At 76.2% G+C, this 57,100-nt stretch carries 54 protein-coding genes (2 of these 54 only partly in view); 19 read left to right on the top strand and 35 right to left on the bottom strand.

Annotation, left to right across the window (positions count from 1 at the left end; genetic code table 11):
• The 4 genes in view from PHY01_RS00785 to PHY01_RS00770 are tightly spaced (at most 48 nt apart) and all read right to left on the bottom strand, a layout consistent with a single transcriptional unit that may run on beyond the window.
• Positions 1-1,378, bottom strand: the 5' portion of a protein-coding gene (locus PHY01_RS00785; RefSeq protein ID WP_141276214.1) for an RsmB/NOP family class I SAM-dependent RNA methyltransferase. The gene continues 62 nt to the left of window position 1, outside the view; 1,378 of the gene's 1,440 nt are visible here — the first part of the coding sequence; its start codon is at positions 1,376-1,378; its stop codon lies beyond the left edge, outside the window.
• Positions 1,375-2,301: a methionyl-tRNA formyltransferase gene (fmt, locus tag PHY01_RS00780; RefSeq protein ID WP_141276213.1), complete on the bottom strand. Its 927-nt coding sequence runs from the start codon at positions 2,299-2,301 to the stop codon at positions 1,375-1,377. The genes PHY01_RS00785 and fmt overlap by 4 nt, the downstream gene beginning before the upstream one ends.
• Before the next feature lie 28 nt (positions 2,302-2,329).
• The gene (gene def, locus PHY01_RS00775) at positions 2,330-2,878 is read right to left on the bottom strand and encodes a peptide deformylase (protein WP_141276212.1); all 549 of its coding nucleotides are present in this window, start codon (positions 2,876-2,878) and stop codon (positions 2,330-2,332) included.
• A 48-nt stretch (positions 2,879-2,926) separates the two neighbouring features.
• Positions 2,927-4,945, bottom strand: coding sequence for a primosomal protein N' (locus PHY01_RS00770; RefSeq protein ID WP_141276211.1), 2,019 nt, complete (start codon positions 4,943-4,945; stop codon positions 2,927-2,929).
• 178 nt (positions 4,946-5,123) lie between these two features.
• Between PHY01_RS00770 and PHY01_RS28050 the strand changes: the two genes are divergently transcribed.
• Genes PHY01_RS28050 through eutC form a run of 4 tightly spaced genes read left to right on the top strand, consistent with a single transcriptional unit; the run spans position 5,124 to position 8,624 of the window.
• Positions 5,124-5,312 (top strand): hypothetical protein, encoded by a 189-nt coding sequence (locus PHY01_RS28050; protein ID WP_307723930.1) that lies wholly within the window; start codon positions 5,124-5,126, stop codon positions 5,310-5,312.
• Positions 5,270-6,547 (top strand): ethanolamine permease, encoded by a 1,278-nt coding sequence (eat, locus tag PHY01_RS00765; RefSeq protein WP_307723929.1) that lies wholly within the window; start codon positions 5,270-5,272, stop codon positions 6,545-6,547. The genes PHY01_RS28050 and eat overlap by 43 nt, the downstream gene beginning before the upstream one ends.
• Positions 6,544-7,920, top strand: coding sequence for an ethanolamine ammonia-lyase subunit EutB (locus PHY01_RS00760; RefSeq protein WP_141276210.1), 1,377 nt, complete (start codon positions 6,544-6,546; stop codon positions 7,918-7,920). Before eat ends, PHY01_RS00760 begins: the two co-directional genes overlap by 4 nt.
• Entirely contained in the window at positions 7,917-8,624 is a 708-nt protein-coding gene (eutC, locus tag PHY01_RS00755; protein ID WP_141276209.1) for an ethanolamine ammonia-lyase subunit EutC, read from the top strand. The genes PHY01_RS00760 and eutC overlap by 4 nt, the downstream gene beginning before the upstream one ends.
• 63 nt (positions 8,625-8,687) lie before the next feature.
• Here the strand turns inward: eutC and metK are convergent, their stop codons facing one another.
• On the bottom strand, positions 8,688-9,887 hold the full coding sequence (gene metK, locus PHY01_RS00750; protein ID WP_141276301.1) for a methionine adenosyltransferase: 1,200 nt from the start codon (positions 9,885-9,887) through the stop codon (positions 8,688-8,690).
• 221 nt (positions 9,888-10,108) lie between these two features.
• On the opposite strand from metK, the gene PHY01_RS00745 reads away from it, so the two are divergent.
• Positions 10,109-10,765 carry an SH3 domain-containing protein gene (locus PHY01_RS00745; RefSeq protein ID WP_141276208.1) on the top strand — a complete coding sequence of 219 codons (657 nt, stop codon included), beginning with the start codon at positions 10,109-10,111 and terminating at the stop codon, positions 10,763-10,765.
• A 119-nt stretch (positions 10,766-10,884) separates the two neighbouring features.
• Here PHY01_RS00745 and coaBC read toward each other — a convergent pair whose 3' ends face one another.
• The 6 genes from coaBC to PHY01_RS00715 all read right to left on the bottom strand — a co-directional run bounded on the left by coaBC (position 10,885) and on the right by PHY01_RS00715 (position 15,357).
• The gene (gene coaBC / locus PHY01_RS00740) at positions 10,885-12,105 is read right to left on the bottom strand and encodes a bifunctional phosphopantothenoylcysteine decarboxylase/phosphopantothenate--cysteine ligase CoaBC (RefSeq protein WP_141276207.1); all 1,221 of its coding nucleotides are present in this window, start codon (positions 12,103-12,105) and stop codon (positions 10,885-10,887) included.
• Positions 12,106-12,136: 31 nt separating this feature from the next.
• A complete protein-coding gene (gene rpoZ, locus PHY01_RS00735; RefSeq protein ID WP_141276300.1) occupies positions 12,137-12,412 on the bottom strand; it encodes a DNA-directed RNA polymerase subunit omega in 276 nt (91 codons plus the stop codon).
• A 2-nt stretch (positions 12,413-12,414) separates the two neighbouring features.
• Positions 12,415-13,011, bottom strand: coding sequence for a guanylate kinase (gene gmk / locus PHY01_RS00730; protein WP_246085589.1), 597 nt, complete (start codon positions 13,009-13,011; stop codon positions 12,415-12,417).
• 2 nt (positions 13,012-13,013) lie between these two features.
• Positions 13,014-13,325, bottom strand: a complete 312-nt coding sequence (gene mihF / locus PHY01_RS00725; protein ID WP_141276206.1) for an integration host factor, actinobacterial type — start codon at positions 13,323-13,325, stop codon at positions 13,014-13,016.
• Positions 13,326-13,522: 197 nt separating this feature from the next.
• A complete protein-coding gene (locus PHY01_RS00720; protein ID WP_141276205.1) occupies positions 13,523-14,344 on the bottom strand; it encodes an MBL fold metallo-hydrolase in 822 nt (273 codons plus the stop codon).
• Complete coding sequence (locus PHY01_RS00715) at positions 14,341-15,357, bottom strand: cyclic nucleotide-binding domain-containing protein (protein WP_141276204.1); 1,017 nt, start codon at positions 15,355-15,357, stop codon at positions 14,341-14,343. The genes PHY01_RS00720 and PHY01_RS00715 overlap by 4 nt, the downstream gene beginning before the upstream one ends.
• A gap of 151 nt (positions 15,358-15,508) precedes the next feature.
• On the opposite strand from PHY01_RS00715, the gene PHY01_RS00710 reads away from it, so the two are divergent.
• Genes PHY01_RS00710 through PHY01_RS00680 form a run of 7 tightly spaced genes read left to right on the top strand, consistent with a single transcriptional unit; the run spans position 15,509 to position 28,200 of the window.
• Positions 15,509-16,825 (top strand): response regulator, encoded by a 1,317-nt coding sequence (locus PHY01_RS00710; RefSeq protein ID WP_141276203.1) that lies wholly within the window; start codon positions 15,509-15,511, stop codon positions 16,823-16,825.
• The gene (locus tag PHY01_RS00705) at positions 16,822-17,535 is read left to right on the top strand and encodes an ABC transporter ATP-binding protein (protein WP_246085588.1); all 714 of its coding nucleotides are present in this window, start codon (positions 16,822-16,824) and stop codon (positions 17,533-17,535) included. The genes PHY01_RS00710 and PHY01_RS00705 overlap by 4 nt, the downstream gene beginning before the upstream one ends.
• 6 nt (positions 17,536-17,541) lie before the next feature.
• Positions 17,542-19,962 (top strand): FtsX-like permease family protein, encoded by a 2,421-nt coding sequence (locus PHY01_RS00700; protein ID WP_141276201.1) that lies wholly within the window; start codon positions 17,542-17,544, stop codon positions 19,960-19,962.
• Positions 19,962-22,355 (top strand): ABC transporter permease, encoded by a 2,394-nt coding sequence (locus tag PHY01_RS00695; protein WP_141276200.1) that lies wholly within the window; start codon positions 19,962-19,964, stop codon positions 22,353-22,355. Before PHY01_RS00700 ends, PHY01_RS00695 begins: the two co-directional genes overlap by 1 nt.
• A gap of 3 nt (positions 22,356-22,358) precedes the next feature.
• Positions 22,359-24,731, top strand: a complete 2,373-nt coding sequence (locus PHY01_RS00690; protein WP_141276199.1) for an ABC transporter permease — start codon at positions 22,359-22,361, stop codon at positions 24,729-24,731.
• Positions 24,728-26,755, top strand: a complete 2,028-nt coding sequence (locus tag PHY01_RS00685; RefSeq protein ID WP_141276198.1) for a sensor histidine kinase — start codon at positions 24,728-24,730, stop codon at positions 26,753-26,755. Before PHY01_RS00690 ends, PHY01_RS00685 begins: the two co-directional genes overlap by 4 nt.
• Positions 26,752-28,200, top strand: coding sequence for a phytoene desaturase family protein (locus PHY01_RS00680; RefSeq protein WP_141276197.1), 1,449 nt, complete (start codon positions 26,752-26,754; stop codon positions 28,198-28,200). The genes PHY01_RS00685 and PHY01_RS00680 overlap by 4 nt, the downstream gene beginning before the upstream one ends.
• On the opposite strand, the gene PHY01_RS00675 is transcribed toward PHY01_RS00680, so the two are convergent.
• From PHY01_RS00675 to pyrR, 8 genes are all read right to left on the bottom strand, one after another.
• Positions 28,163-28,537, bottom strand: coding sequence for a response regulator transcription factor (locus tag PHY01_RS00675; protein ID WP_170183588.1), 375 nt, complete (start codon positions 28,535-28,537; stop codon positions 28,163-28,165). The two genes, PHY01_RS00680 and PHY01_RS00675, sit on opposite strands and share 38 nt — an antisense overlap.
• Positions 28,538-28,589: 52 nt before the next feature.
• Entirely contained in the window at positions 28,590-29,258 is a 669-nt protein-coding gene (locus PHY01_RS00670; RefSeq protein ID WP_218029956.1) for a response regulator transcription factor, read from the bottom strand.
• Between the two features lie 156 nt (positions 29,259-29,414).
• Entirely contained in the window at positions 29,415-30,230 is an 816-nt protein-coding gene (gene pyrF / locus PHY01_RS00665; RefSeq protein ID WP_141276195.1) for an orotidine-5'-phosphate decarboxylase, read from the bottom strand.
• Entirely contained in the window at positions 30,227-33,529 is a 3,303-nt protein-coding gene (carB, locus tag PHY01_RS00660; RefSeq protein WP_141276194.1) for a carbamoyl-phosphate synthase large subunit, read from the bottom strand. Before carB ends, pyrF begins: the two co-directional genes overlap by 4 nt.
• Positions 33,529-34,674 (bottom strand): glutamine-hydrolyzing carbamoyl-phosphate synthase small subunit, encoded by a 1,146-nt coding sequence (carA, locus tag PHY01_RS00655; protein ID WP_141276193.1) that lies wholly within the window; start codon positions 34,672-34,674, stop codon positions 33,529-33,531. Before carA ends, carB begins: the two co-directional genes overlap by 1 nt.
• On the bottom strand, positions 34,671-35,978 hold the full coding sequence (locus PHY01_RS00650) for a dihydroorotase (RefSeq protein WP_141276192.1): 1,308 nt from the start codon (positions 35,976-35,978) through the stop codon (positions 34,671-34,673). Before PHY01_RS00650 ends, carA begins: the two co-directional genes overlap by 4 nt.
• Entirely contained in the window at positions 35,975-36,919 is a 945-nt protein-coding gene (locus PHY01_RS00645; protein ID WP_141276191.1) for an aspartate carbamoyltransferase catalytic subunit, read from the bottom strand. The genes PHY01_RS00650 and PHY01_RS00645 overlap by 4 nt, the downstream gene beginning before the upstream one ends.
• The gene (gene pyrR, locus PHY01_RS00640) at positions 36,916-37,521 is read right to left on the bottom strand and encodes a bifunctional pyr operon transcriptional regulator/uracil phosphoribosyltransferase PyrR (RefSeq protein WP_141276190.1); all 606 of its coding nucleotides are present in this window, start codon (positions 37,519-37,521) and stop codon (positions 36,916-36,918) included. Before pyrR ends, PHY01_RS00645 begins: the two co-directional genes overlap by 4 nt.
• Before the next feature lie 473 nt (positions 37,522-37,994).
• Here pyrR and bldD point away from each other — a divergent pair, with 473 nt between their 5' ends.
• Entirely contained in the window at positions 37,995-38,477 is a 483-nt protein-coding gene (gene bldD / locus PHY01_RS00635) for a transcriptional regulator BldD (RefSeq protein ID WP_141276189.1), read from the top strand.
• Between the two features lie 156 nt (positions 38,478-38,633).
• Here bldD and nusB read toward each other — a convergent pair whose 3' ends face one another.
• The 3 genes from nusB to PHY01_RS00620 all read right to left on the bottom strand — a co-directional run bounded on the left by nusB (position 38,634) and on the right by PHY01_RS00620 (position 40,874).
• The gene (gene nusB, locus PHY01_RS00630) at positions 38,634-39,053 is read right to left on the bottom strand and encodes a transcription antitermination factor NusB (RefSeq protein ID WP_141276297.1); all 420 of its coding nucleotides are present in this window, start codon (positions 39,051-39,053) and stop codon (positions 38,634-38,636) included.
• Positions 39,054-39,055: 2 nt separating this feature from the next.
• Positions 39,056-39,619, bottom strand: a complete 564-nt coding sequence (gene efp / locus PHY01_RS00625; RefSeq protein WP_141276188.1) for an elongation factor P — start codon at positions 39,617-39,619, stop codon at positions 39,056-39,058.
• A 121-nt stretch (positions 39,620-39,740) separates the two neighbouring features.
• Entirely contained in the window at positions 39,741-40,874 is a 1,134-nt protein-coding gene (locus PHY01_RS00620; RefSeq protein WP_141276296.1) for a M24 family metallopeptidase, read from the bottom strand.
• Here PHY01_RS00620 and PHY01_RS00615 point away from each other — a divergent pair.
• On the top strand, positions 40,873-41,094 hold the full coding sequence (locus tag PHY01_RS00615) for a DUF6458 family protein (protein ID WP_141276187.1): 222 nt from the start codon (positions 40,873-40,875) through the stop codon (positions 41,092-41,094). The two genes, PHY01_RS00620 and PHY01_RS00615, sit on opposite strands and share 2 nt — an antisense overlap.
• Here the strand turns inward: PHY01_RS00615 and aroQ are convergent.
• Genes aroQ through PHY01_RS00600 form a run of 3 tightly spaced genes read right to left on the bottom strand, consistent with a single transcriptional unit; the run spans position 41,088 to position 43,254 of the window.
• A complete protein-coding gene (gene aroQ, locus PHY01_RS00610) occupies positions 41,088-41,531 on the bottom strand; it encodes a type II 3-dehydroquinate dehydratase (RefSeq protein ID WP_141276186.1) in 444 nt (147 codons plus the stop codon). The genes PHY01_RS00615 and aroQ overlap by 7 nt on opposite strands.
• Complete coding sequence (aroB, locus tag PHY01_RS00605) at positions 41,528-42,601, bottom strand: 3-dehydroquinate synthase (protein WP_141276185.1); 1,074 nt, start codon at positions 42,599-42,601, stop codon at positions 41,528-41,530. The genes aroQ and aroB overlap by 4 nt, the downstream gene beginning before the upstream one ends.
• Before the next feature lie 26 nt (positions 42,602-42,627).
• Positions 42,628-43,254, bottom strand: a complete 627-nt coding sequence (locus tag PHY01_RS00600; RefSeq protein ID WP_141276184.1) for a shikimate kinase — start codon at positions 43,252-43,254, stop codon at positions 42,628-42,630.
• Between the two features lie 182 nt (positions 43,255-43,436).
• On the opposite strand from PHY01_RS00600, the gene PHY01_RS27870 reads away from it, so the two are divergent.
• The gene (locus PHY01_RS27870) at positions 43,437-43,736 is read left to right on the top strand and encodes a hypothetical protein (protein ID WP_141276183.1); all 300 of its coding nucleotides are present in this window, start codon (positions 43,437-43,439) and stop codon (positions 43,734-43,736) included.
• A 36-nt stretch (positions 43,737-43,772) separates the two neighbouring features.
• On the opposite strand, the gene aroC is transcribed toward PHY01_RS27870, so the two are convergent.
• The gene (aroC, locus tag PHY01_RS00590; protein ID WP_141276182.1) at positions 43,773-44,945 is read right to left on the bottom strand and encodes a chorismate synthase; all 1,173 of its coding nucleotides are present in this window, start codon (positions 44,943-44,945) and stop codon (positions 43,773-43,775) included.
• A 12-nt stretch (positions 44,946-44,957) separates the two neighbouring features.
• Entirely contained in the window at positions 44,958-45,596 is a 639-nt protein-coding gene (locus PHY01_RS00585; RefSeq protein ID WP_246085587.1) for a prepilin peptidase, read from the bottom strand.
• Positions 45,597-45,761: 165 nt separating this feature from the next.
• On the opposite strand from PHY01_RS00585, the gene PHY01_RS00580 reads away from it, so the two are divergent.
• Together PHY01_RS00580 and PHY01_RS00575 are read left to right on the top strand one after the other, a co-directional pair.
• Positions 45,762-46,190, top strand: a complete 429-nt coding sequence (locus PHY01_RS00580; protein ID WP_141276181.1) for a TIGR03618 family F420-dependent PPOX class oxidoreductase — start codon at positions 45,762-45,764, stop codon at positions 46,188-46,190.
• Between the two features lie 18 nt (positions 46,191-46,208).
• On the top strand, positions 46,209-47,051 hold the full coding sequence (locus PHY01_RS00575; protein WP_246085586.1) for a spermidine synthase: 843 nt from the start codon (positions 46,209-46,211) through the stop codon (positions 47,049-47,051).
• Between the two features lie 36 nt (positions 47,052-47,087).
• Here the strand turns inward: PHY01_RS00575 and PHY01_RS00570 are convergent, their stop codons facing one another.
• From PHY01_RS00570 to shbA, 6 genes are all read right to left on the bottom strand, one after another.
• On the bottom strand, positions 47,088-48,365 hold the full coding sequence (locus PHY01_RS00570) for an endolytic transglycosylase MltG (RefSeq protein WP_170183586.1): 1,278 nt from the start codon (positions 48,363-48,365) through the stop codon (positions 47,088-47,090).
• Positions 48,366-48,459: 94 nt separating this feature from the next.
• On the bottom strand, positions 48,460-48,882 hold the full coding sequence (gene ruvX / locus PHY01_RS00565) for a Holliday junction resolvase RuvX (protein WP_141276179.1): 423 nt from the start codon (positions 48,880-48,882) through the stop codon (positions 48,460-48,462).
• Positions 48,872-51,529 carry an alanine--tRNA ligase gene (alaS, locus tag PHY01_RS00560; RefSeq protein WP_141276178.1) on the bottom strand — a complete coding sequence of 886 codons (2,658 nt, stop codon included), beginning with the start codon at positions 51,527-51,529 and terminating at the stop codon, positions 48,872-48,874. The genes ruvX and alaS overlap by 11 nt, the downstream gene beginning before the upstream one ends.
• Positions 51,530-51,578: 49 nt before the next feature.
• Complete coding sequence (locus PHY01_RS00555; RefSeq protein ID WP_141276177.1) at positions 51,579-51,875, bottom strand: hypothetical protein; 297 nt, start codon at positions 51,873-51,875, stop codon at positions 51,579-51,581.
• Complete coding sequence (locus PHY01_RS00550) at positions 51,872-52,291, bottom strand: DUF948 domain-containing protein (protein WP_141276176.1); 420 nt, start codon at positions 52,289-52,291, stop codon at positions 51,872-51,874. The genes PHY01_RS00555 and PHY01_RS00550 overlap by 4 nt, the downstream gene beginning before the upstream one ends.
• 133 nt (positions 52,292-52,424) lie before the next feature.
• Entirely contained in the window at positions 52,425-53,099 is a 675-nt protein-coding gene (gene shbA, locus PHY01_RS00545; protein ID WP_281283576.1) for an RNA polymerase sigma factor ShbA, read from the bottom strand.
• A 315-nt stretch (positions 53,100-53,414) separates the two neighbouring features.
• Here shbA and PHY01_RS00540 point away from each other — a divergent pair, with 315 nt between their 5' ends.
• A complete protein-coding gene (locus tag PHY01_RS00540) occupies positions 53,415-54,107 on the top strand; it encodes a TetR/AcrR family transcriptional regulator (RefSeq protein ID WP_141276175.1) in 693 nt (230 codons plus the stop codon).
• Between the two features lie 133 nt (positions 54,108-54,240).
• Entirely contained in the window at positions 54,241-55,380 is a 1,140-nt protein-coding gene (locus tag PHY01_RS00535) for a DNRLRE domain-containing protein (protein ID WP_141276174.1), read from the top strand.
• Here PHY01_RS00535 and rocD read toward each other — a convergent pair.
• Both rocD and PHY01_RS00525 read right to left on the bottom strand, forming a co-directional pair.
• Positions 55,367-56,551, bottom strand: coding sequence for an ornithine--oxo-acid transaminase (gene rocD / locus PHY01_RS00530; protein ID WP_141276292.1), 1,185 nt, complete (start codon positions 56,549-56,551; stop codon positions 55,367-55,369). The two genes, PHY01_RS00535 and rocD, sit on opposite strands and share 14 nt — an antisense overlap.
• A gap of 215 nt (positions 56,552-56,766) precedes the next feature.
• Positions 56,767-57,100: the 3' portion of an Lrp/AsnC family transcriptional regulator gene (locus PHY01_RS00525; protein WP_246085585.1), read on the bottom strand. It continues 146 nt past the right edge of the window; the window shows 334 of its 480 coding nt (coding positions 147-480); its start codon lies beyond the right edge, outside the window — the gene reads right to left on this strand; it ends in the stop codon at positions 56,767-56,769.

Below are 57,100 nucleotides of genomic sequence, written 5' to 3'. Positions count from 1 at the left end.
GCACGGTGGGTCCCTCGCCCAGGTCGTCGACGCCCGGCAGCAGCGCGCGGGCGTCGAGCAGCTCCGCCTTCGCCCGCCGGGCCACCCCGGTGACGACGCCGACGGTCTCCGACAGGTGCGGCGAGCAGGTGACGTAGGCGACCACTCCCCCGGGCCGGACGTGGCGCAGCGCGGCGGTGAGCAGCTCGCGCTGCAGCTTCGCCAGGCCCGGGACGTCCTCGGGGGTGCGCCGCCAGCGCGCCTCGGGGCGCCGGCGCAGTGCGCCCAGGCCGGTGCACGGGGCGTCGACGAGCACGCGGTCGTAGCCCGCGTCGGGCAGCGGGGCCGCCCGGCCGTCGGCGTGGTGGACGGTCACCGGCAGCCCGTCGACGGCCCGGCGCACCAGCTCGGCGCGGTGCTCGCCGGACTCGACGGCGTCGACGGCGACGCCGTCCATCTGTGCGATCCCGCCGAGCAGCACCGCCTTGCCGCCGGGGCCCGCGCACAGGTCGAGCCAGCGGCCGGTGTCGTCGCCCGTGGTGGCGGCGCGGGTCAGCGCGAGGGCCACGAGCTGGCTGCCCTCGTCCTGCACGACGGCCAGGCCCTCGGCGACCGCGTCGAGGTCGCCGATCGCGCCGGAGCCGGCGTCGAGGTGCACCGCGTAGGGCGAGTAGGGGCCCTCGGTGCCCCCAGTGGCCAGCGCCAGCTCCTCGGCGGTGATCTCCCCGGGCCGCGCGAGCAGGTGCACCACGGGCCGGGCGTCGTCGGCGGCGAGTGCGGCGTCGAGCTCGTCGAGGTCACCCAGCGCGTCGGCGAAGGCCTGGGCGATCCACCGCGGGTGGGCGTGGGCGAACGCGGCGTGCCCGAGCGGGTCCTCCCCGGCGTCGGGTGCGAGCCGGGCCACCCAGGCGGCCTCGTCGTACTCGCCGACGCGGCGCAGCACCGCGTTGACGAACCCGGCCGGGCGCGAGCCGGAGTCGGCGCGCACCAGCTCGACGGTGGCGTGCACGGCGGCGTGGGCCGGGACCCGCATGCGCAGAAGCTGGTAGGCCCCCAGCCGCAGGGCGTCGAGCAGCGGGGCCTCCACCTTCGCCAGCGGGCGGTCGGTGCAGTGCGCGATCACGGCGTCGAGCAGGCCCTGGGCGCGCAGCGTGCCGTAACCCAGCTCGGTGGCCAGCGCGGCGTCGCGCTCGTGCAGCCGGTGGCGGCGCAGGATCGCGGGCAGCGCGAGGTTGGCGTAGGAGTCGCGCACGCGCACCGCGGTGAGCAGCTCCAGCGCGGCCCGGCGCGGAAGGTCGGGCTCGGGCGGGCGCGCGGGGCCCTGGCGCCCGCGCGGCGGCCCGGACCCGCGACGGACCCCCGGCCTGCGGTCGCCGGTCGATCGGTTCCGGGCGGTCATGTCAGCAGCTCCCCCGCCTCGATGCGGACCCCGCGCGCCCAGTCGGCCGCGGGCATCGCGCGCTTGCCCACCGGGCGCACCTCGCCCAGCTCCAGCACCCCGCCCGCGGTGCCGACGAGCACCCGGCGCTTCTCCGGCGCCAGCTCCCCCGGCTTCAGCGGCCCGCCGTCGACGGGCCGGGCCGGGCCGAGGCCGAGCCGCTCGCCGCGGAAGGTGGTCCACGCGCCCGGGTCGGGGGTGACCGAGCGGATCGTGCGGTCGACGACGTCGGCGGTGTGCGTCCAGTCGACGCGCGCGTCGTCGGTGCGCACCTTCGGCGCGTGCGTGACGCCGTCGGCCGGCTGGGCGCGCGGCACCAGTGAGCCGTCGGCGATGCCGTCCATGGTGGCCAGCAGGAGGTCGGCACCCGACCCGGCCAGGCGCCCCAGCAGGTCACCCGCGGTGTCGGTCGGCCGGACCACCTCGGTGACGACGCCGAACACCGGCCCGGTGTCCAGGCCCTCCTCGATCAGGAACGTGCTGGCGCCGGTGATGTCGTCGCCGTGCCGGATCGCGGCCTGCACCGGCGCGGCGCCCCGCCACGAGGGCAGCAGCGAGAAGTGCAGGTTGACCCAGCCGTGCCGGGGGATCTCCAGCGCCGCCCGCGGCACCAGCGCGCCGTAGGCGACGACCGGGCAGCAGTCCGGCTCCAGGGCGGCCAGGGCGTCGAGGAAGTCCGGCTCCGACGGGCGCGCGGGCGTCAGCACGGGGACGCCGGCCTCGTCGGCGACGGCGCCCACGGCCGAGCGGGCGAGCCGGCGGCCCCGGCCGGCGGGCGCGTCGGGGCGGGTGACGACGGCGAGCACCTCGTGCCGCGGCGAGGCCAGCAGCGCGCGCAGGGCGGGCACCGCGGGCTCGGGGGTGCCCGCGAAGACGAGCCTCACGGGCCGCCCACCGGCCGCACCGGCGGCGTCACCGGACCTTCCCGAACAGCGGGTGCGGGCTCTCCCGGATCACCGGCGCGGGCTCGCCGAACCACTCCGCCGCCCGGATCTCGGCCATCGCGATCTTGCGGGTCGCCGGGTCGAGCCGGTCGACGAACAGCACGCCGTCGAGATGGTCGGTCTCGTGCTGGATGCAGCGGGCCAGCAGCTCGCTGCCCTCCACCACCACCGGCTCGCCGTGCTGGTCGAACCCGCGGGCGACGACGTGCAGGTGGCGGCGGCACTCCCAGGCCAGGCCGGGGATCGACAGGCAGCCCTCGGGGCCGACCTGCTCCTCGTCGCCGACGACCTCGAACGTCGGGTTCACCAGGTGCCCGGAGAAGGTGTCGCAGTCGTAGGTGAACACGCGCAGGCCCACCCCGAGCTGCGGCGCGGCCAGCCCGGCTCCGCCCTCGTCGTGCATGGTGTCGGTGAGGTCGGCGACCAGCTTGCGCAGCTCCGCGTCGAACGTGGTGACGGGCTCGGCGGGCGTGCGCAGCACGGGGTCACCGAAGAGGCGGACGGGCTGGACGGGCACGGATCTCCTACGACGGCGGTTCGGGGGGCGGACACCGATTCTGCCACCTCACTCGACGGCGACCGGATCCAGCCGCACCCGCACCGGATCGGGCGCCTTGCGGGCGGTGCGCGCGGCCTGGGCGGCGTGCAGGGCCGCGGCCAGCTCCCGCCCGCGGGCCCGCGGCACCCGCAGCAGGGCCCGCTCGCGCTCGACGCCGTCGGCCGCCACCGGCTCGATCTCCACCGGCCCCAGGACCTCCGCCTCGACGGCCGCGCACACCTGGTCGACCACCTCGGCGACGGCCGCGGGCACGCCCTCCACCGCCGCCATCCGCACCGCGGGCGGGAACCCCACCTCGGCGCGGGCGGCGAGCTCGGCGGCGGCGTGGTGCGCCGGGTCCCAGCGGACCAGGGCCTGCACCACCGGCAGGGCGGCCTCGGCGGTGCTGACGGCGCGGCCGCCCGCGGTGTGCGGGACGACCAGCGCGGCGGCGGCCAGCCAGCGGCGCAGTGTCTCCTCGGCCACCCGCAGGTCGGGCCGGGCCAGCATCGCCCAGCCGTCGAGCAGCAGGGCGGCGCCGTAGCCGCCGTCGGCGGGCGGCTCGGCGCCGGGAGTGGCGACGACCAGCGACGGCCCGGCGGGCACCGCGGCGAGCACGGGGGCCCCGCCGCCGGAGGCGCGCACCGCGACGCCGGGGAACGCCCTCCCCAGCTCCTCGGCGGTGCGACCGGCACCGACGACGCCGGCGCGCAGCCGCCGCGAGCCGCACGCCGGGCAGCGGAACGCCGGGTCCGGGCGGCCGCACCAGCGGCAGTGCGGCAGCGCGGGCGAGCCCGGGTCGGCGCCGGGCCGCAGCCCGAGGGGACCGGCGCAGTGCCGGCACCGGGCGGTCTCGCGGCACTGCCCGCACGACAGCCACGGCACGTAGCCCGAGCGCGGCACCTGCACCAGCACCGGCCGCCCGGCGGCCAGCGCGGCGCGGGCGGCCTCGAACGCGACGTGCGGCAGGCGCGCGGCGCGGGCGTCGGGGTCGCGGGCGAGCAGCGTGCCGTCGCCCTCGCCGAGCGCCTCGATCCGCGGCATGGCCGCGCGCACCTCCGCGCGGTCGGCCACCACCTCCCGGGCCCAGCCCGACTCCACGAGCAGCTGCGCCTCGGCCGTGCGCGCGAACCCGCCGACCAGCAGCGCCGCGCCCGCCGCGTGCGCGCGGCCCACCAGGACGTCGCGGACGTGCGGGTAGGGCGCGCGGGGCTCGGCGTGCAGGTCGTCGCCGTCGTCCCAGACGGCCAGCAGGCCCGGCCGGACGATCGGTGCGAACGCCGCCGCCCGGGTGCCGACGACCACCCGCACCTGCCCGCGGCGCACGGCGAGCCAGCGGCGGTAGCGCTCGGCCGGGCCGGCCTCGGCGGTGAGCGCGACGACCGCCCCCGCCCCGACCCGCTGCTCCAGCGCGGCGGCCACCGCGTCGACGTCGCGCTGGTCGGGCACCACGATCAGCGCCCCGCGCCCGGCCGCCGCGGTGGCCACCGCCGCCTCGGCCAGCCGCGCCGGCCACGCCTCCCCCGGCAGCGCCTGCCACACCGCGTGCGCCGCCCGCCCGCCGGCCAGCGCGGCGAGCAGGGCGGCGCCGTGCCGGTAGCGCGACCACCCGGACGGGTCCGGCTCCGGGGCGAGCGGCGCCGGTGCGGGGTCGCGCACCTCCTTCTCCACGCGCGCGTGGCGCGGCGGCACGGCGAGCCGCACGACGTCGGCGAACACCCCGGCGCACCGGTCGGCGACGGCCCGGCACAGCTGCGCCACCTCGTCGCTGAGCGCCGGCTCGGGCGAGACCACCTTCTCCACCCAGGCCAGCCGGTGCTCCGAGCCGTCGACGCGCTCGAGCAGGTAGCCGTCGACCAACCGCCCGGCGAAGCGCACCCGCAGCCGCACCCCGGGCCGCGCGTCGGCGTCGAGGTGGGCGGGCACGCGGTAGTCGAACGTGCGGTCCAGGTGCGCCAGCGCCACGTCGACGGCCACCCGCGCGACGGGCCGCTGCGCCGCGGCGACCCACTCCCCCCGCTGCGGGGTGCTCCGGGCCGTGGTCACCCCGGCATCGTGCAGGACGCCCCCGACGGCGCCGGGCCGGGCCCGCCCGCCCCCACTGGTCCGGATGGCCGCGCGCCGACCGGGTGGATCCGGGACCGGGAAACGCGGACGTGAGACGCGGGCAACATCACCGCCCTACCGTGCCCCTACCACCCGCCCCACCGGTACCGGAGGCACCGTGAGCACCTCACCGACCACCCCCTCCACCAGTTCCGGCGCCGCCGAGGACTACCTCGCGAGGCGCCAGCTGCAGAAGGGCGCCGCCGGGTGGGTCCTGCTCGCCGGGCTGGGGGTGAGCTACGTCATCTCCGGGGACTACTCGGGGTGGAACTTCGGCCTCGGGCAGGGCGGTTCGGCGGCCTGCTGATCGCCGGGATCGTGATCGCCGCGATGTACACCGCGATGGTGCTGGGCATGGCGGAGCTGTCCTCGGCCCTGCCGACGGCGGGCGGCGGCTACACCTTCGCCCGGCGAGCGCTCGGGCCGTGGGGCGGGTTCGCCACCGGCACCGCCATCCTCATCGAGTACGCCATCGCCCCCGCCGCGATCGCCACGTTCATCGGCGCCTACGTCGAGTCGCTGGGCCTGTTCGGGATCACCGACGGCTGGTGGGTCTACCTGGCCGCCTACGTGATCTTCGTCGGGGTGCACCTGATGGGCGTCGGCGAGGCGCTCAAGGTGATGTTCGTGATCACCGCGGTCGCCCTGGTCGGCCTGGTCGTCTTCGCGGTGGCCGCGGTCCCGCTGTTCGACGCGGCCAACCTCACCGACATCCCGCCGACCGACGCCGCGGGCGCCTCGCCGTTCCTGCCCTACGGCTACCTCGGGATCTGGGCCGCGGTGCCGTTCGCGATCTGGTTCTTCCTGGCGATCGAGGGCGTGCCGCTGGGCGCGGAGGAGGCGCGCGACCCGGCCAAGGACGTGCCGCGCGGGATCATCGCCGCGATGGTCGTGCTGCTCGTCACCGGCGCGCTGGTGCTCGTGCTCGCCACCGGGGCGATCGGCGCCTCGGCGCTGTCGGAGTCGGGCAACCCGCTGGTCGAGGCGCTGGGCACCGGCACGATGGCGACCGTCGTCAACTACATCGGGCTGGCCGGGCTGATCGCGAGCTTCTTCTCGATCATCTACGCCTACTCGCGGCAGACCTTCGCGCTCTCGCGCGCCGGATACCTGCCGCGCGTCCTGTCGCTGACCAACGGCCGCAAGGCCCCCGCGCTCGCGCTGATCGTGCCCGGCGTCATCGGCTTCCTGCTCTCGCTCACCGGGCAGGGCGCGGTGCTGCTGAACACGGCGGTGTTCGGCGCGGCGCTGAGCTACGTGCTGATGATGGTCAGCCACATCGTGCTGCGCCGCCGCGAGCCGGACATGCCGCGGCCCTACCGCACGCCCGGCGGCGTCGCGACCACCGGCTTCGCCCTCGTCGTCGCGGTGATCTCGGTGATCGCGACGTTCCTGGTCGACAGCGTCGCGGCGCTGTGCGCGCTCGGGGCGTTCGCGCTGTTCATGGCCTACTTCGCCCTCTACAGCCGCCACCACCTCGTCGCGGCCGCACCCGACGAGGAGTTCGCGGCCCTGGCCGCGGCGGAGGACGAGCTGCGGTGACCGTCCGGCAGATCACCCTCGGCGGGCACAACCACCGCTTCGCCGACCTGGCGAGCCTGCTCGCGGCGGCCACGCCCGAACGCTCCGGTGACGTGCTCGCGGGGGTCGCGGCCCGCTCGGAGCAGGAGCGGGTCGCCGCCCAGGCACTGCTCGCCGACCTGCCGCTCACGACCTTCCTCGACGAGGTCGTCGTCCCCTACGAGGACGACGAGGTGACCCGGCTGATCGTCGACTCCCACGACGCGGCGGCGTTCGCACCGGTCGCGTCGATGACGGTCGGGGAGTTCCGGGACCACCTGCTCGCCCCGTCCACCGACACCACCGCGCTCGCCCGCGGGCTCACCCCGGAGATGGTGGCGGCGGTGTCCAAGCTCATGCGGGTGCAGGACCTGATCTCGGTGGCGCGGCGCACACCGGTCGTCACCGCGTTCCGGACGACGCTGGGCCTGCCCGGCACGATGGCCACCCGCCTGCAGCCCAACCACCCCACCGACGACCCGGTGGGGATCACCGCGACGATCGTCGACGGCCTGCTGCTGGGCAGCGGCGACGCCGTGATCGGCATCAACCCGGCCACCGACAGCCCGCAGCGCACGATCGACCTGCTGCGCCTGGTCGACGACGTGCGGCTGCGCTACGACATCCCGACGCAGAGCTGCGTGCTGGCCCACGTCACGACCTCGCTCGAGATCATGGAACGCGGCGCGCCGGTCGACCTGGTGTTCCAGTCGATCGCCGGCACGCAGGCGGCCAACTCCGGGTTCGGGGTGACGCTGGACCTGCTCCGCGAGGCCCACCAGGCGGCGCTCGGGCTGGGCCGCGGCACCGTCGGCACGCACTGCATGTACTTCGAGACCGGGCAGGGCAGCGCGCTGTCCGCCGACGCGCACCACGGCGTGGACCAGCAGACGCTGGAGGCCCGGGCCTACGCGGTGGCGCGGGAGTTCGACCCGCTGCTCGTCAACACCGTCGTCGGGTTCATCGGGCCGGAGTACCTCTACGACGGCAAGCAGATCACCCGGGCCGGGCTGGAGGACCACTTCTGCGGCAAGCTGCTCGGCGTCCCGATGGGCGTCGACGTCTGCTACACCAACCACGCCGAGGCCGACGCCGACGACACCGACGCCCTGCTCACGCTGCTCGGCGTGGCCGGCTGCTCCTTCGTCATCTGCGTCCCCGGCGGCGACGACGTGATGCTGCACTACCAGTCGCTGTCGTTCCACGACGCGCTCTACGCCCGCCAGGTGCTCGGGCTGGCGCCCGCCCCGGAGTTCGCGGCGTGGCTGGAACGCATGGAGCTGCTCGACGGCGCGGGCCGCATCCGGGAGATCGGCTCCCCGGCCGTCCGCGCGCTGACGGCGGGCCTGGCATGAGCGACCCCCTGGACCCCCTGCGCGCCGCCACCCGCGCCCGGGTCGCCCTGGGCCGGGCCGGTGACGCCCTGCCGACCGCCCGGCTGCTGGAGCTGCGGGCCGCCCACGCCGCCGCCCGCGACGCCGTGCACTCCCCCCTCGACGTCGACGCCCTCGCCGTGGAGCTGGGCGGCGCGCCGCTGCGCGTCACCAGCGCGGCGTCCGGCCGGGCCGAGTACCTGCAACGGCCCGACCTGGGCCGGCGCCTCGCCGAGGGCACCGAGCTGGACCGCGGTGAGCACGACGTCGTGGTCGTGCTGGCCGACGGGCTCTCGCCGCAGGCGGTGCACGCCCACGGCGTGCCGATGCTGCGCGCGCTCACCACCCGTCTCGACGGCTGGCGGATCGCCCCGGTGGTGATCGCCACCCAGGCGCGGGTGGCCCTGGGCGACGAGATCGCCGCCGGGCTCGGCGCGCGCAGCGTGGTGGTGCTGGTGGGCGAGCGGCCGGGCATGAGCTCGACCGACAGCCTGGGGATCTACTTCACCTTCGACGCCCGCCGCGGCCGTCGCGACTCCGAGCGCAACTGCCTGTCCAACATCCGCCCCCCGCACGGGACGGGCTACGAGGCGGCGGCGACCACCTGCGCGATGCTGATGGCCGAGGCGAGACGCCTTGGCCTGTCCGGGGTGGCGCTCAAGGCCGACCCGGCCCTGACCTCCTGAGACGCGCGAACGGCCCGGTCACCCGAGCAGGTCGGGTGACCGGGCCGTTCGGCGGGTGGCGGGTCAGGCCCCGGCGGCGGACCTCAGCGCGTCGGCGCGGTCGGTGCGCTCCCAGGGCAGGTCGACGTCACGGCGGCCGAAGTGGCCGTACGCGGCGGTCTGGGCGTAGATCGGGCGCAGCAGGTCGAGGTCGCGGATGATCGCGGCGGGGCGCAGGTCGAAGACCTCCTCGATGGCCGCGGTGATCTTCGCCGGGTCGACGTGCTCGGTGCCGAAGGTCTCGACGAACAGCCCGACCGGGGCCGCCTTGCCGATCGCGTAGGCGACCTGCACCTCGAGGCGCTCGGCCAGGCCCGCCGCGACGGCGTTCTTCGCCACCCAGCGCATGGCGTAGGCCGCGGAGCGGTCGACCTTCGACGGGTCCTTGCCGGAGAACGCGCCGCCGCCGTGGCGGGCGAAGCCGCCGTAGGTGTCGACGATGATCTTGCGGCCGGTCAGGCCCGCGTCGCCCATCGGGCCGCCGACGACGAACCGGCCGGTCGGGTTGACCAGCAGGCGCACGTCGGAGACGTCGAGGCCGAGGTCGACGAGCTCGGGGCCCACCACGTGCTCGCGGATGTCGGGGGCGAGCATGCCGTCGAGGTCGATGTCGGCGGCGTGCTGGCTGGACAGGACGACGGTGTCGACCCGCACGGCCTTGTCGCCGTCGTACTCGATGGTGACCTGGGTCTTGCCGTCCGGGCGCAGGTAGGGCAGCACGCCGGTCTTGCGGACCTCGGTGAGCCGCCGCGACAGCCGGTGCGCGAGCGCGATCGGCAGCGGCATCAGCTCGTCGGTGTCGGTGTTGGCGTAGCCGAACATCAGGCCCTGGTCGCCCGCGCCCTGCTTCGCGATCTCGTCCTCGGAGAGCTCGACCCGGCTCTCGTAGGCGGTGTCGACGCCCTGCGCGATGTCGGCGCTCTGCGCACCGATCGCCACGTTGACCCCGCAGGACGCCCCGTCGAAGCCCTTGGACGACGAGTCGTAGCCGATCTCCAGGATCTTCTCCCGCACCAGGGTGGGGATGTCGGCGTAGGTGTTGGTCGTGACCTCGCCGGCCACGTGCACCTGCCCCGTGGTCACCATCGTCTCCACCGCGACCCGGCTGCGCGGGTCGTCGGCCAGCAGCGCGTCGAGGATGGTGTCGCTGATGGCGTCGCACATCTTGTCCGGGTGCCCCTCGGTCACCGACTCGCTCGTGAACAACCGTCGACCCACTGCCACCACGCCCTGCTCCGTCCGTTGATCCTGATCCGGGACTTGCCGCTCCGGGGGCCGAGAGTAGTCCAGCCCCGGTCCGTGCCGATGTGACGCCCGACGTCACGGACGGTCATGTCACGTGCGACACGGTCACCACATCCGGTGGTGTCACGCTTGGTAGCGAATCGGTAACGAGGACGCTCGTTGGAGAGGGAGAAGGCACCCGAGCGAGAAGAGGATCCACGATGATGGCACGACCGGGCCGTACGGCCGCTGTGGTCGGCGCGGTGGTCGCGGTCAGCGCGACGACCCTCATGGGAGTCCTGGCCGGCACCGCGTCGGCCGTGGCCCCCGGCCGCTGCACCGAGAACGTCAACGTCCGGGCGGAGCCGAGCACCGCCTCGCGCATCGTCGCGCTCTGTGAGGCGGGCACCGCGGTCGAGACCGGCACCACCCGCAACGGGTTCGTGCAGATCACCGATCTGGGCGGCTGGGCGGCGCAGGAGTACATCTCGGTCGACGGCGCGTCCCCCGCGGCCGGTTCGCCGCGGTCGGGCGCCTCGCCGAGCAGCTCGGCGGACGACTCGTCGCGGGCCACCACCCCCGCGCCCTCGCGCGCGCCGGAGGCCCGCACGCCCGAGTCGCGCTCCGCGCAGCCGCGGTCGACCGGCTCGGCCGAGCCGTCGGCGTCGTCCCGGCCGTCCGCGTCGTCCCGGCCGTCGGCGTCCTCGCAGCCCTCCGCGTCGCAGCCCTCCGCGTCGTCGCAGCCGCGGCCGTCGGACTCCGGGCGCAGCATCGACGACGACGACGCCGCCGACACCTCCGACACCGGCTCGTCGGACGCGGGCCAGGCCGACGACACCGCCGGGGGCGGCTCGCCCGTGGGCGGCCTGCTCGGCTGAACGGCCCCCGCGGCGGCGCGCCGCTCCGGACGGCCCCGATCGTCCGTCGACGCGCGCGCCCCGCGGGTGCGCACGGTGCACCGCGCCTGCCCCACACACCCCGTCGCTCCCCCCGGGTGTCAGGGCAGGCGCGGTGCGACCGCATCCCAGACCCGCGACGCGAGCAGCGCCTTGGACCCGGTCGGCAGCTCGGTCTCGGAACCGTCGGCCCCGAGCAGCCAGCCCGCGTTGTCGGGCGTGCCGAAGGCCCTGCCGTCGCCCACCGCGTTGACGACGAGCAGGTCGCACCCCTTGCGGGCGAGCTTGGCGCGCCCGTGGTGCAGGACGTCGCCGGAGGCGTCACCGGTCTCGGCGGCGAATCCCACGACCACCTGGCCCGGCTCGCGGTGGCGCACCAGCCCGGCGAGGATGTCGGGGTTGGTCGTGAGGTGCACCGGGTCCGGGTCGGCGGACCCCTTCTTGATCTTGTGTTCGGCCAGGGCCACGGGGCGGAAGTCCGCGACGGCCGCGGCCATGACGACGGCGTCGGCGCCCGCCACGGCGGCGAGCACCGCCTCCTGGAGCTCGCGCGCCGAGCCCGCCCGCACGACGTCGACGGCGGCAGGATCGGGCAGGTCCGCGGTGTGCGCGGCCACCAGCGTGACGCGCGCCCCGCGCTGGGCCGCGACCCGCGCCAGCGCGTAGCCCTGCCGCCCCGAGGACCGGTTGCCCAGGTACCGCACCGGGTCGAGCGCCTCGCGGGTGCCGCCGGCGCTGACGACGACGCGCCGCCCCTCCAGGTCGCGCGGCAGGGCGTCGGGCCGTTCCAGCAGCAGCCGGGCCAGCTCGGCGATCTCGGCGGGGTCGGGCAGCCGACCGGGGCCGGTGTCGGCGCCGGTGAGCCGGCCGGACGCCGGCTCCAGCACGACGACGCCGCGGGAGCGCAGCAGCGCGACGTTGGCGCGCGTGGCGGGGTGCTCCCACATCTCGGTGTGCATCGCCGGGGCGAACAGCACCGGGCAGCGGGCGGTGAGCAGGGACGCGGTGAGCAGGTCGTCGGCCCGGCCGTGGGCGGCCCGGGCCATCAGGTCGGCGGTGGCCGGGGCGACGACGACGAGGTCGGCCCGCTGGCCCAGCTTCACGTGCGGCACCGACGGCACGTCGGTGAAGACCCCGGTCGCCACCGGTTGCCCGGACAGCGCCTCGAAGGTGGCGGCGCCGACGAACTCCAGTGCCGACGCGGTGGGGAGCACGCGCACGGCGTGACCGGTCTCAGTGAGCCGGCGCAACAGCTCGGCGCTCTTGTAGGCGGCGATGCCGCCCGCCACCCCCAGGAGCACCGAGGGTGGCGCTGCGTTCACGGACGGCCTCGCAAGCTCGGACCGTGGCCTACTACTGCTCGCCCTCGGTGTGCTCGAGCATGTGGGCCTGGATCTCGCGCATCGCGATCGACAGCGGCTTCTCGCGCGGGCCCGGCTCGACGAGCGGGCCGACGTACTCGAGAAGGCCCTCGCCCAGCTGGGAGTAGTAGTCGTTGATCTGGCGGGCGCGCTTGGCCGCGTAGATCACCAGGGCGTACTTGGAGCTCACCTGGCCCAGCAGGTCGTCGATCGGCGGGTTGGTGATGCCCTCGGGGAGGGCCCCGGCGACGGGGGCGGTCAACGGCATGCTCACGAAGTGGACTCCTGCGTGCGTAGTGGGGTGGCGACCAGCAACTCTACCAACCGGGCCGCGACGGCCCGCGGCTCGTCGCTGACGACGGTGACGTCGAACTCGTCGCGGGCGGCCATCTCCTCGCGGGCGGTCTCCAGCCGGCGGGCGAACGCGGCCTCGGTCTCGCTGCCGCGCCCGAGCAGCCGGCGCTCCAGCTCCTGCATCGACGGTGGCGCGAGGAAGACGCTGACGCCCTCGGGCATCGCCGCCTTCATGGCGCGGGCCCCGGCCAGGTCGACCTCGACCAGCACCGGCCGACCCGCCGCCAGCGCCTGCTCGACGGGCGCCCGCGGGGTGCCCGAGCGCTGCAGGCCGCCGTGGATCTCGGCCCACTCCAGCAGCTCGTCGCGGGCGATCATCCCGTCGAACCCGGCCGGGCCGACGAACAGGTAGTCGACGCCGTGGGCCTCGCCCTCCCGCGGGTCGCGGGTGGTGGCCGAGACCGAGAAGAACAGCTCGGGCAGCAGGGTCCGCAGCTCGCGGACCACGCTGCTCTTGCCCACGCCGGAGGGGCCGGCCAGTACGACCAGCCGGCCCCTCCCGTGCGCGGTCACCGTCAGGCGAATTCGCTGAGCAGCGCCTTGCGCTGGCGGTCGCCGAGGCCGCGCAGGCGGCGGCTCGGGGCGATCTCCAGGCGCTCCATGATCTGGCCGGCGCGCACCTTGCCGACGCCGGGGAGGGCCTCGAGCAGGGCGGACACCTTCATCTTGCCGAGCACCTCGTCGGTATCGGCCTCCTTGAGCACCTCGTCGAGGGTCGTCCCGCCGCGCTTGAGACGCTCCTTCCACTCGGCCCGGGCCCGGCGGGCCGCGGCCGCCTTCTGCAACGCGGCCGCGCGCTGTTCCTCGGTGAGTTGGGGAAGGGCCACGGTCTCCTCCGCCTTTCTTTCCTGTGTGACAGGTGTCGGATCACCACCCCGCGGGGCTGCCCCCGGGGTCTGATCCGAACGTACTCACGACCCGTCCGGGAAGGGAAACGGGGGGTGCCACCTGTGGGTTCTCTCTCCCGACACCCGTACGGGTGATAGCACGCCGGACGGTCCCCGCGGCACCTCGACGCGCCCGTTCACCGCACGTCGAGGACCGTCCCCTGGATCGCCACCGTGACACGCGGTGCCCGGCCTGCGACACACCGTGCCAGGGCGTCCAGCTCGTCGTCGGTCCGCGACGGCGCGTGATGGGTCAGGACGAGCGCGCGGGCCCCGCACTGCTCCGAGAAGGCGACGGCGTCGTCGACGGTGGCGTGCCCGTAGGCGTCGGCGGTGGCCCGCTCGGCCGCGGTGAACTGCGCGTCGTGCAGCAGGACGTCGACGCCCGCGGCGAGGCGGCGCGCGGCTGCGGCGAGCGGCGGGGACGCGGTGGCCGGGCTGTGGTCGGGCAGGTAGGCGACCGCGCGCCCGCCCGACTCCACCCGCACGCCGTGCGTGCGGCCACGGTGCGCGATCCGGGCGACGGTGACGGTCAGGCCCGCGTGGTCGAAACCGTCCGGGGTGGCGGCGAAGGACCACCGCCCGCGCAGCCCGTCGGGCCCGATCGGGAAGTGCGGCGGCGACATCCCGCGGGCCAGCAGCGCGGCCGCGTCGGCGCCCTGCGGTGCGGGCAGGTGCACCGCGACGCGGGCGCCGGGGTGGTCCAGCGGGGGGCAGAACGGCAGGCCCTGGACGTGGTCCCAGTGCAGGTGGGTGAGCACCAGCGCGCCGTCGAACGGGCACCCGCCGGGCAGCAGCGTGCCGAGGTCGCGCAGCCCGGTGCCGGCGTCGAGCAGCAGCGCGGGCGGGCCGGGACCGTCGGGCAGCACGGCGACGCAGCTGGTGTGGCCGCCGTAGCGGACGAACGCGGCACCGGGGGCCGGGGTCGAGCCCCGGACCCCGAGCAGGGCCAGCCTCACGAAGGCTGCTCCTCGCGCCGGTGCCCCGTGGCCAGCGCCGCCAGCGCCTCCCGGTCCAGGACGTCGCTCGCGGCCTGCGCGACGCGGACCGGCGTCACGGCGGTGAGCGTCGCCGTGCGCCGCCCGCCCTCCAGCACCGCCCGCTCCCCCAGCACGGCGCCCGGTCCGAGCTCGGCGAGCGGCACGCCGTCGTGCTCCACCGCCAGCACGCCGTCGAGCAGCAGGAACAGGACGTCGCCCGGATCACCCTGGCGGGCCAGCACCGCACCGGCGGGCAGGGTGCGCACCTCCGGTCGCCGCCCGCCGCGCATGATCAGCGTCGACAGCTCGCGCTCCAGCGCCGTCTCCGCCGCGGTGACGACGACGGGCGAGTCCTCGTCGCCCCACGGCGTGGCGCCCGGGGAGACCTGGCCGGTCCAGCCCGCCCAGTCGGTGCGGCCCGCCTTGAGGCACAGCGTGCCCGCGGCGTCGTAGACCCAGTGCCGCGGGAAGCCGCTGGCCCCGGTCAACCGGTGCGCGGTGCTGCCGTCGGCGCGCAGCTCCAGCTCCAGCGTCGTCCACACCAGCGGGGCCGTCAGGCGCACCCACGGCGCCCGCGGGATGCGGCGCGGCAGCGGGGCGGCGGTGCGCCCGCCGCAGGTCTGGCGGAACACCACGCGGCCCGCGGCGGGCTCGGTGGCGCGCAGGACCGGCATCGCCACCGCCGCGAAGCTGCCCGCGACCGGGCCCAGCCGCGCGGTCGTCCGGCCCATCACGACCCCGCCGTCGACCCCGTGCGCGGCGACCGAGCCGTCGGGGGCGAACTCGGCCCACGCGCGCAGCCGGTTGGCGAAGCGCACGGCGTAGGCGTCCGCCCGGACCGCGTCGTCGTCGACGACGTCGGGCGGCGGGTCGTCGTAGGCGCTGACCTGCAGGGTGAACGGCAGCTTCAGCAGCCCGGTGACCGCCTCGGACGGGATCCAGGACAGGGACGTGACGGCGGACTCGACATGCCTGGGGGACTCGACGCGCACGGCGACCTCCTCGGGTTCTCGCCGTCGACGCTAGGAACCGCGCCCGGCCCGGGGGAGGACACGGACCGACCGGACCGGGGGTGCCAGCACCCCCCGGCCGGCGGGGCTGCACCCTCACCGGCCCCGGCCGGCGACGGCAGGCTCTGCGGGCATGGAGCGCATCACCGTGCTGCTCGCCGACGACAACCTGATCGTCCGCGAGGGGGTCCGCGCGCTGCTCGCCTACGACCCGGCCGTCGAGGTGGTCGGCGTGGCGGGCGACCGCGACGAGCTCGTCGCCGAGGCCGAGCGGCTCCAGCCACGTGTGGTCGTCACCGACATCCGGATGCCCCCGACGTTCCAGGACGAGGGCATCGAGGCCGCGCGCGAGGTGCGGCGGCGGCACCCGGGCACCGGCGTGGTGGTGCTGAGCCAGTTCGACAGCGCGGAGTACGCCGTGGCGCTGCTCGCCGACGGCGCCGCGGGCTACGCCTACCTGCTCAAGAACCACATCGACGACCCCGGCCGGCTCGGCTCGGCGATCCGCGCGGTCGCCGCGGGCGGCTCGGTGATCGACCCGGACATCGTCCGCGCGCTGGTCGACCCCGCCCGCGACGAGAGCCGGCTCGACGCCGACGACGAGCAGCTACTCCAGTGGGTGGCCCAGGGCCGTCCGGTCAAGGCGATCGCGGTGTCGCGCGGCGACACCCCGGAGGCCGTCGGCGCGGCCATCGAGCGGCTGTTCCTCGCACTGGCCAAGGGGGCGGGGGCCGGCCGGGCCGACGCGCTGCGCAGGCTGCGGATGCTGCACACGGCGATCCTGGCCCGCGAGGAGCAGGGCGAGACGCTCTCGCGGCTGCTGCCCGGCGGCATCGCGGAGAAGCTGCGCACCGACGCGGGCGCGGTGGACCGCACCGAACGCCTGGTCGTCACCGTCCTCATGTCCGACGTGCGGGGCTACTCCCGCATCGCCGAGGGCACCGACCCGGCCGCGCTGGCCGGGCAGCTCGGGGCGCACCGGCAGGCCATGAACGGGGCGATCCTCGGCGCGGGGGGCACCGTCATGCAGTACGTCGGCGACGCCGTGATGGCGGTGTTCGGCGCGCCCGACCCGCAGCCCGACCACGCCGAGCGCGCGGTCGGGGCGGCCTGCGAGATGCACGCCCGCCAGCGCGTCCTGGACGCCGAGTGGGCCGCGCGCGGCCTGGACCCGTTCGGGCTGGGCATCGGGCTCTCGACCGGCGAGGTCGCGGCCGCCATGCTGGGCAGCGCCGAGCGCGTCGAGTACACGCTGGTCGGCGACGTCGTCAACCTCGCCCAGCGGCTCCAGGACCTGGCCCGGCCCGCCGGGACCACCGTGGCGAGCGAGCCGACCGTCCGCGGCGCACCGGCCCGGCCGTGGGAGCCGCTCGGTAACCGTTGCGTCAAGGGCCGCGAATCCACCGTCGTGGCCTACCGGCTGCGATCCGGCGACCAGGAGGACGCGTGAGTGCAGCACCCGAGACCACCGACGTGACCCTCGGCGCGGGCGGGGCCGTGCGCGTCCGCGGGGCCCGCCGGACCTTCACCGCCGACCTCGCCCCGGTGCGCGCGCTGCGCGGGGTCGACCTCGACGTCGCCCCCGGCGAGTTCGTCGCGCTGATGGGGCCCTCGGGCTGCGGGAAGTCGACGCTGCTCAACGTCGTCGCCGGGCTCGACGCCGTCGACGACGGCACCGTCGAGGTGGCCGGGCAGCGCATCGACGGCCGCGACGAGGACTGGCTCGCCCGCTTCCGCCGCACGCACGTGGGCATCGTGTTCCAGTTCTTCAACCTGCTCGACGGCGTGTCCGCGCTGGACAACATCGTGCTGCCCGCGATGCTGCACGGGCTGCGCCGCCGCGCCGCGGAGTCCCGCGCCCGCGACCTGCTCGACCTGCTCGGGCTCGGCGACCGCACCGAGCAGGTGCCCGCCGTCCTCTCCGGCGGCCAGCGCCAGCGCCTCGCGATCGCCCGCGCGCTGGCCAACGAGCCCTCGCTGCTGCTGGCCGACGAGCCGACCGGCGCCCTGGACAGCGAGGGTGGCCTGGAGGTGCTGGAGCTGTTCCGGCGGCTGCACGCCGACGGGCAGACGATCGTGATGGTCACCCACTCCCCCGACGTCGCCGCGGGCGCGTCGCGCGTCGTCCGGATGCGCGACGGCCGCATCGAGCAGGACTGACCCCCGATGCCGCCGATCCTGCGCTGGACGCGGCTGGAGCTGCGTCGGCGCCGGCGCGGGCTGCTGGTGCTCGCCCTGCTCGTCGCGCTGTCCTGCGGGGCCGTGCTGACCGCGGCGGCCGGTGCCCGCCGCGGCGACTCCGCGCTGGACCGGCTGCTCGGGCGCACCGGGGCCGCGCACGCGATCGTCAATCCGTTCGGGCCGCCCGGCCCGCCCGGGAGCCTGCCCGACGCGCGGTACTGGGAGCGGGTCCGGGCGCTGCCGATCGTCGAGGACGTGGCGCTGGTCGTCGACGGGAACCTGGCCGTGGACGGCCTGCCGTCCACCGTGCTGCCCCCCTGGCTGCCGACGGCGGACGCGGGACGGGGCGAGGTCGAGCGCCCGGTGGTGCTCGCCGGGCGCGCCGCCGACCCGGCCCGGTCCGACGAGGCCGTGGTGACCGCGGAGTTCCTCCGGTCCTCCGGCCGGGAGCTGGGCGACGTGGTCACGCTGCGCACCTACTCCCCCGCGAGCGTGGACGCCCAGGCCACGACCGGGGACCCGCTGCCCGAGCAGCCCGACGGGCCCGCCGTGCCCGTGACGATCGTCGGGGTCGTGCGGTCCTTCGCCGTCGCCGACGACCTGGCGTCCCCCGGCCTGCTGATCCCCTCACCCGCCTTCGCCGAGCGCTACCGCTCCGAGCTGGTCGGCACCGCCGCGACGTGGCGGGCCGGGCTCGTCCGGTTGCACGACCCGGCCGACCTCGAGACGCTGCGCCGCGAGGTGATCCGGCTCTCGGCCACCGGTGACGTCGAGTTCACCGACCAGCTCGCCAGGGCGCAGCGGACCTCGGGGGTGCTGGACTTCGAGTCCGCGTGCCTGCTCGCGCTGGGCCTGGCCGCGGCCGCCGCGGCCGCGGTGCTGGTGGGCCAGGCGGTGCAGCGCACCGTCGCGGCGACGCTGCCGGACCTGCGCGTCCTCGGCGCCGCCGGGATGACCCGCGGACAGGCCGTGGCCGCCGCCACGGCGGCGCCCACCGTGGCCGCGCTGGGCGGGGCGCTGCTGGGCGCGGCCGGGGCCGCGGTCGCGTCGGCGGGCCTGCCCTTCGGGGCCGCGGGCCGCTACGAGCCCGCCCCGGGCGTCGACGTCGACGTGGCGGTGCTCGGCGGCGGGGTGCTGGTCGCCATCGCGCTGGTGGCCGCGACCGCGGCCGCGGCGGCCCGGCTCCGGCACGCCGGGACGGCGCGGGTCGTGCCCGCCCCGGCCGCGGCCCGGCCGTCCGCGGTCGCGCGGGTCCGCCTGCCGGTGCCCGCCGTCCTCGGGGCCCGGTTCGCGCTCGAACCGGGCGGTGACCCCGCCGGGACCGGTGCGCGCGCGTCGCTGGCCGGCGCGGTCGTCGGCGTGCTCGGCGTGCTCGCCGCGGCGACCTTCGCCGCCGGTGTCACCGACGCCGTCGAGCACCCGGAGCGCTTCGGCACCGACTTCGCCCTGATCGGCTTCTTCGGCCTGGGCACGCCCGCCGACCCGCGCACGGCGCCGGCGATGCTGGCGGCGATGGGCACCGACCCGGCCGTCACCGGGGTCACGGCGATGGTCTCCGGCACGGCCACCGCGGGCGGGGTGCCGCTGGCGGTCTACGGCGCGCAGCCGGTGTCCGGGTCCGCCCCCGGCCTCGTCGCGACCAGCGGGCGCCCACCCGCCGCCGCCGACGAGGTGCTGCTCGGCCCGGTCACCGCCCGGGAGCTCGACGCCGCACCGGGCCGGGTCGTGGAGCTGGCGGGCCCGGCCGGTCCGGCGCGGCTGCGGGTGGTCGGGATCGGGTTCCTGCCGCAGGTGGACAACCTGACCGGCGCGCTGGTCACCGCAGGCGGGTTCGCCGCGCTCGGGCTGGAGCAGACGGTGCGGTACTCGGCGGTGGCGCTGGCCCCCGGCGACGACCCCGCGGCCGCGGTGCCGCGCCTGCAGGCCATCGGTGCGACGGTGCCGGGCGCGGAGCCGATCGGGCTGTTCCCGATCGGTCCCCCGCCCCAGGTGCAGGAGCTGGCGACGGTGCAGGTGCTGCCGCGCGTGCTGGGGGTGTTCCTCGGCGTGCTGGCCGTCGGCGCCGTCGGGCACGGGCTCGCCACCGCGGTCCGGCGCCGCGGCCACGACCTCGCGGTGCTGCGGGCGCTGGGGATGAGCCCGCGCCAGACCCGGACCGCGGTGCACACCCACGCCGCGGTGCTCGCGGTGGCCGGGCTGGCCGTCGGGGTGCCGCTGGGGATCGCGCTGGGGCGGACGGCCTGGCGCACGGTCGCCGAGACGACCCCGATCGTGCACGTGCCGCCCGCGGTGCCGTGGGCACTCGCCGTGCCGGCCGTGCTCGCGGCGACGGCGCTGCTGGCCGCGCTGCCCGCCCGCCGGGCCGCGCGGCTGCCGCTGGCCGAGCTGCTGCGGAGGGAGGGGTGATGGGCCTGGCCGGGATGTGGGTGGGCCTGGAGCTGCGGCGCCGGTGGCGCTCGCTGCTGGTGCTCGCGCTGCTGGTGGCGGTGTCGGCCGGGGTGGTGCTGACCGCGGTGGCCGGTGCCCGGCGCGGGGCCTCCGCGCTGGACCGGCTGCTGGCCGTGACCGCGCCCGCCACCCTGGCCGTGCTGCCCAACCAGCCCGGCTTCGACTGGGACGCGGTGCGCGCCCTGCCCGGGGTGGAGGCGGTGGCCGAATTCGCCGTCACCTCCTTCCGGGTCGACGACATCACGCCGGAGGACTACCCCGACGGCTTCCCGATGGACCGCGAGGCGATGTCGGCCGTCGAGCGGCCGGTGGTGCTCGAGGGCCGGCTGCCCGACCCGGACCGCGCCGACGAGGTGGCGGTCACCCCGGCGTTCACCCGCAGCTACGGCGTCGGGGTGGGCGACACCGTCGACCTGCGCCTCTACGCCCCGGAGCAGTTCGCCGCGCCCGCGCCGCCGGACGTCCCCGGCGGGCCGCTCGTGCGGGCCACCGTGGTCGGGACGATCCGCTCGTTCTGGTTCGTCGACCAGCCGGGCGCGCTGGGCACGGTGCAGCCCTCGGCCGGCCTGCTGGAGCGGTACCCCGCGCAGCTCGGCCTGCCCGGGTTCACCAACGTCAACGCGCTGGTGCGGCTGACCGCGGACGACCCGGCGTCGATCGCGGCGTTCCGGTCCGGGCTCGCACAGGTCAGCGGCCGCACCGACATCGAGATGTTCGACCAGGTCGAGGAGGCCGCGAAGGCCCGCGCGACGCTCGGCTTCGAGGCCGCGAGCCTGCTCGCGTTCGCCGGTGCCGCGCTGCTGGCGGCCACGGTGCTCGTCGGCCAGGCGATCGCGCGCCACACCACCGCCGCGGTCGCCGATCTCGACGTGCTGCGCGCGCTGGGGCTGGAGCGCGCCGCCGCGCTGCGGACGGCCGTCGCCGCGCCGGTGCTGGCGGCCGGCGTCGGGGTGCTCGCCGGTGCCGCGGCCGCGGCGGCGGCGTCCCCGCTGTTCCCCCTGGGCACCGCGGCCCTGCTGGAGCCGCGGCCCGGGTTCGCGCCCGACCCGCTGGTACTGGGCGTGGGCTCCGCCGTGCTGGCCGCGCTGTGCCTGGGCGGTGCGGTGGCCGCGGCCGCGGCGGCGCTGCGTCCCGGCGCGGGCGGGAACGCGCGGCCCTCCGCGGTGGCCGCGCTCGCCGCCCGGGCCGGGCTGCCGGTGCCGGTGCTCGTCGGGCTGCGCTTCGCGCTGGAGCCCGGCCGCGGGCGGTCGGCGCTGCCGGTGCGACCCGCACTGGTCGGCGCCGTCGGCGGGGTGCTGGGCGTGCTGGGCGCGCTCACCTTCTCCGCGGGCGTGGCCGACGCCGCGGCCCACCCCGAGCGGTTCGGCCAGACCCACCGGCTGGAGAGCTTCGTCGGCTTCAACGGCGAGGACTACCTGCCCACCGGCCCCGCGCTCACCGCCGCGATCGCCGCCGATCCCGACGTGCTCGCCGTCGTCGACGCCCCGGTGGGGGTGCTGGACACCGCGCGCGGCGCGGTGAGCACGTTCGCCTACGGCAGCACCGGGCGGGAGCCGTTCCCGACCGTGGTGCTCTCCGGCCGGATGCCGCAGGCCCCCGACGAGATCGCGCTGGCCCCGCGCACCGCCGCGGAGCAGGACGCCGCCGTCGGCGACACCCTCGCGGTCACCGGCACGGCGGGCTCCGCGACGCTGCGCGTCACCGGCATCGCCTTCGTGCCCTACGCCGGGCACAACAACTACGACGACGGGGCCTGGCTCACCGCCGACGGGTACACCGCGCTGATCGCGGGCTTCAAGTTCCACCCGCTGTTCGTGGCCCTGCGCCCCGGGGCGGACCCGGAGGTGGTGGCCGGGCGGCTCGCCGCCGACGTCGGCGCCGCGCTGGGCGTCGGCGAGTTCCCGATCATGGTGACCCCGCCGCCGGTGGAGGCGACGGTCATCCGCAACGTGCAGGTGCTGCCGGTGGCGCTGGGCGGGTTCCTGGCGCTGCTCGCGGTGGGCGCGGTCGGCCACGCGCTCGCCACGGCCGTCCGCAGGCGCCGCCACGACGTCGCGGTGCTGCGCGCGTTCGGGATGACGCGGCGCCAGGTCCGCACGGTCGTCGTCACCCAGGCCACGGTCCTCGCCGCGGTGGGGCTGCTGCTCGGCGTGCCGCTGGGGGTGGCGGTGGGGCGGGTCGTGTGGCGGCTCGTCGCGGACATCACCCCGCTGCAGTACCTGGCCCCGGTCGCGGTGCCCGCGCTGCTGCTGGCCGCGCCGGTCGCGGTGCTCGTCGCCAACGCGCTCGCCGCGCCGCCCGGCCGGCGCGCCGCCCGGCTGCGCATCGCCCACGTCCTGCGGGCGGAGTAGGCCGTGGTGGGGAGATGGCTGGTCCTGGAGGTGCGGCGGCGGTGGCGGTCGCTGGTGGTGCTGACGCTGCTGGTGGCGGTGTCCGCCGGGGTGGTGCTGACGGCCGTGGCCGCCGCCCGGCGGGGCGCGGGCGCGCTGGACCGGCTGCTCGCCCAGACCCGGCCCGCCACGCTCGCGGTGCTGCCCACCACGCCGGGGTTCGACTGGGACGCGGTGCGGGCGGTCCCCGGCGTGGTCGCGCTCAGCGAGTTCGGCAGCGCCCCCGTCGAGGTCGACGGGGAGTTCGCCGACCTCACCGTCGACCTGCGCCCGGACACCGTCGAGGTCCCGGTCGTGCTCGCCGGCAGGCTGCCCGACCCGGCGCGGGCCGACGAGGCCGTGATCACCCCGGCCTACACCGAGGTGTTCGGGACCGGCGTCGGCGACACCGTACGGCTCGCCCTGCAGGACCCGGCCGTCATCGCGGCGCAGGCGATCGCGAACGCCGAGCCCCCGGAACCGACGGGGCCGGTGCTCGACGTGCGGATCGTGGGCGTCGTGCGCTCGTTCGTGCTGAGCGACCGCCCCACCGAGACCCCCGGCCTGCACCCCTCGCCCGGCCTGCTCGCGCAGTACCGGCCGCACCTGCTGGGGCCGCCGGGCACCGAGCTGCTGCAGGCCCTGGTGCGCCTGGACGGTGGGCCCGCCGCGGTACCCGCGTTCCAGGAGGCACTGGTCGGGGCGACCGGCCGCACCGACATCAGCTACTTCGACCTGTCCGCCCAGCACCGGAAGATCGGCCGGACGCTGGCGTTCGAGAGCGCGAGCCTGCTGGCGTTCGGGCTCGCCGCGCTCGCCGCCGCGACGGTGCTCGTCGGCCAGGCCGTCGCCCGCCACGTCGGGTCCACCGTCACCGAGCTGCGGGTGCTGTGCGCGCTGGGGATGTCCCGGCGGCAGGCGACGGTCGCCGCCGTCGCGGGTCCGGCGCTGGCCGGGGTGGCGGGCACCGCGCTCGGCGCGGCGGGCGCCGTGGCCGCGTCGGCGTGGTTCCCCTTCGGCACCGCCGCGGGGTTCGAGCCCGACCCCGGCGTCGACGTCGACGCGGCCGTGCTCGGCGCGGGCGGGGCCGCGCTGGTGCTGGCCCTGGCCGGCGGGGCGGCCGCGGCGGCGCGCTGGGCGCTGGCCGGCCCCGGCGACGCGGCGGGGCGGCGCTCCGCGGTGGCCGGTGCGGCGGCCCGGCTGGGCCTGCCGGTCCCCGTGCTGGTGGGCGTCCGGTTCGCGCTGGAGCCCGGACGCGGCCGGTCGGCGCTCCCGGTGCGCCCCGCGCTGGTGGGCGCCGTCACCGGGGTGCTCGGCGTGCTCGCCGCGCTGACCTTCTCCGCCGGGGTGTCCGAGGCCGCGCAGAACCCGGCCCGGTTCGGCCAGACCCACCAGCTGGCGTCCTATTTCGGCTTCTTCGGCGAGGACGTCGCGGGCCCGGCCGGACCGGCGCTGCGGGCCGTCGCCGCCGACCCGGACGTCACCGGCGTGCTCGACGTCCGCGACGGCGTCCTGGACGTGCGGGCCGGGGACGGGCCCGCCCGCCCGGTCACGGTGTTCACCGGACCCGCGCCGGGTGCGCCGCCGTTCCCGACCGTGCTCTCGGCGGGCCGGATGCCGCAGCAGGCCGACGAGATCGTCCTGGCCCCGGGCACCGCGCAGGAGCTCGGCGCGCGCCCGGGTGACGCGCTGGACGCCACGGGGCCGCTCGGCGGCGCCAGGCTGACCGTCACGGGCATCGGCTTCGTCCCCGTCGGGCCGCACAACTTCTACGACGACGGTGCGTGGCTGAGCCCGGACGGCTACGCCGCGCTCACCGACACCTTCCGCTTCCACGTGGGGCTGGTCGCGGTGGCCCCGGGGGCCGACCCGGCCGCGGTGGCGCAACGGCTCGCCGGGGTCGCCGAGCTGGCGCCGGTCGGGCCGCCCTACGAGGCGGGCCTGCTCCGCAACGTCGAGGTGCTGCCGGTGGTGCTCGGCGGGTTCCTCGCCCTGCTCGCCGTCGGCGCCGTGGGGCACGCGCTCGCGACGGCCGTGCGCCGCCGCCGCCACGACGTGGCGGTCCTGCGCGCGCTGGGCATGACGCGGCGGCAGGCCCGCGGCGTCGTCGTCACCCAGGCCACCGTGCTGGCCGCGGTCGGGCTGCTGGCCGGGCTCCCGCTCGGGGTGGCGCTGGGCCGGGTGCTGTGGCGGGTCGTCGCCGACATCACCCCGCTGCAGTACGCGGCCCCGGCCGCGGCGCTCGCGCTGCTGCTCGCCGCCCCGGTCACGGTGCTCGTCGTCAACGCGCTCGCCGCCCGGCCCGGCGGGCACGCCGCGCGGCTGCGCGTCGGGGACGTGCTGAGGGCGGACCGGTGACCGGCCCGGGACGGCCCGCCCGCCGCGGCGGGCTCGTGGCGGTGCTGTGCGCGGCGGCCGCCGTGGTGGTGGCCGCGGCCCTCCTGCTCCGCGCACCGGACGGGCTGCGCGCGGCGGCGCTGGCCGTCGGCGCGGCGTGGGTGGTAGCGGCCGCGGTGGCCCACCGCTCGACGAGCCGCGCGCTCGTCCCGTGGGCGGCCGGGCTGGGTGCCGGGCACGCCGCGGTCACCGTGTGGCCCGCGCTGGTGCCGCTGGTGCTGGCCGGCTGGGTGGGGTTCGGCCTCGCCCTGCCGGACGGCCGGCCCGGCCCGGCCCGCCGCGTCGCGGTGACGGCCGCGCTCGGCCTCGTCGGGGCGGCGTGGACGGTCGCGCAGGCGACGACCGCCGCGCCGCCGGCGGGCATGGTGGTGGCCGTGGCCGTTCCCGCGGCCGGGGTCACCGCCGTCGCGTCGGCGCTACGCTGCCGGCACGCCGCCCCGGCCGCGCGGCGGGTGCTGCAGTGGGTCACCGCCGCCGCGGTGCTCGCCGGGGCCGCGATCGCGGTGCTCATGGCTCTGCACGTCATGCTCGGCTCCCCCGCCGACGTCCTGGCCTGGAGCACCGCGGCCACCGCGCTCGTGCCGCTGGGCCTGGCCGCCGCGCTGCACCCGGCGAGCGCGCCCGCCGCCGCGACCGCGCTCGTCGAGGCGATCGTGGTGGCCGGGCTGGCCGTGCTCGTCGTCGCCGTCTACCTGGTCGTGGTGGTGGGGCTGGGCCGGGTCCCGGTCGGCGCCGAGCGCGACGTGCTGGTGTCCGGCATCGTCGCCGCGATCGTCGTGGCCGTGCTCGTGCTCCCGGTCCGCGCCCGGCTGGTGGCGGCCGCGGCCGCGCTGGTGGGACGCCGCACCGGCGGCGCCGAGGAGATGACCTCCTTCGGCGCGCGGATGACCCGCGCCGTCCCCATGGACGAGCTGCTGCTGCAGCTGGCCGAGTCGCTGCGCGCCGGACCGGCCCCGGCGGGCGCCGAGGTCTGGGTCGGCGCCGACGGGGTGCTCGACCGCACCGTCGCCGTGCCCGACCGCCCGCCCGCGCGCCTGGAGCTCGGCACCGACGAGCGCGTCGTCGTCGGGCGGGCGCGCTCGGGAGGGGCGCGCTGGATGTCGGTGTGGCTGCCCGGGCTGCTGGCCGAGCACACCGGGCGGCACGGGCCCGACGCCCCGGTCCGCGCGGTGCCGGTGGCGCACCTGGGCGCGCTGCTCGGGCTGCTGGTGGTGCACCGGCCCGCGGGTGCGGACCCCTTCTCCGACGACGAGGACCGCGCGCTCGTCGAGCTCGCCCGCCAGCTCGGCCTCGCCCTGCACAACGTGTCGCTGGACTCCGCGCTGCAGGCCTCGCTGGAGGAGCTGCGCACCCGCAACGTCGAGCTGCAGGCCTCCCGTGCCCGGATCGTCACCGCCGCCGACGAGTCGCGCCGCGCGATCGAGCGCAACCTGCACGACGGCGCGCAGCAGCACCTCGTCGCGCTGGCCGTCAAGATCGGGCTGGCGCGCACGGTGCTCGACGCCGACCCGGAATCGGTGCCCGCACTGCTCGACCAGCTCCGCGGCGACGCGCAGGCCGCGATCGGCGCCGTCCGCGAGCTGGCGCACGGCATCTACCCGCCGCTGCTGCGCGAACGCGGGCTCGGCGAGGCGCTGCGCACCGCGGCCGCCCGGTCGCCGCTGCGCTGCGCGGTCGAGGTGGACCTGCCCGGGCGGTACGGGCAGGACGTCGAGTCGTGCGTGTACTTCTGCTGCCTGGAGGCCGTGCAGAACGCCGGCAAGCACGCCGGGCAGGGAGCGGAGATCCTGGTGAGCGTGACCCTCACCGACTCCCTCCTGCGGTTCCGCGTCTCCGACGACGGCGCGGGCTTCGACACCGGCGGCGCCGGTGCGGGGTTCGTCAACATGCGCGACCGCCTCGGCGCGGTCGGCGGCGACCTGGAGGTCGTCTCGGCGCCCGGCGCCGGCACCACCGTGACCGGCACGATCCCGGTGCCCTCGTGAGCGCCGACGGGTTCGACGCCGTCGTCGTCGGTTCCGGGCCGAACGGGCTGGTGGGCGCGCTGCGCCTGGCCGAGGCCGGGCGCCGGGTGCTGCTCGTCGAGGCCGCCGACCGCCTCGGCGGCGGGCTGCGCACCGAGGAGCTGACGCTGCCCGGGTTCCGCCACGACGTCTGCGCCACCGTGCTGCCCCTGGCGCTGGCCTCACCCGCGTTCCGCGCGTTGGCGCCCGACGTGGGGTACCGGCACCCCCCGGTGCCCGCCGCGCACCCCCTCGACGGCGGGCAGGCCGCGCTGGTGCTGCGCGACGCCGCCGCCACCGCGGCCGGCTTCGGGCGTGACGGCGCCGCGTGGCGGGCCACCGTCGGCGCCACGGCGCGCGCGGGTTTCCCGCTGGTGGACACCCTGCTCGCCCCGCTGGACCTGCCGCCGCACGCCCCCGTCGCCGCCGTGCGCTTCGGCGCGCTCGGTGCGTGGCCCGCCACCGTCACCGGGCGCCTGTTCCGCGATCCCGCCGCGCGCGCGGCGTTCGCCGGCATGGCCGCGCACTCGATCCTCGACCTCGGCGCCCCGGTCACCGCGGGCTACGGGCTGCTGCTCGCCGCGCTGGCGCACTCGGTGGGCTGGCCCGTGGTGCGCGGCGGCTCCCAGCACCTGGCCGACGCGCTGGTGGCGCGGCTGCGGCGGGCCGGGGCCGAGATCGTCACCGGGTGCCGGGTGCGTGACCTCGCGGAGCTGCCACCCGCGCCCGCCACCCTGCTCGACGTCACCCCGCGCCAGCTGCTGGAGATCGCCCGCGACCGGCTGCCCGCGGGCTACGCGCGGCGGCTGGAACGCTTCCGCTACGGCCCCGGGGTGTTCAAGCTCGACTACGCCCTCGACGCGCCCGTGCCGTGGACCGACCCCGCCGTCGCCGCCGCGGGCACCGTGCACCTGGGCGGTACGGCCGCCGAGGTCGTCGCGAGCGAGCGGGCGGTCGCCCGCGGCCTGCACCCGGAGCGGCCGTTCGTGCTCGGCGTGCAGGCGTGCGTCGCCGACCCGTCGCGGGCGCCCGAGGGCAGGCACACGTTCTGGGCCTACTGCCACGTGCCGCACGGGTCGGGGACCGACATGACCGCCGCGGTCGAGGCGCAGATCGAGCGGTTCGCCCCCGGCTTCCGCGACCGTGTGCTGGCCCGGCACGCCATGGGCCCGGCCGCGCTGGAGGCGCACGACGCCAACGAGGTCGGCGGCGACATCAACGGCGGTTCCGGCGACTGGCGCCAGTTCGTGTCCCGGCCCGTGCTCGCGCGGTCCCCGTGGCGCACGCCGGTGCCCGGGCTCTACCTGTGCTCGGCGTCGACCCCGCCCGGCGGCGGCGCGCACGGGATGGGCGGCTGGCAGGCGGCCGGGCTGGCCATGGCCGACGGGCTCACCCCACGCGCAGCGCCCGCAGCGCGGCGGGGGTGAGGTCCTCCTTGTGCAGGTAGGCCGCGGCGCCGCAGTCGGCGGCGTCGGCCGGGAGGTCGGCCGCGGCGTAGGAGCTCATGAGGACCACCGTGACCGCCGGGTGCGCGGCCAGCACGCGCCGGGTGGCCTCGATGCCGTCGATCCCGGGCAGGTTGATGTCCATCAGCACCACCTGCGGGTGCGTGTCGGCGGCCAGGCGCACCGCGTCCTCGCCGGTCTCCGCCTCGGCCGTCACCGTCCAGCCCCCGACCAGGCCGACGACCGTGCGCGCCACCGACCGGAACGGCGGCTGGTCGTCCACGATGAGCACGTCGACCACCGCTGACCTCCCCGTCATGGGGCCATGGTGCGCCCGCACGGGTGCGCCGCACAGGGTGCTGGCACCCCGATCAGGCGGGGTCGACCCCGTCGGCGAGGTGCATCAGCACCGCCTTCACGCGCCGGTTGGTGTCCGGTTCGGACGCCAGCCCGAGCTTGGCGAACAGCGCGTTGATGTGCTTCTCCACGGCCCGCTCGGACAGGTACAGCGCCGCGGCCACCCCGGAGTTGCTCTTGCCCTGGGCGATCTCGGCGAGCACGTCGCGCTCCCGGGAGGTGAGCTCGGCCAGCGGCGAGACCCGCGCCCGCCCGTTGGCCGACACCAGCACCTCGACGACGGCCGGGTCGATCACCGAGCCGCCGTGGGCCACCTCCCGCACCGCGGCCACCAGCTGCCCGGGGTTGCTGACGCGCTCCTTGAGCAGGTACGCCCGCGACGCGCTGCCCCCGGCCAGCAACGCGGTGGCGTACCCGGTCTCGGCGTACTGGGACAGCACGACCACGCCGGTGCCGGGATGGGTCCGCCGCAGCTCGGTGGCCGCGCGGATGCCCTCGTCGGTGGACGTCGGCGGCATCCGCACGTCGGTGACGACGACGTCGGGCCCGTGCTCGTCGACGGCCGCCAGCAGCTCGGGCAGGGAGCCGCACCCGGCGACGACCTCGATGTCGCCCGGCTGGCGGAGCACGGCGGTGACCCCCTCGCGCACCAGCAGGGAGTCCTCCGCGATCACGACACGCAGCGGCACGGGAGAACGCTACCGGACTCCCCCGGCGACCTCGCCCCCGCCGACCGCCACCGCGCCCGCCGACCGCCCCCCGCCCGCGCGCACCCCGGGACCGCCGCGCGCACCCTCGACGGTGCGCGCGGGGGCGGGAAATGCGCGCGGGGGCCGCGGTCAGGCCCGCGCGCCCGCCAGCTCGTCGCGCAGCGACTCCGCGGCCGCCCGCAGCGCCGCCGGATCGGGACCGGCCCGCAGCACCGACCGCGACGCGGCCGGCAGCACGGTCCCGCGCACCCCGGCGAAGCGCGCCGCGACGTCGGCGGGGCCGGCGCCCTGGGCGCCCAGACCGGGCGCGAGCACCGGGCCGTCGAGCGCGGAGAGGTCCAGGTCGTGGTCGGCCGTCGCGCCCACCACGACCCCGACGCCACCGGGTGCGGCGGCGTTGCGGGCCGCCGCCCCGTCGACCATCGCCTGCGCGACGCTGCGACCGCCGAACGTCGCCAGCTGGACGTCAGCGCCCTCGGGGTTGGACGTGCGGGCCAGCACGAACACCCCGCGGCCCGCGTCGGCGGCGGCGTCGAGCGCCGGCGTCAGCGAGCCGAAGCCCAGGTAGGGCGAGAGCGTGACGGCGTCGGCCCCGAGCGGGGCGCCGACGGCCAGGTAGGCGTCGGCGTAGCCGTCCATCGTGGTGCCGATGTCGCCGCGCTTGACGTCGAGCAGGGTGAGGGTGCCGGTGCCGGAGAACGCCGTCAGCAGCTCCTCCAGCACCCGCACGCCCCGCCAGCCGTGCCGCTCGAAGAACGCCGACTGCGGCTTGACCACCGCCGTGTGCCCCGCGAACGCCTCGACGCAGGCGTCGGCGAAGCGAGCCAGGCCGTCGGCGTCGTCGGTGAGCCCCCACTCGGCCAGCAGCGGCGGGTGCGGGTCGATCCCGGCGCACAGTACGCCGTGCTCGCCGACCGCGGCCGCCAGCCGCTCCCCGAAGCTCACGTGCGCGCCTTCTGCAGCTGCGCGTGCGTCTCCTGCAGGGACCGCACCCCGATCCGCCCGGCGGCCTCCGCCTCGATGCCCTGCACCGCGGCCGCGGCCCCCTGCACCGTGGTGATGCAGGGGACGCCCCGGCTCACCGCGGCGGCCCGGATCTCGTAGCCGTCGACGCGCGGCCCGGAGTTGCCGTACGGGGTGTTGATGATCATGTCGACCTGCCCGTCCAGGATCAGGTCGACGATGGTCTCCCCGCCCGCGGAGTGCTTGCGCACCACGGTGGTGGTCAACCCGTTGCGGCGCAGCACGTCGGCGGTGCCGTCGGTGGCCAGGATCTCGAAGCCGAGGTCGGCCAGGCGGCGGATCGGGAACACCATCGCCCGCTTGTCCCGGTCGGCGACCGAGACGAACACCCTCCCGGTCGCCGGCAGCGACCCGTACGCCGCGGCCTGCGACTTCGCGAACGCCGGGCCGAAGGAGGCGTCGATGCCCATGACCTCGCCGGTCGACTTCATCTCCGGGCCGAGCAGCGGGTCGACCCCGCGGCCGTCGGCGGTGCGGAACCGGTTGAACGGCAGCACCGCCTCCTTGACGGCGACGGGCGCGTCCGGCGGCAGCTCGCCGCCGTCGCCCTCGGCGGGCAGCAGGCCCTCGCCGCGGAGCTCGGCGATGGTGGCGCCCAGCATGATCCGGGCCGCGGCCTTCGCCAGCGGCACCGCGGTGGCCTTCGACACGAACGGCACCGTCCGGGAGGCGCGCGGGTTGGCCTCCAGCACGTAGAGCGTCTCGCCGTGCAGCGCGTACTGGACGTTGAGCAGCCCCCGCACCCCGATGCCGTGCGCGATCGCCTCCGTGGAGCGGCGCACGGCCTCGATCACGCTGCGCCCCAGCGTGACCGGGGGCAGGGTGCACGAGGAGTCGCCGGAGTGGATGCCGGCCTCCTCGATGTGCTCCATGACGCCGCCGACGAACACCTCGACGCCGTCGCACAGCGCGTCGACGTCGATCTCGACCGCGTCGTCGAGGAACCGGTCGACCAGGACCGGGCGCTCGTCGCTGATGGTCGTGGCGCGGGCGATGTAGCCGGCCAGGGTCTCGTCGTCGTAGACGATCTCCATGCCGCGCCCGCCCAGCACGTAGGACGGCCGGACCAGCACCGGGTAGCCGATGCGGGCGGCGATCTCGCGCGCGGAGTCGAACGTGGTGGCCATGCCGAACGACGGCGCGGGCAGCCCCGCCCTGCGGAGCACCTCGCCGAACGCGCCGCGGTCCTCGGCCAGGTCGATCGCGGCGGCGCTCGTCCCCACGACCGGCACCCCCGCGGCCGTGAGACGGGCGGCGAGCCCCAGCGGGGTCTGCCCCCCGAGCTGCACGATCACGCCGACGACGGTGCCGCTCTCCTGCTCGGCGTGCACCACCTCCAGCACGTCCTCGAAGGTGAGCGGCTCGAAGTAGAGGCGGTCGGCGGTGTCGTAGTCGGTGGAGACCGTCTCGGGGTTGCAGTTGACCATCACGGTCTCGAAGCCCGCCTCGCGCAGCGCCATGACGGCGTGCACGCAGGAGTAGTCGAACTCGATGCCCTGGCCGATCCGGTTCGGGCCGGACCCCAGGATCAGCACCTTGGGCCGGTCGGGCTGGGCCGCGATCTCCGACTCGGCGCCGGGATCGGTCTCGTAGGCGCTGTAGTGGTACGGCGTCAGCGCCCGGAACTCCGCCGCGCACGTGTCGACGGTCTTGTAGACCGGGCGGACTCCGAGGCGGTGCCGCAGCGTCCGCACGCCGTCCTCCCCGGCGAGCTCGGGGCGCAGCGCGGCGATCTGCCGGTCGGAGATCCCGGCCCGCTTGGCCCGGCGCAGCAGCACCGACTCCAGCACGGGCGCGTCGAGGATCTCGGTGCGCAGCTCGGTGAGCGCGAGGATCTGGTCGAGGAACCACGGGTCGATGCCGGTCTCCGCGGCCACCTCGGCCACGGTCGCACCGCTGCGCAGCGCGCGCTCCACCTCGTAGATCCGCCCGTCGACCGGGACCCGGATCTGCGGGTCCCCCACGGGATCCGGCGTGGTCCAGAACCCGGCCGCCGTGGCCTCCATCGACCGCAGCGCCTTGCCCAGCGCCTCGGGGAACGAGCGCCCGAGCGCCATCGCCTCGCCGACGCTCTTCATCGTCGTCGTCAGCTCGGGGTCGGCGCCGGGGAACTTCTCGAACGCGAACCGCGGGATCTTGACCGCCACGTAGTCGAGCGTGGGCTCGAACGCGGCCAGGGTCTCGCCGGTGATGTCGTTGCGGATCTCGTCGAGGGTGTAGCCGACGGCCAGCCGCGCGGCGATCTTCGCGATCGGGAACCCGGTGGCCTTCGACGCCAGTGCGCTCGACCGCGACACCCGCGGGTTCATCTCGATGACGACCAGCCGCCCGGTCTCCGGGTGCACCGCGAACTGGATGTTGCAGCCGCCGGTGTCGACGCCGACCGCGCGCAGCACCGCGATGCCGACGTCGCGCATGTGCTGGTACTCGCGGTCGGTCAGCGTCATCGCCGGGGCGACGGTGATCGAGTCCCCGGTGTGCACGCCCATCGGGTCGATGTTCTCGATGGAGCAGATGACGACCACGTTGTCGTGGCGGTCGCGCATGAGCTCGAGCTCGAACTCCTTCCAGCCGAGCACCGACTCCTCGATGAGCACCTCGGTGACCGGGGAGGCGGCCAGCCCACCCCCGGCCAGGCGCTCGAGGTCGGCCTCGGTGTGGGCCATGCCCGAGCCGAGCCCGCCCATGGTGAACGAGGGCCGGATGACCACCGGCAGCCCCAGCTCGCCGACGGCGGCCCGCACCTCCTCCATCGAGTGGCAGACGGCGCTGCGCGGCACCTCGCCGCCCACACCGAGCACGATCTCCTTGAACTTCAGCCGGTCCTCGCCGCGCTGGATCGACTCGACGTCGGCACCGATCAGCTCGATGCCGTGCCGGGCCAGCGCGCCGTTGTCGTGCAGCGCGATCGCGGTGTTCAGCGCGGTCTGCCCGCCCAGCGTCGCCAGGATCGCGGTCACCGGGAACCCGGCGTCGCGCTCGGCCTCGATCACCTTCTCCACGAACTCGGGGGTGATCGGCTCGACGTAGGTCGCGTCGGCGAACTCGGGGTCGGTCATGATCGTCGCGGGGTTGGAGTTCACCAGCGAGACGCGGATGCCCTCGTCGCGCAGCACGCGGCAGGCCTGCGTGCCCGAGTAGTCGAACTCGCACGCCTGGCCGATCACGATCGGCCCGGAGCCGATCACCAGCACGTGCCGGATGTCGTCGCGGCGGGGCATCAGCGGCTTCCCTCGGTCGAGCGGCCTTCGGCCGTGGCTGCCATCAGGTCGACGAAGCGGTCGAACAGGTCGGCGGCGTCGTGCGGGCCGGCCGCCGCCTCCGGGTGGTACTGCACGCTGAACGCGGGCGCGTCCACCAGTGCCAGCCCCTCGACGCAGCCGTCGTTGGGGCAGGTGTGGGTGATGCGGGCGGCGCCGAACGGGGTGTCGAACTCCTCCCCCGCCTCGCCCTCGACGGCGAACCCGTGGTTCTGCGAGGTGATCGCGACGCGGCCGGTGGCGTGCTCGATCACCGGGATGTTGATGCCGCGGTGGCCGTAGGGCAGCTTGTAGGTGCCCCGGCCCAGCGCCCGGCCCAGGATCTGGTTGCCGAAGCAGATGCCGAACAGCGGGATCCGCCGCTCCAGGACCTGGCGGGTCAGGGCCACCGGGCCGTCGGCGGTGGCGGGGTCGCCCGGGCCGTTGGACAGGAAGAACCCGTCGAAGCCCTCGACCTGCTCGATCGTGCTCGACGCGGGCAGCACGTGCGTCTCGACGCCCCGCTGCGCCAGCATCCTCGGCGTGTTCGACTTGATCCCGACGTCGAGCGCAGCGACCCGGAACCGCGTCGCGCCGACCGCGGGCACCACGTAGGGCTCCCGGGTCGTGACGGCGCCGAAGAGGTCGGAGCCCTCCATCCGCGGGCTGTCGAGGACGCGCTGCACCAGCACGTCGTCGGCGGCCAGGTCGTCACCGGAGAAGACCCCGGCCCGCATCGCCCCGCGCTCGCGCAGGTGGCGCACCAGCGCCCGGGTGTCGATGCCCGAGACCGACACGATCCCCTGCTCCCGCAACGCGTCCGCGAGCGATCCGGTGGACCGCCAGTTCGACGCCGACCGCGACGGGTCGCGCACCACGTACCCGGCGACCTGGATCCCGGCGGACTCGTCGTCCTCGTCGTTCCAGCCGGTGTTGCCGATCTGCGGGGCGGTCTGCACGACGATCTGGCGGTGGTAGGACGGATCGGTCAGCGTCTCCTGGTAGCCGGTCATGCCGGTGGTGAACACCGCCTCGCCCAGCCCCGTCCCGAGCGCCCCGTAGGCCTCGCCGCGGAAGATCCGCCCGTCCTCCAGGACGAGTACCGCCCTCGTGCTCCGTCCGCTCACCGGGCGACCTTCCCGTCCTGGGCCGTGATCCGTCCACGCAGGACGGTGGCGACCACCGCTCCGGGCAGCCGCATCCCCTCGTACGGGGTGTTCGCCGCCCTGCTGGCCAGCGCCGCGCCGCGCACGGTCCACTGGGCCTCGGGGTCGACCAGCGCGAACGTGGCCGGCTCCCCCACCGCGATCGGGCGGCCCTGGTCGGGCAGGTTCCCGATCTCCGCGGGCCGCTCGGACAGCACGCGCGCGACGCCGCGCCAGTCGAGCAGCCCCGGCTCGACCATGGTGTGCACCAGCACCGAGAACGCCGTCTGCAGCCCCAGCATCCCGGGCCGCGCCGCCTGCCACTCGGTGTCCTTGTACTGGCTGGCGTGCGGCGCGTGGTCGGTGGCGACCACGTCGATCACGCCCTCGGCCAGCGCCGCCCGCATCGCCTTGGTGTCCTCGGCGGTGCGCAGCGGCGGGTTGACCTTGTTGACGGCGTCGTAGCTGGTGAGCCTGCCGTCGGTGAGCAGCAGGTGGTGCGGGGTGACCTCGGCGCTCACCCGCACCCCGGCCGCCTTGGCCGCGCGCAGCACGTCGACGGTGCGGGCCGAGGAGATGTGGCAGACGTGCAGCGCGGCCCCGGCCTCGCGGGCCAGCGCGCAGTCGCGGGCGACGATCGTCTCCTCCGCGGTGGCGGGCCAGCCGGCCAGCCCGAGCCGCGAGGCGACGACGCCCTCGTGGGCCTGCGCTCCGCCCGTCAGGCGGTGGTCCTCGGCGTGCTGGGCGATCACGACGTTCAGCGCGGAGGCGTACTCCAGTGCGCGGCGCATGATCAGCGGGTCGTTGACGCACTTCCCGTCGTCGCTGAACATCCGCACCTGCGCGCGGCTCGCGGCCATCGTGCCCAGCTCGGCCATCTTCACGCCCTCGAGCCCGACGGTGACCGCACCGACCGGGTGCACGTCGACGAGCCCGACCTCCTGCCCGCGCCGCCACACGTGCTCGACGACGACCGCGGTGTCGGCGACCGGATCGGTGTTGGGCATGGCGAACACGGCGGTGAACCCGCCCAGCGCCGCCGCGGCCGAGCCGGTGGCGACGTCCTCGGACTCCTCGCCGCCGGGCTCGCGCAGGTGCACGTGCAGGTCCACGAACCCGGGCAGCAGGACGTGCCCGCCCCCGTCCAGGGTGGGCACCCCCTCCGGCGCGGTGAGCCCGGCGCCGATCTCGGTGACGACCCCGTCGCGCACCAGGACGTCGACGGCGTCCTCGCCGTAGGGCCGGACGTCGGTGATCAGGAGGTCGGTGGGGGCGTGTTCGGTCATTCGGGGGCTCCCGCGAGAAGGTGGTAGAGCACGGCCATGCGGACGTGGACGCCGTTGGCGACCTGCGCCAGCACCGCCGACGCCGGGGAGTCGGCCACCGAGGGCGCGATCTCCATGCCGCGCACCATCGGGCCGGGGTGCAGCACGACGGCGTGCCCGGGCAGCAGCGCGGCGCGGGCCTCGGACAGGCCGTAGCCGATCGCGTACTCCCGCGAGGACGGGAAGAACGAGCCGTGCATGCGCTCGGCCTGCACCCGCAGCATCATCACCGCGTCCAGTGCGGGCAGCTCGGCGTCGAGCGACGGGCTGACCCGGCACGGCCACTGCCCGATCCCGACCGGCTGCAGCGTCGGCGGCGCGATCACCACCACCTCGGCCCCGAGCGTGGCCAGCAGGAACACGTTGGACCGCGCCACCCGGCTATGCAGGACGTCGCCGACGATCCCGATGCGGCGCCCGGCGATCGAGCCGAGGCGGTCGCGCAGCGTGGCCGCGTCGAGCAGGGCCTGCGTGGGGTGCTCGTGGGTGCCGTCGCCGGCGTTGACGATCGAGGTGTGCGTGCCGGTCATGCCGTGGTCGCGGTCGGCCCAGGCGGCCATGCGGTGCGCGGAGCCGGACGCGGGATGGCGCACGACCACGCAGTCGGCGCCCATCGCCGAGAGCGTCAGCGAGGTGTCGCGCAGCGACTCCCCCTTGCTCACCGACGATCCCGAGGCGCTGACGTTGACGGTGTCGGCGCTCATCCACTTGCCGGCGATCTCGAACGACACCCGGGTGCGCGTGGAGTTCTCGTAGAACATCGTGATGACGGTGCGCCCGCGCAGCGTCGGCAGCTTGCGGACCTCGCGTCCCAGCAGCGCCTGCTTGAGGCGGTCGGCGGTGTCGAGCAGGCCGGTGGCGGTGGCGGCGTCGAGGTCGGTGACCGAGAGCAGGTGCTTCACGGCGCGGCCTCGCCGGAGCCGGCTCCGGCGCCTGCACCCCGCTGCAGCCGCACGCCGTCGACGCCGTCGGTCTCGGCCAGCAGCAGCAGGATCTGCTCGTCGCGCGAGGTGGGGACGTTCTTGCCGACGTAGTCGGCGCGGATCGGCAGCTCGCGGTGGCCGCGGTCGACCAGCACGGCGAGCTGCACCGCGCGGGGGCGGCCGTGGTCGGCCAGCGCGTCGAGCGCGGCGCGGACGGTGCGGCCGGACATCAGCACGTCGTCGACGAGCACGACGAGCCGGTCGTCGAGGCCGCCGTCGGGGACATCGGTGTCCTCCAGCGCACGGGCCGGGCGGCGGCGCAGGTCGTCGCGGTAGAGCGTGACGTCGACGGAGCCGACCTCGGGGGCGGTGCCGGAGAACTCGCCGATCGCGGCCGAGAGGCGGCGGGCGAGGATCGTGCCGCGGGTCGGGATGCCGATCAGGACGGCCCGCTCGTCACCGGCGGTCTTCTCGATGATCTGGTGCGCGATGCGCGCGATGGTGCGGGTGACGTCGGCGGCGCTGAGCAGTTCCCGGTCTCCGGGCGCGCCTGGGACGTCCCCGCGGCGGTCGTTCGCCACGAGGATCTCCTTCCCCGCCTCACCGGACGGGCCTTAAAGGAACGGTTTCCGCGGGCGACCGTACCAGCGCGGGTGGCGCCGACCGGCCTCCGAGCGCCGCAGCATCGGCAGCATCACATCGGCCGTTCGACACCCTCTGGAGTCCCATTCGCCACAAGGTGGTCACGCTCCGGTCACGACAGTGCTGACCGTCACGACCCCGGGCCCCCGCGAATCGCCAGGCGGCGGCGTGTCGATCAGCCATTTGGGTGGAACCAGGGCGTAACGGGACTGCGACAGGCCGGACAACTTGACCTGGCGGCGACGGCGAGCGCATGATTACTCTCCGTATTGATCCACTGGGGGTCGCAGGGAGCCGCGGGGGGCACCGCTCGACACGACCGGCGTCCCCGAACGCCGGAACCCCGAGAGCACATCAGTTCCTCCGACGCCGGTCCTGACGGGCCGGCGCCAGTCACGAAAGGGGTCGCCGTATGGGCGACTACGCCAAGGCGCTCGGCGGGAAGCTCCGCGCCATCCGGCAGCAGCAGGGTTTGTCGCTGCACGGTGTGGAGCAGAAGTCGGGCGGGCGGTGGAAGGCGGTCGTGGTCGGCTCGTACGAGCGCGGCGACCGCGCCGTCACGGTGCAGAAGCTGGCCGAGCTGGCCGACTTCTACGGCGTGCCGGTGGCCGAGCTCCTGCCCGAGGGCCGCGTGCCGTCGGGTTCCGAGCCCGCCACCAAGATCGTCATCAACCTGGAGCGGCTGCAGCAGCTCCCGGCGGACAAGGTGGGCCCGCTGGCCCGCTACGCCGCCGCCATCCAGAGCCAGCGCGGCGACTACAACGGCAAGGTGCTCAGCATCCGCGCCGAGGACCTGCGCTCGCTCGCGATCATCTACGACAAGAGCCCCGGCGAGCTGACCGACCAGCTCATCGACTGGGGAGTGCTCCCCCCGGAGGCCCGCCCGGCCCAGTGACGCCCGGGTGCCTGGGGAAGGGCACCCGTGCCACATCGGCGACGGCCCCCCGCCATCCGGCGGGGGGCCGTCGCGCGTCCGGGGTCGTCATGGGCCCGGCGTCGCCGGGGACACAGCCTCGTCGTGGGTGCGGCGCCCTGCGGACCGCCGGGCCCGTCAGCGGGTGGTGCGCAGCTGCGGGGCGATGTCGGCGATGCGGCCCAGCACCCCGTTGAGGAAGCGCGGGCTGTCGTCGGTGGACAGCGTGCGGGCCAGCTCGACGGCCTCGGTGATGGCCACCGGGTCGTCGATCTCGTCGACCCACAGCAGCTCGAACACCCCGATCCGCAGCAGCGCGCGGTCGACGGCGGGCATCCGCGCCACCGTCCAGCCCTCGGCGTGCTCGGCGAGGAGCTGGTCGATCCGGTCCCGGTGCGCGACGACGCCCTCGACGAGCATCCCCGCGTACTCCGAGACCGGCGGGGCGTCGTCGGTCTCCCGGCGCGCCACCAGCACCGCGAGCGGGTCGTCGCCGCGGGCCTCGGACTCGAACAGGATGTCCAGGGCCCGTTTCCGGGCCTTCGTGCGCGCGCGCAACATCAGTTGCTGATGCGGCCGAGGTAGCGCCCGTCGCGGGTGTCCACCTTGACCTTCTCGCCGGTGGTGACGAACAGCGGCACCTGGATCTCCGCGCCGGTCTCCAGGGTGGCGGGCTTGGTGCCGCCGGTGGAGCGGTCGCCCTGCAGGCCGGGGTCGGTGTGGCTGATCACCAGCTCCACCGAGGTGGGGAGCTCGACGAACAGCGGCACCGACTCGTGCAGCGCCACCATCGCCACCTGGTTCTCCAGCAGGTAGCCCGCGGCGGTGCCGACGGTGTTCTCCGGGATCGGGATCTGGTCGAAGGTGTCGCCGTCCATGAAGACGAAGTCGGAGCCGTCGCGGTAGAGGAAGGTCATGTCGCGGCGGTCGACGGTGGCCGTCTCCACCTTGGTGCCGGCGTTGAAGGTCTTGTCGACGACCTTCCCGGTCATGACGTTCTTCAGCGTCGTGCGCACGAACGCACCGCCCTTGCCGGGCTTGACGTGCTGGAACGCCGTGACCGCCCAGAGCTGGCCCTCCAGGTTGAGCACCAGGCCGTTCTTCAGGTCGTTCGTGGTGGCCACGTGAGTAGATCTCCTGCGTCGGTTCGGGGCGCGCCGCTCGCCGGAGGGGGCGGGCGCGTCGGGGGTGTCCTCGCTGGACGGCGCCGCCGGGCACCGTCGTCCGCGGGCCAGGGTACCCGGGTCAGACCTCGAGCAGCTCCCTGGTGGTCCGGGTCAGCGGTTCCGCGCCCGTCCCCCGGACGACGAGGGTGTCCTCGATGCGCACCCCGCCCCGGCCCGCCAGGTAGACCCCGGGCTCGACGGTGACCGTCATGCCCGCCTCGAGGGTGCCGGTGCCGGTGCGCGCGAGCGACGGCGCCTCGTGGATCTGCAGGCCGACGCCGTGCCCGAGGCCGTGCAGGAACTCCTCGCCGCGCCCGGCGTCCTCGCAGACGGTGCGGGCGGCGGCGTCGACGGCGACGACGTCGGCCCCCGGGGCGAGCGCCGCCCGGCCGGCGCGCTGGGCGGCCGCGACGAGGTCGTGCAGCTCGCGCTGCCATTCCGCGGCCGGGCCGAGCACGACGGTGCGCGTGATGTCGGAGTGGTAGCCCCCGACGAGCGCGCCGAAGTCCATCTTCACCAGGTCGCCCGCGCGCAGCGGCGCGTCGGTGGGCCGGTGGTGGGGCACCGCGGAGTGCGCGCCCGCGGCGACGATGCTCGCGAACGCGGGGCCGTCGGCGCCGAGGCGGCGCATCCGGTCCTCCAGGTCGAGCGCGACGTCGCGCTCGGTGCGCCCCGCGGCCACCCCGCCGTCGGCGAGCAGGCCCGCCAGCGCGGCGTCGGCGACGGCGCAGGCGGCCCGCAGGGCGTCGATCTCGCCGTCGTCCTTGACCCGCCGCAAACGCTGCACCAGCCCGGGGGCACGGTGCAGCGTCACCCCCTCGGCGGCGGCGTCGAGGCCGTCGAGGGCGTCGACGGTGACCGCGTCGGACTCGAACCCCAGCCGCCGGACGCCCGCACCGGGCGCCGCCGCGGCGACGGCGAGGGCCGTCGCGCGGTCCTCGATGCGCTCCAGGTCGGGCACCTGGGCGTCGGCCTGGAGGCGGTAGCGGGCGTCGGTGCCGAACCGGCTCGCCGCGTCGCCGTCGACGTGCACGAGAAGCGCGGCGTTGGACCCGGTGAAGCCGGTCAGGTACCGGATGTTGACCAGGTCGGTGACCAGCAGCGCGTCGACGTCGGCGAGCAGGGCGCGCAGCGCGGCGCGGCGGTCGGCGTGGGTCACCTCGCCCACCGTAGTGAGGTGTGGAACCGGGTACGACGGGGTACAGGACGCCATGAGAATCGGATCGAGCATCGGACTGATCGCGATCGGGCTGATCCTCGCCCTCGCGGTGAACATCGACGTCGAGGGGCTAGACCTCGACCTGATCGGCTGGATCCTCGCGGCCGTCGGCGTCGTCGGGCTGCTGGCCAGCCTCACACTGGCCCGGCGCGCACGACCGGTCGTCGCCCCGCGTGCCGAGACGTACCCGCCGGAGCGCGACCCGCGCTACTGACCCCCGGCGATCCAGCGCAGGGCCAGCGCGTAGCCGGTGACGCCCAGTCCGACGATCACGCCGTCGGCGACCGCGGAGATGTAGGAGTGGTGCCGGAACTCCTCGCGCCGGTGCACGTTCGAGATGTGCACCTCGACCAGCGGCGCGGTGAGCTGGGCGCAGGCGTCGCGGACGGCCACCGAGGTGTGCGTCCAGGCGGCGGCGTTGAGCACGACGGGGGTGGCGGTGTCGGCGGCCTCGTGCAGCCAGCCGAGCAGCTCGCCCTCGTGGTCGGTCTGGCGGACCTCCACGGCCAGGCCCAGCTCCTCCCCCGTGCGCACGCACAGCGCGGCCAGGTCGGCGTGGGTCGTGGAGCCGTAGACGGCGGGCTCGCGCGTGCCGAGGCGGCCGAGGTTGGGTCCGTTCAGGACGAGGACGCTTTTTCGCCCGGCGTTCATGCGCACAGCCTGTCGTAGGCCGTCTCCAGCAGGGCCGGGTCGGGCCCCTCCAGCCGGCCGGGCCGCGCGAGGCCGTCGAGCACGACGAACCGCAGCATGCCCGGGCGCGACTTCTTGTCCCCGCGCATCGTCTCCACCAGCTCGGGCAGCACGCCCGGCACGTAGCGGACCGGGAGGCCGACGGAGGCGAGCACGTCCCGGTGCCGGTCGGCGGTGGCGTCGTCGAGCCGCCCCGCGGCGCGGGCCAGCTCCGCGGCGAACACCAGACCGACGCTCACGGCGTTGCCGTGGCGCCAGCGGTAGTCCTCGCGGCGCTCGACGGCGTGCCCCAGGGTGTGGCCGTAGTTGAGGATCTCCCGCAGGTGCGACTCGCGCAGGTCGGCCGCGACGACGTCGGCCTTGACCTGGATCGAGCGACGGACCAGCTCGGGCAGGACGTCGCCGGTGGGGTCGAGCGCGGCCTTCGGGTCGCGCTCGACGAGCTCGAGGATCACCGGGTCGGCGATGAACCCGGTCTTGAGGATCTCCGCGCTGCCGGCGACCAGCTCGTCGGCGGGCAGGGTCTCCAGCGTGGCGAGGTCGACCAGTACGGCGCCGGGCTCGTGGAACGCGCCGACGAGGTTCTTGCCGGCCGCGGTGTTGATGCCGGTCTTGCCCCCGACCGCGGCGTCGACCATCGCCAGCAGCGTGGTCGGCACGTGCACGACCTGCACCCCGCGCATCCACGCCGCGGCGACGAACCCGGCGAGATCGGTGACGGCGCCGCCGCCCAGCGACACGACGACGTCCCCGCGCGTCAGCCCGACGGTGCCGCACACCTCCCAGCAGAACCCGGCGACGGTGAGCGTCTTGCCCTCCTCCGCGTCGGGGATCTCGACCCGGTGTGCGTCGACCCCGGCCGCGACGAGCTCGGCCCGCATCCACTCGGCGCGGTCGGCCAGCGTCGGCTGGTGCACGATCACCGCCTTCGCCGCGCCCAGCCCGGAGACGGTGCCCACGAGCTCGCCCGACACCCCCCGCCCGACGAGCACGGGATAGGGCGAGGCGCTGGCGACGTCGATCCGGATCACCGGCCCACCCTATCGGCGTGCCGGTGCTAGTCCTTCGGCACGCGGACCGGGTCGGGCAGCAGCGTGCTCTCGTGCGGGGTCGGGACGTCGAGGGGGTCGTGCGGGTCGGCGGCCGGCTCGGGCGCGTCGGCCGGGATCTCGCCCAGCGCGAGCAGCACCGCGCGGGCCACCTGGTTGGCGCTGCGGCGGGCGGTGTCGACCTCCACCGTCGCCACCTCCCGGTACAGCGGCGCGCGGGCGTCGAGGAGCGCCTTGAAGGTGGCCCGCGGGTTGACCCCGGCCAGCAGGGGGCGCGCGGTGGACATGCCGGTGCGGCGCAGCCCGTCGGCGAGCCCGACCATCAGCAGCACCACCCGGTGGCCGCGCAGCGCCTCGCGGGTCTGCTCGGCGAGCACCGAGCCGCCGCCCAGCGCCAGCACGCCGTCGACCGAGCCCAGTGCCTCGGCCACGACCTCGCGCTCCAGCGCGCGGAAGGCGTCCTCGCCGTCGTGCAGGAACATGTCGGCGATCGACTTCCCGGCGCGGGCGACGATCAGCGCGTCGACGTCGGTGAAGCCCACGCCGAGGCGGCGGGCGAGCACCTTGCCGACGGTCGTCTTGCCCGCGCCGGGCGGCCCGACGATCACCAGGGTCGGGCGGAGGGGGGCGTTCATCGCACCGAGGGTAGTGACCACGACACGACCGGCCCGCCCGCTCCCCTCCCCGATGACCCTGTGTGTCCGTGCACGGGCCCGCCATCGCCCGGCCGGGCCCGGTCCGCGCTAGCCTGGCCCGGCGTCGTCATGGCGCAGAGTGACGAGTACGGCCCCGGGGGGACCGCATGATCGGAGCGCACGTGAACGACGGAGAGCCGGACCCCGAGCGGCTCCCCCGCCGCTCCGGACGGACCCATCTCGAACCGCAGCTGCGCGAGCCCGGTGGTGCGGGCACCGGCACCCCGTTCGCGGCCTTCGATCCCGACTCGCCCGATCCGGACTCGCCCGACCCGGACTCCCCCGACCCCGGCTCGCCCGCTCCCGGTGCCGGCGCTCCCGGTGCCGGCGCGGGGGACCCCGCCCCGGCGGGCAGCCGCGCCGCGGCCTTCCGGGCCGCCGTGCGCCGGGCCACCGGCCGCCCTCCGCGCGAGGACGGCTGACACCCCCCGCGCACGCGCGCGGACCCGGACCCGGCGTCAGGCGCCGGCGGCCAGGTAGGCGGCGAGGTTGCGACGGGTCTCGGCGATCGAGTCGCCGCCGAACTTCTCCAGCGCCGCGTCGGCCAGCACCAGCGCCACCATCGCCTCGGCCACGACACCCGCCCGTGGCACCGCGCAGGCGTCGGAACGCTGGTGGATGGCGGTGGCCTCGCCGCCGGTGGCGGTGTCGATGGTCCGCAGCGCCCGGGGCACGGTCGAGATCGGCTTCATCGCCACGCGCACGCGCACCGGCTCGCCGTTGGTCATGCCGCCCTCGATGCCGCCCGCGCGGTTGGACAGCCGCTTGACCGGGTCGCCCGGGATCATCTCGTCGTGTGCCGCGCTGCCCCGGCGGTGCGCGGTGCGGAAGCCGTCGCCGATCTCGACGCCCTTCATCGCCTGGATGCTCATCAGCGCACCGGCGAGGCGGCCGTCGAGCCTGCGGTCGGACTGGACGTAGGACCCCACGCCCACCGGCATCCCGTAGGCGATCACCTCGATGACCCCGCCGAGGGTGTCGGCGTCCTCGTGGGCGGCGTCGATCTCGGCCATCATGCGTTCGGTCGTGGCCGCGGCGAAGGCACGGACGGGGCTGGCGTCGACGCGCTCCAGGTCGCCGGGGCCGGGCACCGGGTCGTCGTCGGGGGCGTCGACGGCCCCGATCGCCACGACGTGCGACACGATCTCGGCGCCGAGCGCCTGCGCCAGGAACGCCTTCGCGACGGTGCCCAGCACGACCTTCGCCGCCGTCTCCCGCGCACTGGCCCGCTCCAGCACGGGCCGGGCGTCGTCGAAGCCGAACTTCGTCATCCCCGCCAGGTCGGCGTGTCCGGGGCGGGGGCGGGTGAGCGGGGCGTTGCGCGCCCGGCCGGCGATCAGCTCGGGATCGACGGGGTCGGCCGCCATGACGGTCTCCCACTTCGGCCACTCGGTGTTGGCGATGCGCACCGCCACCGGGCCGCCCTGGGTCAGCCCGTGCCGCAGGCCCCCGATCACCTCGAGCTCGTCGGCCTCGAACGCCATCCGCGGGCTCCGGCCGTGGCCCAGCTTCCGCCGGGCCAGCTCGGCGTTCAGCTCCTTGGTGGTGATCCCGACACCGGCGACCATGCCCTCCAGCACGGCGACCAGCGCAGGACCGTGGGACTCCCCGGCGGTCATCCAGCGCAGCACCGGACCATCCTCTCACCACGGACCCCCGGCGCCCGCCGCGGCCACGACCACGACCGCCGTCGCCACCAGCATCGACGGCCCGTGCGGCACCGCGGGCCCGCGCCCGCGGCGCCCGGCGCCGGTCACCAGGGCCAGCAGCGCCGTCAGCAGCGACGCGCCCACCGCCGCGACGACGAGCGCGGGCCACGACACCACCGCCAGCGGCGCCCCCAGCGACGCCGCCAGCTTGACGTCACCCGCCCCCAGCGCGCCGGGCGCGGCGAGGTGCACCGCGGCGTGCACCCCCGCGGCGAGCAGCACCCCGAGCCCCGCCCGCCCGAGCGCCCCCGCACCCAACGGCGCGACCAGCACCAGCGCGGCGGGGACCGCGGGCAGGGTGAGCGCGTCGGGGAGGCGGCGGTGCCGGGCGTCGACCGGCCCGGCGGCGGCCGCGAACCAGGCCAGCCCGAGCAGCACCGGCACCCACCGCCCTGGCAGCACCCCCGCCGCCCAGCCGCCCGCGATCCCGGCCCACGGCAGCGCGACCAGCACCTCGCACACCGGGATCCGCACCCGCGTCCCGCGCGCCATCCGGCCCAACAGCCACCGCGCCACCGACCCGGCCCCCACCCCGGCCACCACCCCGCCGGCCACCGTCACACACACCCCCACGTCGCCTCCCCCGTCCCCGACCAGCCTCGACCGGCCCGCCCACCCGCACCAGGCCCCCACCGCCGCCTGTGGACGGGCCGGCACCGAGGTGGACGGCCCGCGTCCGCGTCCGCGCCGGTGACGGTCCGCTGTGGTAAGCCCGGGGCACCGACCGACAGGAGCCCCATGGACCCCCACCTGCTCGACCTGTTCACCGACATCCCCGGCGGCACCCTGATCACGCTCAAGCGCGACGGGCGCGCCCAGTCCTCGGTGGTGACCCACGCGTTCGACCCGGACACCCGCACCCTGCGGATCTCGGTCACCGAGGGCCGGGCCAAGACCCGCAACCTGCGTCGCGACCCGCGGTGCAGCTACCAGGTCACCCGCCCCGACCTGTCCGCCTACGCCGTGGGCGAGGCCACCGCCGAGCTGACGGCGGCCGCGGCCGACCCGCACGACGACACGGTCGAGGCGCTGGTCGCCTACTACCGCGACGTGCGCGGCGAGCACCCCGACTGGGACGAGTACCGCGCCGCGATGGTCGCCGAGCGCCGGGTCCTGCTCACCGCCGTGGTCGACCGCGTGTACGGGAGGGTGCCGCCCGCCGGGTGAGCCGGGCAGGATGGGGCGGTGAACCGGGCCCGGGCGGTGGTGCGGGCCGAGGTCGACCACGGCAGCGCGGAGCTGGTCGGCGACCCCGACCGGCCCCAGGGCTGGACGCTGCTGGTCGACGGCACCGCGCAGTCCCACGTCGACCTCGACGACCCCACCCACCTCGAGTTCGAGTACGTGCGCCGCCTCGCCCACCTCGTCGACCTCCTCGCCGCGCCCACCGCCCCGCTGCGCGTGCTGCACCTGGGCGGCGGGGCGTGGACGCTGCCGCGCTACGTCGCCGCCACCCGGCCCGGCTCGGCGCAGCGGGTCGTGGAGATCGACGGCGCGCTGGTCGATCTCGTGGCCGGGCGGCTGCCCGCCGACGGTCTCGGCATCGAGGTGACGGTCGCCGACGCGCGGGCGGGACTGGCCGAGGCGCCCGCGGCGTCGGCGGACCTGGTGGTCCTCGACGTGTTCGCCGGCGCCCGCATCCCGGCCCACCTGACCTCGACCGACTTCCTCGCCGCCGTCGACCGGGTGCTCGCCCCCGGCGGGGTGCACGTGGCCAACCTCGCCGACGGCGGCGCGCTGCCGTTCGCGCGCGCCCAGTGCGCGGCCGCCGCCGCGGTGTTCGGGGAGCTGGCGCTGGTCGCCGCGCCCACCGTGCTGCGCGGGCGCCGGTTCGGCAACCTGTTGCTGGTCGCGGGCCACGGCGAGCTCCCGGTCGCCGGGCTGGCGCGCCGCACGGCGGCCGACCCGTTCCCCGCGCGGGTGCTCGACGCCGCGGCGGTGCGGGCGCTCGCCGGGGACGCCGTGGCCCCGACCGACCGCACCGCGGACCCCTCGCCGCTGCCCCCGGAGGGGTTCTTCGGCCGGTAGCCCCCGGAACCGGTGGCCCCCCAGAACCGCTGGCTCTCAGAACGCGCCGTTCTCCCGGGCCAGGGTGACGTTCGCGGTGTGCTCGTCGAAGGTCTCGGCGAAGCACGAGGTGCCGTCGGTCTGGCAGCGCACGAAGAAGAACCACGGCCCGGGCTCCGGGTCGAGCGCGGCGGCCAGCGCGTCGCGGCCGGGCGCGGCGATCGGCGTGGGCGGCAGGCCCGCGGTCGCGTAGCTGTTGTAGGGGCCCGGGGTGCCGCGGTCCTCGGCGGTGGTGCGCAGGGCCTGCAGGTCCAGCGGGTAGTTGACGGTGGAGTCCAGCTCGAGGCGCTGGCCGATGCCGAGGCGGTTGTAGACGACCCGGGCGACCTTCGGCATGTCGGGCGTGATCCCCTCCTTCTCCACCAGCGAGGAGATGATCAGCACCTCGTAGGGGGTGTAGCCGGTGGCCGCGGCCTCGGTGAGGAGGCCGCTCTCCTCCAGGCGGGGGGTCGAGACGGCGAGCAGGCCCTGCAGCACCTCGACGGCCGAGCGGCCGGGCTCGACCTCGTAGAGCCCGGGCACGAGCAGCCCCTCCAGGCGGCGCACAGGGTCGGCGGCCGCCACCGCCTCGCGGGCCCACTCGGGCACACCGAGCTCGGCCGGGTCGGTCCCGGCCATCGCCGCGCGCAGGTCGTCGACCGACACGCAGGACTCGGCGCCGTCGAGCGTGGCGCAGGTGGCCCGCGAGATGAGCGTGAGCACCCCGGGGGCGACGGTGCCGTCGGGCGCGCTGGTGTCGTCGAGCTGCACGCCCCCGCGGATCTCCAGCTGCCCCACCCTGGCCTGCGGGTCGAGCAGGCGCTCCACCGCCGCGGCGCCCGACATCCGTGACCGCATCTGGTACGAGCCGGGCTGCACGCCCAGGATCCGGTCGTCCTGCTCGGCCGCGCGCAGGAACGCCTGCACGCTCGCCACGACCCCGGCGCTCTCCAGGGTGCGGCCGATCGCGGCGGTCGAGTCGCCGCCCGCGACCTGCACGATCACGTCGCCCTCGCCCGCGCCCTCGAAGTCCGGCGCCGCGGTCAGCGACCGGTAGAGGTAGGCCGCGCCGCCCAGCAGCGCCACCAGCAGCACGGCGACGGCGAGCAGCAGGACCGCACCGCGGCGGCCGCGCCGCGGGGCGGGCGCGGCGGGCTCCGCCTCGCCGTCTCCGTCTCCGTCGCGGTCGGCACGGGACGTGACGACCGGGATGGGCGCGGTCGGCTCCTCGCCCGCGGGATCGGCGGGCGATCCGTGGACGGCACGCAGCCGGGTGGTCGGGCCGTCGATGTCCACAGCATCGGAGGGTAACGATCGGGCGGGCCCGGTATCGGACGGGGGTTGAGCGCTCACCCGGTCCGGGCTGTCCGGTACCCCACCGGATGTCCGATCAGCGGCGATGGCGGTCGAGCCAGCCCTGCAGGATGCCGACCGCGGCGACCTGGTCGACGACGGCCCGCTGCCGGCGTCCCGAGCGCCCGCTCTCCCGCATCTGACGGGTGGCGAGGACGGTCGTCAGCCGCTCGTCGGACAGCTCCACCGGCACGTCCAGCGCGGGTTCCAGCGCCGCGACGAACGCGCGCGCCGCCTCGGCCGCGGGGCCCTCGCGCCCGGCGAGCGTGCGCGGCAGCCCCACCACCACCCCGACGGCCTCGTGCTCGGCCACCAGCGCGGCGATCGTGGTGACGTCGGTGCCCCCCTCCACGTCGCGCGGGACGGTGAGCAGCGGGGTCGCGATCAGCCCGTCGGGGTCGCACGAGGCGACCCCGACGCGGACCGCGCCCACGTCGATGCCCAGGCGTCTACCGCGCACGGAGGTGCGCCCGCAGCGCGTCGACCGCTGCCGGGATCCCGGCCGGGTCGGCGCCGCCGCCCTGGGCGAGGTCGGGCTTGCCGCCACCCCGCCCGCCGACGGCCGGGGCGAACGCCCCGATCAGCTTCCCGGCCGCGAGCCCCGCGTCCCGGGCGGCGGCGGTGGTGGCCACGACGAAGGCCACCTTCTCCCCGTCCCCGGAGAACAGCGCGACCACGCCGGGCCGCGAGCCGAGCCGCCCGCGGACGTCGGAGGCCAGTGCGCGCAGGTCGTTGCCGCCCAGCCCGTCCGGCGCGGCGACGGCGACCAGGGCGACGCCCCCGACGTCCTCGGCCCCGTCGGCCAGGGCCCCCGCCGAGGACAGGACGGCGTCGGCGCGGACCTTCTCCAGGTCGCGCTCGGCGGTGCGCAGCCGCTCGACCAGGCCGCCGATCCGCTCCGGGAGGTCCTCGGGCCGGGTCTTGAGCTGCTCGGCCAGGTTCGACAGCAGCAGGTGCTCGCGCGAGAGGAACCGGAACGCGTCGAGCCCGACGAGGGCGTCGACGCGGCGCACACCGGAGCCGATCGAGCCCTCCGACAGCACCTTGATCATGCCGATCTCACCGGTGCGCCCGACGTGGGTGCCGCCGCAGAGCTCGCGGGAGTACGCGCCCATGTCGACCACGCGCACGCGGTCGCCGTACTTCTCGCCGAACAGCATCATCGCGCCGAGCGCGCGCGCCTCGTCCAGCGTGGTCTCGTAGGACTCGACGGCGCGGTCCTCCTGCAGGACGGTGTTGACCTCGTCCTCGATCTCGGCGAGCGCGGCCGGGGACACCCCTCCGCCGGGCGAGGTGAAGTCGAAGCGCATGCGGCCGGGGGCGTTGAGCGAACCGGCCTGGGCGGCCGAGGGGCCCAGCGCGCCGCGGACGCCCGCGTGCACCAGGTGCGTGGCGGTGTGCGCCCGCGAGATCGACGCGCGGCGCGCGGTGTCCACCGAGGCGACGACGGCCGCGTCCAGGGTGACCTCGCCCGCGGTGACCGTGCCGCGGTGCACCCGCAGCCCCGCCACGGGCGACTGCACGTCGTCGACGCGGACGGTGAACGACGCCCCGCGCAGCTCACCGGTGTCGGCCTGCTGGCCACCGGCCTCGGCGTAGAACGGGGTGCGGTCGAGCACGACCTCCACCGCGGCGCCCTCGCCCGCGGCCGGGGCCGGGACCCCGTCGACGAGCAGCCCGATGACGGTGCCCTCGGCGGCCAGTTCGGTGTAGCCGAGGAAGTCGACCGTGCCGTGGGTGTCGAGCAGGGCGCGGTAGATCGAGCCGTCGCCGCCGTGGCCGACCTTGTGCTTGGCCGCGTCGGCCTTCGCCCGGGTGCGCTGCTCGGTCATCAGGGCGGCGAACCGGTCCCTGTCGACCTCCAGCCCGGCCTCGGCGGCCATCTCCAACGTGAGGTCGATCGGGAAGCCGTAGGTGTCGTGCAGCTGGAACGCCCGGTCGCCCGCGAGCACCGTGGCGCCGGTCCTCCGGGTCTCGGCCACGGCGGTGTCGAAGATCCGCTCACCCGCGGTGAGCGTCTGCAGGAACGCCTCCTCCTCGGCACGCACGACCGCGGAGATCCGCTCGAAGTCGGTGACGAGCTCGGGGTAGGAGGGCGCCATCGCGTCGCGCACGACCTCGGCGAACGCGCCGAGCACCGGCTCGGTGACACCGAGCAGCCGCGCCGAGCGCACGATGCGGCGCAGCAGCCGGCGCAGGACGTAGCCGCGGCCGTCGTTCGCGGGGGTCACGCCGTCGGCGATGATCATGACGCCGGAACGGGCGTGGTCGGCGATGACGCGGAAGCGGACGTCGTCCTCCTCCCCCGACGGGCCGCCGGCGCCGTAGCGCCGCCCGGAGAGCTCCTCGGCGCGGGCGATGACCGGGCGCACGAGGTCGGTCTCGTAGACGTTGGCCACGCCCTGCAGCAGCGTGGCGACCCGCTCGACGCCCATGCCGGTGTCGATGTTGGGCCGGGGCAGCTTCCCGATCGGGGGATGGCCGTCCTTCGGGGAGAGCTCGCCCCGGACGTCCTGCATGAAGACCAGGTTCCAGATCTCCAGGTAGCGGTTCTCGTCGGCGACCGGGCCGCCGTCGACGCCGTACTCCGGCCCGCGGTCGTAGTAGATCTCCGAGCAGGGCCCGCCGGGGCCGGGCACGCCCATGTCCCAGTAGTTGTCCTTGCCGTCGCGGCGCTGGATGCGCTCGGCGGGCAGGTACCGGCGCCAGAGCTGCTCGGCCTCGTCGTCGTCGAGGTAGACGGTGGCCCACAGGCGCTCCGGGTCGAACCCGTAGGACTCCGTGATCAGCGTCCAGGCCAGCTCGATCGCGCCGGCCTTGAAGTAGTCGCCGAAGGAGAAGTTGCCGGCCATCTGGAAGAACGTGTTGTGCCGGGTCGTGCGGCCGACCTCGTCGATGTCGCCGGTGCGCACGCACTTCTGGATCGACGTCGCGGTCGGGTACGGCGGGGGCACCTCGCCGAGGAAGTAGGGCTTGAACTGCACCATCCCGGCGTTGACGAACAGCAGGTTCGGGTCGTCGAGGATGAGCGACGCGCTGGGCACGCGGGTGTGGCCCGCGGCGACGAAGTGGTCGATGAAGCGGCGGACGATCTCGTGGGTCTGCACGACAAACGGCTCTCTACCGGGAAGGAATGGGGCGGAGCGGCAGGGCTGGCTAGTGCCCTGCCCGGGGCGCTCGTCCCGGGGCGGGCTCGGCCAGCGCCTCGGAGTAGGTGGGCACGTGGCCGCCGGTGCGCCGCTCGACGAGCTCGGTCAGCTCGCGCTCGCGGGCGTCCATGCCGGCGCGGACCTCGGCGCCGAACGCGCCCAGCCCGGCCCCGAGCTCGCGCAGGCCCTCGGCGAGGTTCTCGCCGAGCCCGGCCGGGCTGACGGCGTGCGCGGCGCGGGTGGCGCGCCGGGTGAGGTAGGAGCCGGCGACCGCGCCGACGCCGAGCCAGAACAGCCTCTTCACGTCTTCCTCCCCCGCCGGCGCAGCCGACCCGGGCGGGTCTGCAGCGAGTGGGCGCCGGCGTCGCGCCCGGCGCGCCGGGCCTTGACGGCCTTGTTCAGCCCGTAGGAGAACGCCGCGGCCCGGACCAGCGGCCCGCCCATCGTCGCGGTGAACAGTGAGGTGAGCACCGAGACGTTGCTGGTGACGGTGCGCGCGCTGGAGGTGATGCCGTCGACGCGCTCGAGCTGGGTGTTGACCTGGTGCAGCGTGGTCTGGGCGTTGTCGAGCAGCGGCGCACTGCCCTCGTGCGCCTTGCGGATGGCGACGGTCGCCTCGTCGAGCGTGCGCCCGAGCTTGAGCAGCGGGACCGCCAGCAGCAGCACGAGGACGACGAACGCCCCCGCGGCGATGAGCGCGGCGATCTGACCAGCCGACACGAAGCCTCCTCGAACCGTCCGACGACAGGGTGTGATGGACGGTCAGGCTACCGCGCGGGGGTGGGCCCGCCCTCCCGGGTCGGGCCCGCGGCGCCCGGCCGGTGACGATCACCGGGCCGGGTGCCGCCGGTGCTCAGCCGACGCCGGCCGGGGTCCGCGGATCCGGCAGCACGACGTCGTCGGTGGCTTGGCCCAGTGCCGCCCGGAGGCGGTTGAGCGCCCGGTGCTGGGTCACCCGGACGGCGCCCGGCGTCGAGCGCACGGCCGCCGCGGTCTCCTCCGCGCTCAGCCCGACCGCGACGCGCAGCACCAGCACCTCGCGCTGGCGGGGCGTGAGGATGTGCAGCAGCTCGCCGAGCTGCTCGCCGAGCTCGCAGGCGAGCAGCCGGTGCTCGGGCCCGTCGTCGGCCATCGGGGAGTCGGGCAGCTCCGGCACCGGCTCGGTGCGGTTGCGGCCGATGACCCGGAAGGCGTCGGTGACCTTGTGCGCGGCGATCCCGTAGACGAAGGCCCGGAACGACAGGCCGCGCATCTTGTAGGCGGGCAGCGCGCTGACCACCGCGAGGCAGACCTCCTGCGCGACGTCGTCGGCCGAGCCCGTGACGCACTCCTGCCGGCCGAGCCGGCCGCGGCAGTACCGCAACACGAACGGGTGAATCTCGGCGAGCAACCGGTCCTGGGCCCTGTCCTCCCCTGCGACGGCCGCGGCGACCATCGACTCCAGGGTGCGCTCCGCCGGCTGCGGCGGCTCGTCCACCTCGTCGGGCCCGTCGGCGGGTACGAGCTCCAGCACCATCGCGGCGGTCATCGGACGTTCTCGTTCATCGTGGGGTCCCCTCCCAGGTCGGCGCTGCGACACCAGCGGTGTGACGGCACCGACGTCCTGCGGCTTCCGCCGCGACCCCGGGGCCCGGGGACGGCGGTGGTGGCTGCCTGTCGTGGAAGGTCTCGATGGCCGCGAGATACGCGAGCGTCCCCCGACGCTCGCGGCTCGGAACCCTCCCGAACCCGCCCTGCTGTGCCCTGCTGAGCGAACTCGTTCATCTTTCAAGTACGCATTTTGGGTGACACTCCAAGTTGGAGTCAAGGGCACTTCGGCCCGAAGTTGGTTACTCTGCGCTCAATGTCCTCCGCCGACGAACCCCGAGCGGCCGATCCCCGAGCCCGGGCCGCCCAGACCAAACGTGACCGCACGCGACGTGCGCTGCTCGACGCAGCGGACGCCACGTTCGGTTCACGGGGCTGGGCGCGGACCCGCATCGAGGACATCGCGGCCGCGGCCGGCGTCTCCGCCGCCACCGCCTACAACCACTTCCCGTCCAAGCACTCGCTCATCGGGCACGTCTACGCGCCGCTGGTGCGCCCGCTGTTCGTGCAGGCCGAACGCGACGTCGCCGCCGGACGCCCGTCGGTCGCCGCGCTGGAGGACCAGGTCAGGGCCCTCGCGCGCACCGCGGCGCGGCACCGCGAGCTCAGCGCGTCGTTCTTCTCGGCCGTGCAGGACTACACGATCCGTGTCGAGGGCCCGGCCGACCCCACCGACGAGATCGACCCCCGTCTGCTGGCCCCGGTCCCCGACTCGATCCGGCTGCTGGTCGAGCACGGCCAGAGCACCGGCGAGCTGCGCGCCTTCCCCCCGGCGGCCGACATCAGCGCGATGATCGTCAACACCCTGCTCACGCGGACGATGAACCGCCCCGACGAGTCGGCGGACGCCCGCGCCGAGCTGTTGCTGACCGTGCTCTTCGGCGCACTCCGGCCGGAGCTGCTGCTGAACGGCCCAGCCGACGACCGGCCGTTCCGCCGCCGCTCCTGACCCCGTCCGGGTGTACCGCCGGGCGATCTCCGGTGACCGAAGACCCCGATGGGATGGACGCCGTCACCGGTGTGGGTGCGAATGGGCCGTCGATCTTGTCGACCCGGTGTCACGACCCCTACTTATGACGATCATGAAGACTCACGCGGCACGCACCGCGATCATCCTCGGTGCCGCGCTCGCACTGGCCGTCCCGGGCACCGCAGCGGCGGACGAGCCGGTCACCCCCGACACCCGCACCGAGACCAGCACGAGCGTCGCCCGCGTCGACGGGTCCCGCGCCGTCACGCTGTTCGCCGGGCCGGTCCAGCTGCGTCGCGGGGCCGAGTGGGTACCCGTCGACCTCACTCTCGGTTCAGGTCCGGACGGTCTCGTCCGGCCCGCCGCGGCGCCGCACGACCTCGTCCTCACCCCGACCGGCCCGGTCGTGCGCTGGGCGGGCGGCGGATCGGCCGCCCTCGCCCCGATCGGCCCCGGCCCGCTCCCGCCGCCCGCGCTGGCCGGGCACCGCGCCACCTACCCGCAGGCGGCGCCGGGCTACGACCTCGTCGTCGAGGCCACCCGCGCCGGGTTCGCCGCGTCGATCCGCCGGGCGGGCACCCCGACCGGCCCGGCCCCGGTCCTCGCGCTGACGACGACCGCCGCCGGCACCGAGGGCGCGGCCGGGGGCCCGGTCACCGAGGGCCTGGGCGCCGAGGGCCTGGCCGCCGAGGGGCTGGCCACCGAGTCCGCCGTCAGCCGCGTCGTCGCCGCCGCCCCGGTGAGCGGCGCGACGCCGGCGCCCTTCGACACGACCGTCCAGTCGACGATCCTGCGCAGCGACGCCTCGGGCGACCCCGACCTGCGCCTGGGCAGCTACGACGGCGTCGCGGTGGCGCGCAGCTTCCTCACCTGGGACCTCACCGGGGTGACCGGTCGCCCCGTCGGCTCGGCGACGCTGCGGGTGCACCAGGACTGGTCATCGTCGTGCGCCCCGGCGGCGTGGGAGGTGTGGTCGGCCCCGGCCGTCGGCCCCGCGACCCGGTTCGCCACCCAGCCCGCCGCCGACCGGATGTGGGCGACCAGCACCGAGACCCGTGGCAACGCCGCCGCCTGCGCGCCCGGCTGGGTCCAGGTCGACGTCACCGAGCTGGTGCGGGCCTGGACCGCGGCGGGCGTCCCGTCCGGGACGATGATGCTGCGCGCCGCCGACGAGACCTCCCCGCTGGGCTGGAAGCGGCTCGGGTCGGCGGAGAGCCCGAACGTGCCGAACCTGGAGATCACGCTCGGCTGAGCACGCCCGCCAGCGCGTCGACGGCGAACCGGATCTCCCCGGGCTCCACGACCAGGGGCGGGGAGAACCGGACCGTCGGCCCGTGGGTGTCCTTGACCAGCACCCCGCACCGCGCCAGCGCCTCGCTCACCGCGCGGCCGGTCCCGGCCCGGGGGTCGACGTCGACACCGGCCCACAGGCCCGTCCCGCGCACCGCGGTGACGCCGTGCCCGACGAGGTCGCCGAGCCGGGCGTGCAGCTCCGCCCCGAGCCGGGCGGCCCGGGCGAGCATGCCCTCGGGCCCGGTGTCGGCGAGCAGGTCCAGCACCGCGAGCCCGACGGCGCAGGCCAGCGGGTTGCCGCCGAACGTGCTGCCGTGCTGGCCCGGTCGCAGGACGCCGAGCACCTCCCGGTCGGCCACCACGGCCGAGACCGGCACGATCCCGCCGCCGAGGGCCTTGCCGAGCAGGTAGACGTCGGCGTCGACGCCCGCGGCCCGCGTCGCGAGGACGTGCCCGGTGCGCCCGAGGCCGGACTGCACCTCGTCGGCGACGAACAGCACGCGGTGCGCGGTGCAGGCCGCGCGGACGGCGGCCAGGTAGCCCGGCGGCGGGACGACGACCCCGGCCTCCCCCTGCACCGGCTCGAGCAGCACCGCGACGGTGTCCGGCGTGATCGCCGCCGCCAGCGCGTCCGCGTCGCCGTAGGGCACGACGTCGAAGCCGGGGGTGAACGGGCCGAAGCCGCCGCGGGCGTCGGGATCGGTGGAGAAGCCGACGATCGTGGTCGTGCGGCCGTGGAAGCCGCCGTCGGCGACGACGACGCGGGCCCGGCCCGGGGGCACGCCCTTCACCTCGTACCCCCACTTGCGGGCCACCTTGATCCCGCTCTCGACGGCCTCGGCGCCGGTGTTCATCGGCAGCACCATGTCCTTGCCCACCAGCGCGGCGAGGGCGGCGCAGAACGGGCCGATGCGGTCGTTGCCGAACGCGCGGCCGGTCAGCGTCACCCGGTCGAGCTGGGCGTGCGCCGCGGCCAGGAGCGCCGGATGGCCGTGGCCGAAGTTCAGCGCCGAGTAGCCGGCCAGGCAGTCGAGGTAGCGCCTGCCCTCGACGTCGGTGACCCAGGCGCCCCGCGCGTGCGCGACGACGACCGGCAGCGGGTGGTAGTTGTGCGCGGAGTGCTCGGCCATGAGCCGCTCGTGCTCCGCGGTGCGGGACTCCAGGGTCGTCACGGTCGTACCTCCGGGGTCTCCGACGGGGACGGGACACCTCCACGGTAGGAACGCCGCCGACGCCCGACAATCGCCATCCGACGCCTGCCCGCGCACGATCCGCGCGCACATCCGGCTGATCGCGCCGGAACGTTGCGTACCCGGGGTTCGCCGCTCCCGCCGTGGCGGGCGGGTCAGGTCGGGGGCTGGGGGGCCGCGGGGCGCCGGATCAGCGGGCTGAGCACCAGCACGCTCCTGGTCCGCGCCACGAACGGCTCGGCGCCGATCTGCTCGAGCACCTGCTCGAAGTGCCTCATGTCCGCGGCCAGTATCCGCAGCACGGCGTCGGCCTCGCCGGACACGGTGCTCGCGTCGACGACCTCGGGGAAGCGTGCGACCGCGGCCCGGATCGTCGCGGGCGGGGTGCGCATGCGGCAGAACAGCTCGACGTACCCCTCGACCGTCCAGCCGAGCGCGCCGGGATCCAGCGTCACGGTGAACCCGGTGATCGCCCCGCCCCGGCGCAGC

The organism is Pseudonocardia hydrocarbonoxydans, assembly GCF_006539565.1.
Lineage (GTDB): Bacteria > Actinomycetota > Actinomycetes > Mycobacteriales > Pseudonocardiaceae > Pseudonocardia > Pseudonocardia hydrocarbonoxydans.
The sequence above is the reverse complement of the archived record's forward strand: the minus strand, read 5'-3'. Positions and strand labels throughout refer to the sequence as shown.

Coding starts and splice junctions, on each gene's coding strand:
- eutC (WP_141276209.1), top strand. CDS start 7,917: ATGAGCGACCCCCTGGACCCCCTGCGCGCCGCCACCCGCGCCCGGGTC.
- PHY01_RS00745 (WP_141276208.1), top strand. CDS start 10,109: ATGATGGCACGACCGGGCCGTACGGCCGCTGTGGTCGGCGCGGTGGTC.
- rpoZ (WP_141276300.1), bottom strand. CDS start 12,412: ATGCCGTTGACCGCCCCCGTCGCCGGGGCCCTCCCCGAGGGCATCACC.
- PHY01_RS00710 (WP_141276203.1), top strand. CDS start 15,509: ATGGAGCGCATCACCGTGCTGCTCGCCGACGACAACCTGATCGTCCGC.
- PHY01_RS00700 (WP_141276201.1), top strand. CDS start 17,542: ATGCCGCCGATCCTGCGCTGGACGCGGCTGGAGCTGCGTCGGCGCCGG.
- PHY01_RS00695 (WP_141276200.1), top strand. CDS start 19,962: ATGGGCCTGGCCGGGATGTGGGTGGGCCTGGAGCTGCGGCGCCGGTGG.
- PHY01_RS00675 (WP_170183588.1), bottom strand. CDS start 28,537: ATGACGGGGAGGTCAGCGGTGGTCGACGTGCTCATCGTGGACGACCAG.
- carB (WP_141276194.1), bottom strand. CDS start 33,529: ATGCCCCGCCGCGACGACATCCGGCACGTGCTGGTGATCGGCTCCGGG.
- PHY01_RS00650 (WP_141276192.1), bottom strand. CDS start 35,978: ATGACCGAACACGCCCCCACCGACCTCCTGATCACCGACGTCCGGCCC.
- bldD (WP_141276189.1), top strand. CDS start 37,995: ATGGGCGACTACGCCAAGGCGCTCGGCGGGAAGCTCCGCGCCATCCGG.
- PHY01_RS00615 (WP_141276187.1), top strand. CDS start 40,873: ATGAGAATCGGATCGAGCATCGGACTGATCGCGATCGGGCTGATCCTC.
- PHY01_RS00620 (WP_141276296.1), bottom strand. CDS start 40,874: ATGGCGTCCTGTACCCCGTCGTACCCGGTTCCACACCTCACTACGGTG.
- aroQ (WP_141276186.1), bottom strand. CDS start 41,531: ATGAACGCCGGGCGAAAAAGCGTCCTCGTCCTGAACGGACCCAACCTC.
- PHY01_RS00600 (WP_141276184.1), bottom strand. CDS start 43,254: ATGAACGCCCCCCTCCGCCCGACCCTGGTGATCGTCGGGCCGCCCGGC.
- PHY01_RS00580 (WP_141276181.1), top strand. CDS start 45,762: ATGGACCCCCACCTGCTCGACCTGTTCACCGACATCCCCGGCGGCACC.
- shbA (WP_281283576.1), bottom strand. CDS start 53,099: ATGACCGCCGCGATGGTGCTGGAGCTCGTACCCGCCGACGGGCCCGAC.
- PHY01_RS00540 (WP_141276175.1), top strand. CDS start 53,415: ATGTCCTCCGCCGACGAACCCCGAGCGGCCGATCCCCGAGCCCGGGCC.
- PHY01_RS00535 (WP_141276174.1), top strand. CDS start 54,241: ATGAAGACTCACGCGGCACGCACCGCGATCATCCTCGGTGCCGCGCTC.
- rocD (WP_141276292.1), bottom strand. CDS start 56,551: ATGGCCGAGCACTCCGCGCACAACTACCACCCGCTGCCGGTCGTCGTC.